At 38.8% G+C, this 57671-nt stretch carries 58 protein-coding genes and 1 pseudogene (1 of these 59 cut by a window edge); 35 read left to right on the top strand and 24 right to left on the bottom strand.

From position 1 onward, the window contains the following. Positions 1 to 237: 237 nt before the first annotated feature. The 6 genes from MMP72_RS01340 to MMP72_RS01315 all read left to right on the top strand — a co-directional run bounded on the left by MMP72_RS01340 (position 238) and on the right by MMP72_RS01315 (position 4853). Complete coding sequence (locus MMP72_RS01340) at positions 238 to 597, top strand: hypothetical protein (RefSeq protein WP_241313874.1); 360 nt, start codon at positions 238 to 240, stop codon at positions 595 to 597. Positions 598 to 738: 141 nt separating this feature from the next. After that, complete coding sequence (locus MMP72_RS01335; protein ID WP_241313873.1) at positions 739 to 1068, top strand: hypothetical protein; 330 nt, start codon at positions 739 to 741, stop codon at positions 1066 to 1068. Positions 1069 to 1455: 387 nt separating this feature from the next. Further along, positions 1456 to 2574, top strand: a complete 1119-nt coding sequence (gene ftsY, locus MMP72_RS01330; RefSeq protein WP_241313872.1) for a signal recognition particle-docking protein FtsY — start codon at positions 1456 to 1458, stop codon at positions 2572 to 2574. A 183-nt stretch (positions 2575 to 2757) separates the two neighbouring features. Next, positions 2758 to 3354, top strand: a complete 597-nt coding sequence (locus tag MMP72_RS01325; protein WP_241313871.1) for a nitroreductase family protein — start codon at positions 2758 to 2760, stop codon at positions 3352 to 3354. Between the two features lie 230 nt (positions 3355 to 3584). Then, positions 3585 to 4256 carry a DUF2057 family protein gene (locus tag MMP72_RS01320; RefSeq protein ID WP_241313870.1) on the top strand — a complete coding sequence of 224 codons (672 nt, stop codon included), beginning with the start codon at positions 3585 to 3587 and terminating at the stop codon, positions 4254 to 4256. 63 nt (positions 4257 to 4319) lie between these two features. Continuing rightward, positions 4320 to 4853: a GNAT family N-acetyltransferase gene (locus MMP72_RS01315; RefSeq protein WP_241313869.1), complete on the top strand. Its 534-nt coding sequence runs from the start codon at positions 4320 to 4322 to the stop codon at positions 4851 to 4853. 76 nt (positions 4854 to 4929) lie between these two features. On the opposite strand, the gene MMP72_RS01310 is transcribed toward MMP72_RS01315, so the two are convergent. Genes MMP72_RS01310 through MMP72_RS01300 form a run of 3 tightly spaced genes read right to left on the bottom strand, consistent with a single transcriptional unit; the run spans position 4930 to position 7110 of the window. Then, the gene (locus tag MMP72_RS01310) at positions 4930 to 6561 is read right to left on the bottom strand and encodes a PepSY-associated TM helix domain-containing protein (RefSeq protein ID WP_241313868.1); all 1632 of its coding nucleotides are present in this window, start codon (positions 6559 to 6561) and stop codon (positions 4930 to 4932) included. A gap of 1 nt (position 6562) precedes the next feature. Further along, a complete protein-coding gene (locus MMP72_RS01305) occupies positions 6563 to 6850 on the bottom strand; it encodes a hypothetical protein (protein WP_241313867.1) in 288 nt (95 codons plus the stop codon). After that, on the bottom strand, positions 6850 to 7110 hold the full coding sequence (locus tag MMP72_RS01300; protein WP_241313866.1) for a hypothetical protein: 261 nt from the start codon (positions 7108 to 7110) through the stop codon (positions 6850 to 6852). Before MMP72_RS01300 ends, MMP72_RS01305 begins: the two co-directional genes overlap by 1 nt. Before the next feature lie 172 nt (positions 7111 to 7282). On the opposite strand from MMP72_RS01300, the gene MMP72_RS01295 reads away from it, so the two are divergent. Further along, the gene (locus MMP72_RS01295) at positions 7283 to 9445 is read left to right on the top strand and encodes a TonB-dependent siderophore receptor (RefSeq protein ID WP_241313865.1); all 2163 of its coding nucleotides are present in this window, start codon (positions 7283 to 7285) and stop codon (positions 9443 to 9445) included. A 154-nt stretch (positions 9446 to 9599) separates the two neighbouring features. Here the strand turns inward: MMP72_RS01295 and MMP72_RS01290 are convergent, their stop codons facing one another. The 8 genes from MMP72_RS01290 to MMP72_RS01255 form a co-directional block, all read right to left on the bottom strand. Next, positions 9600 to 9896, bottom strand: a complete 297-nt coding sequence (locus tag MMP72_RS01290) for a cyd operon YbgE family protein (RefSeq protein ID WP_241313864.1) — start codon at positions 9894 to 9896, stop codon at positions 9600 to 9602. A 4-nt stretch (positions 9897 to 9900) separates the two neighbouring features. Continuing rightward, on the bottom strand, positions 9901 to 10002 hold the full coding sequence (gene cydX, locus MMP72_RS01285; RefSeq protein WP_000270276.1) for a cytochrome bd-I oxidase subunit CydX: 102 nt from the start codon (positions 10000 to 10002) through the stop codon (positions 9901 to 9903). A gap of 15 nt (positions 10003 to 10017) precedes the next feature. Further along, the gene (gene cydB / locus MMP72_RS01280) at positions 10018 to 11163 is read right to left on the bottom strand and encodes a cytochrome d ubiquinol oxidase subunit II (RefSeq protein ID WP_241313863.1); all 1146 of its coding nucleotides are present in this window, start codon (positions 11161 to 11163) and stop codon (positions 10018 to 10020) included. Continuing rightward, the gene (locus MMP72_RS01275) at positions 11160 to 12737 is read right to left on the bottom strand and encodes a cytochrome ubiquinol oxidase subunit I (protein WP_241313862.1); all 1578 of its coding nucleotides are present in this window, start codon (positions 12735 to 12737) and stop codon (positions 11160 to 11162) included. The genes cydB and MMP72_RS01275 overlap by 4 nt, the downstream gene beginning before the upstream one ends. Continuing rightward, the gene (gene cydP / locus MMP72_RS01270) at positions 12737 to 12928 is read right to left on the bottom strand and encodes a cytochrome oxidase putative small subunit CydP (RefSeq protein ID WP_241313861.1); all 192 of its coding nucleotides are present in this window, start codon (positions 12926 to 12928) and stop codon (positions 12737 to 12739) included. Before cydP ends, MMP72_RS01275 begins: the two co-directional genes overlap by 1 nt. Positions 12929 to 13441: 513 nt before the next feature. Further along, positions 13442 to 14053 carry an OB-fold-containig protein gene (locus MMP72_RS01265; RefSeq protein WP_241313860.1) on the bottom strand — a complete coding sequence of 204 codons (612 nt, stop codon included), beginning with the start codon at positions 14051 to 14053 and terminating at the stop codon, positions 13442 to 13444. 21 nt (positions 14054 to 14074) lie between these two features. Then, positions 14075 to 14383, bottom strand: a complete 309-nt coding sequence (locus MMP72_RS01260) for a Rieske (2Fe-2S) protein (RefSeq protein ID WP_121930323.1) — start codon at positions 14381 to 14383, stop codon at positions 14075 to 14077. 16 nt (positions 14384 to 14399) lie between these two features. Continuing rightward, a complete protein-coding gene (locus tag MMP72_RS01255; protein WP_241313859.1) occupies positions 14400 to 15413 on the bottom strand; it encodes an adenosine kinase in 1014 nt (337 codons plus the stop codon). 241 nt (positions 15414 to 15654) lie between these two features. Between MMP72_RS01255 and MMP72_RS01250 the strand changes: the two genes are divergently transcribed. The 3 genes from MMP72_RS01250 to MMP72_RS01240 are packed head-to-tail and all read left to right on the top strand — an operon-like array spanning position 15655 to position 20315. After that, entirely contained in the window at positions 15655 to 18594 is a 2940-nt protein-coding gene (locus MMP72_RS01250) for an insulinase family protein (protein WP_241313858.1), read from the top strand. A gap of 20 nt (positions 18595 to 18614) precedes the next feature. Continuing rightward, a complete protein-coding gene (locus MMP72_RS01245) occupies positions 18615 to 19787 on the top strand; it encodes a phospholipase A (protein ID WP_241313857.1) in 1173 nt (390 codons plus the stop codon). Continuing rightward, positions 19788 to 20315, top strand: a complete 528-nt coding sequence (locus MMP72_RS01240; protein ID WP_241313856.1) for a cysteine peptidase family C39 domain-containing protein — start codon at positions 19788 to 19790, stop codon at positions 20313 to 20315. On the opposite strand, the gene MMP72_RS01235 is transcribed toward MMP72_RS01240, so the two are convergent. The 3 genes from MMP72_RS01235 to ilvA form a co-directional block, all read right to left on the bottom strand. Further along, the gene (locus MMP72_RS01235) at positions 20303 to 21640 is read right to left on the bottom strand and encodes a TrkH family potassium uptake protein (RefSeq protein WP_241313855.1); all 1338 of its coding nucleotides are present in this window, start codon (positions 21638 to 21640) and stop codon (positions 20303 to 20305) included. The two genes, MMP72_RS01240 and MMP72_RS01235, sit on opposite strands and share 13 nt — an antisense overlap. Before the next feature lies 1 nt (position 21641). Further along, on the bottom strand, positions 21642 to 22292 hold the full coding sequence (locus tag MMP72_RS01230) for a TrkA family potassium uptake protein (protein ID WP_241313854.1): 651 nt from the start codon (positions 22290 to 22292) through the stop codon (positions 21642 to 21644). 158 nt (positions 22293 to 22450) lie between these two features. Beyond that, positions 22451 to 23995 (bottom strand): threonine ammonia-lyase, biosynthetic, encoded by a 1545-nt coding sequence (gene ilvA / locus MMP72_RS01225; protein WP_241313853.1) that lies wholly within the window; start codon positions 23993 to 23995, stop codon positions 22451 to 22453. Between the two features lie 98 nt (positions 23996 to 24093). Here ilvA and rpiA point away from each other — a divergent pair, with 98 nt between their 5' ends. Together rpiA and MMP72_RS01215 are read left to right on the top strand one after the other, a co-directional pair. Continuing rightward, a complete protein-coding gene (gene rpiA / locus MMP72_RS01220) occupies positions 24094 to 24765 on the top strand; it encodes a ribose-5-phosphate isomerase RpiA (protein ID WP_241313852.1) in 672 nt (223 codons plus the stop codon). Then, entirely contained in the window at positions 24765 to 25460 is a 696-nt protein-coding gene (locus tag MMP72_RS01215; protein ID WP_241313851.1) for a SprT family zinc-dependent metalloprotease, read from the top strand. The genes rpiA and MMP72_RS01215 overlap by 1 nt, the downstream gene beginning before the upstream one ends. Before the next feature lie 18 nt (positions 25461 to 25478). On the opposite strand, the gene MMP72_RS01210 is transcribed toward MMP72_RS01215, so the two are convergent. The 3 genes from MMP72_RS01210 to MMP72_RS01200 all read right to left on the bottom strand — a co-directional run bounded on the left by MMP72_RS01210 (position 25479) and on the right by MMP72_RS01200 (position 29539). Beyond that, complete coding sequence (locus tag MMP72_RS01210) at positions 25479 to 26090, bottom strand: CDP-alcohol phosphatidyltransferase family protein (RefSeq protein ID WP_241313850.1); 612 nt, start codon at positions 26088 to 26090, stop codon at positions 25479 to 25481. Positions 26091 to 26246: 156 nt separating this feature from the next. Further along, positions 26247 to 27737, bottom strand: coding sequence for an alkaline phosphatase (phoA, locus tag MMP72_RS01205; protein ID WP_241313849.1), 1491 nt, complete (start codon positions 27735 to 27737; stop codon positions 26247 to 26249). Between the two features lie 272 nt (positions 27738 to 28009). Beyond that, positions 28010 to 29539 carry a hypothetical protein gene (locus MMP72_RS01200; RefSeq protein ID WP_241313848.1) on the bottom strand — a complete coding sequence of 510 codons (1530 nt, stop codon included), beginning with the start codon at positions 29537 to 29539 and terminating at the stop codon, positions 28010 to 28012. Between the two features lie 293 nt (positions 29540 to 29832). Here MMP72_RS01200 and argC point away from each other — a divergent pair, with 293 nt between their 5' ends. The 5 genes from argC (at position 29833) to MMP72_RS01175 (ending at position 35296) form a co-directional block, all read left to right on the top strand. Continuing rightward, entirely contained in the window at positions 29833 to 30876 is a 1044-nt protein-coding gene (argC, locus tag MMP72_RS01195; RefSeq protein WP_241313847.1) for an N-acetyl-gamma-glutamyl-phosphate reductase, read from the top strand. A gap of 81 nt (positions 30877 to 30957) precedes the next feature. Beyond that, positions 30958 to 31707 (top strand): DUF6776 family protein, encoded by a 750-nt coding sequence (locus tag MMP72_RS01190; RefSeq protein WP_241314011.1) that lies wholly within the window; start codon positions 30958 to 30960, stop codon positions 31705 to 31707. A gap of 22 nt (positions 31708 to 31729) precedes the next feature. Beyond that, positions 31730 to 32143 carry an ATP-dependent Clp protease adapter ClpS gene (gene clpS / locus MMP72_RS01185; protein WP_241313846.1) on the top strand — a complete coding sequence of 138 codons (414 nt, stop codon included), beginning with the start codon at positions 31730 to 31732 and terminating at the stop codon, positions 32141 to 32143. A gap of 412 nt (positions 32144 to 32555) precedes the next feature. Beyond that, on the top strand, positions 32556 to 34841 hold the full coding sequence (gene clpA / locus MMP72_RS01180) for an ATP-dependent Clp protease ATP-binding subunit ClpA (protein ID WP_241313845.1): 2286 nt from the start codon (positions 32556 to 32558) through the stop codon (positions 34839 to 34841). Positions 34842 to 34933: 92 nt separating this feature from the next. Beyond that, positions 34934 to 35296, top strand: coding sequence for a YnfA family protein (locus MMP72_RS01175; RefSeq protein ID WP_241313844.1), 363 nt, complete (start codon positions 34934 to 34936; stop codon positions 35294 to 35296). A gap of 60 nt (positions 35297 to 35356) precedes the next feature. Here MMP72_RS01175 and MMP72_RS01170 read toward each other — a convergent pair. Next, positions 35357 to 35596, bottom strand: a pseudogene (locus MMP72_RS01170) (AAA family ATPase); the annotation flags it as partial. A 431-nt stretch (positions 35597 to 36027) separates the two neighbouring features. On the opposite strand from MMP72_RS01170, the gene MMP72_RS01165 reads away from it, so the two are divergent. After that, positions 36028 to 37071: a 3-deoxy-7-phosphoheptulonate synthase gene (locus MMP72_RS01165; protein WP_241313843.1), complete on the top strand. Its 1044-nt coding sequence runs from the start codon at positions 36028 to 36030 to the stop codon at positions 37069 to 37071. Between the two features lie 64 nt (positions 37072 to 37135). Here MMP72_RS01165 and MMP72_RS01160 read toward each other — a convergent pair whose 3' ends face one another. Then, entirely contained in the window at positions 37136 to 38047 is a 912-nt protein-coding gene (locus MMP72_RS01160) for an alpha/beta hydrolase (RefSeq protein WP_241313842.1), read from the bottom strand. After that, positions 38047 to 38604, bottom strand: a complete 558-nt coding sequence (locus MMP72_RS01155) for a PadR family transcriptional regulator (protein ID WP_241313841.1) — start codon at positions 38602 to 38604, stop codon at positions 38047 to 38049. Before MMP72_RS01155 ends, MMP72_RS01160 begins: the two co-directional genes overlap by 1 nt. Positions 38605 to 38729: 125 nt before the next feature. Here MMP72_RS01155 and MMP72_RS01150 point away from each other — a divergent pair, with 125 nt between their 5' ends. The 4 genes from MMP72_RS01150 (at position 38730) to MMP72_RS01135 (ending at position 43115) form a co-directional block, all read left to right on the top strand. Beyond that, a complete protein-coding gene (locus MMP72_RS01150; RefSeq protein ID WP_241313840.1) occupies positions 38730 to 40754 on the top strand; it encodes an NADPH-dependent 2,4-dienoyl-CoA reductase in 2025 nt (674 codons plus the stop codon). A 76-nt stretch (positions 40755 to 40830) separates the two neighbouring features. Then, positions 40831 to 41238: a nuclear transport factor 2 family protein gene (locus MMP72_RS01145; RefSeq protein ID WP_241313839.1), complete on the top strand. Its 408-nt coding sequence runs from the start codon at positions 40831 to 40833 to the stop codon at positions 41236 to 41238. A gap of 55 nt (positions 41239 to 41293) precedes the next feature. Beyond that, entirely contained in the window at positions 41294 to 42010 is a 717-nt protein-coding gene (locus MMP72_RS01140; protein WP_241313838.1) for an SGNH/GDSL hydrolase family protein, read from the top strand. Between the two features lie 19 nt (positions 42011 to 42029). Then, positions 42030 to 43115, top strand: a complete 1086-nt coding sequence (locus tag MMP72_RS01135) for an alpha/beta fold hydrolase (protein WP_241313837.1) — start codon at positions 42030 to 42032, stop codon at positions 43113 to 43115. A 72-nt stretch (positions 43116 to 43187) separates the two neighbouring features. Here the strand turns inward: MMP72_RS01135 and MMP72_RS01130 are convergent, their stop codons facing one another. Then, positions 43188 to 43634 (bottom strand): internalin, encoded by a 447-nt coding sequence (locus MMP72_RS01130; RefSeq protein ID WP_241313836.1) that lies wholly within the window; start codon positions 43632 to 43634, stop codon positions 43188 to 43190. Positions 43635 to 44004: 370 nt separating this feature from the next. Here MMP72_RS01130 and MMP72_RS01125 point away from each other — a divergent pair, with 370 nt between their 5' ends. From MMP72_RS01125 to MMP72_RS01100, 6 genes are all read left to right on the top strand, one after another. Continuing rightward, positions 44005 to 45636 (top strand): CTP synthase, encoded by a 1632-nt coding sequence (locus MMP72_RS01125; protein ID WP_241313835.1) that lies wholly within the window; start codon positions 44005 to 44007, stop codon positions 45634 to 45636. A gap of 35 nt (positions 45637 to 45671) precedes the next feature. Beyond that, positions 45672 to 46529, top strand: coding sequence for a 3-deoxy-8-phosphooctulonate synthase (gene kdsA / locus MMP72_RS01120; protein WP_241313834.1), 858 nt, complete (start codon positions 45672 to 45674; stop codon positions 46527 to 46529). Between the two features lie 91 nt (positions 46530 to 46620). After that, a complete protein-coding gene (eno, locus tag MMP72_RS01115; protein ID WP_241313833.1) occupies positions 46621 to 47910 on the top strand; it encodes a phosphopyruvate hydratase in 1290 nt (429 codons plus the stop codon). Positions 47911 to 48037: 127 nt separating this feature from the next. Next, positions 48038 to 48403 (top strand): cell division protein FtsB, encoded by a 366-nt coding sequence (gene ftsB / locus MMP72_RS01110; protein ID WP_241313832.1) that lies wholly within the window; start codon positions 48038 to 48040, stop codon positions 48401 to 48403. Beyond that, a complete protein-coding gene (ispD, locus tag MMP72_RS01105; protein WP_241313831.1) occupies positions 48393 to 49100 on the top strand; it encodes a 2-C-methyl-D-erythritol 4-phosphate cytidylyltransferase in 708 nt (235 codons plus the stop codon). Before ftsB ends, ispD begins: the two co-directional genes overlap by 11 nt. 128 nt (positions 49101 to 49228) lie before the next feature. Continuing rightward, on the top strand, positions 49229 to 49705 hold the full coding sequence (locus MMP72_RS01100) for a DUF6438 domain-containing protein (protein ID WP_241313830.1): 477 nt from the start codon (positions 49229 to 49231) through the stop codon (positions 49703 to 49705). Positions 49706 to 49766: 61 nt separating this feature from the next. Here the strand turns inward: MMP72_RS01100 and MMP72_RS01095 are convergent, their stop codons facing one another. Further along, complete coding sequence (locus tag MMP72_RS01095; RefSeq protein ID WP_241313829.1) at positions 49767 to 50531, bottom strand: RES family NAD+ phosphorylase; 765 nt, start codon at positions 50529 to 50531, stop codon at positions 49767 to 49769. Next, entirely contained in the window at positions 50528 to 50899 is a 372-nt protein-coding gene (locus MMP72_RS01090) for an XRE family transcriptional regulator (RefSeq protein ID WP_241313828.1), read from the bottom strand. The genes MMP72_RS01095 and MMP72_RS01090 overlap by 4 nt, the downstream gene beginning before the upstream one ends. Before the next feature lie 224 nt (positions 50900 to 51123). Between MMP72_RS01090 and MMP72_RS01085 the strand changes: the two genes are divergently transcribed. The 7 genes from MMP72_RS01085 (at position 51124) to MMP72_RS01055 (ending at position 56559) form a co-directional block, all read left to right on the top strand. Further along, the gene (locus MMP72_RS01085) at positions 51124 to 51543 is read left to right on the top strand and encodes a YeeE/YedE thiosulfate transporter family protein (protein ID WP_241313827.1); all 420 of its coding nucleotides are present in this window, start codon (positions 51124 to 51126) and stop codon (positions 51541 to 51543) included. Beyond that, positions 51540 to 51950, top strand: a complete 411-nt coding sequence (locus MMP72_RS01080) for a YeeE/YedE family protein (RefSeq protein ID WP_241313826.1) — start codon at positions 51540 to 51542, stop codon at positions 51948 to 51950. The genes MMP72_RS01085 and MMP72_RS01080 overlap by 4 nt, the downstream gene beginning before the upstream one ends. 10 nt (positions 51951 to 51960) lie before the next feature. Continuing rightward, on the top strand, positions 51961 to 52833 hold the full coding sequence (locus MMP72_RS01075; protein ID WP_241313825.1) for an MBL fold metallo-hydrolase: 873 nt from the start codon (positions 51961 to 51963) through the stop codon (positions 52831 to 52833). A gap of 180 nt (positions 52834 to 53013) precedes the next feature. Beyond that, the gene (locus MMP72_RS01070) at positions 53014 to 53712 is read left to right on the top strand and encodes a histidine phosphatase family protein (protein ID WP_241313824.1); all 699 of its coding nucleotides are present in this window, start codon (positions 53014 to 53016) and stop codon (positions 53710 to 53712) included. Positions 53713 to 53888: 176 nt separating this feature from the next. Then, on the top strand, positions 53889 to 54149 hold the full coding sequence (locus tag MMP72_RS01065; RefSeq protein WP_241313823.1) for a hypothetical protein: 261 nt from the start codon (positions 53889 to 53891) through the stop codon (positions 54147 to 54149). A gap of 115 nt (positions 54150 to 54264) precedes the next feature. Next, positions 54265 to 54855 carry a uracil-DNA glycosylase family protein gene (locus tag MMP72_RS01060; RefSeq protein WP_241313822.1) on the top strand — a complete coding sequence of 197 codons (591 nt, stop codon included), beginning with the start codon at positions 54265 to 54267 and terminating at the stop codon, positions 54853 to 54855. 249 nt (positions 54856 to 55104) lie between these two features. After that, positions 55105 to 56559: a SulP family inorganic anion transporter gene (locus MMP72_RS01055; RefSeq protein ID WP_241313821.1), complete on the top strand. Its 1455-nt coding sequence runs from the start codon at positions 55105 to 55107 to the stop codon at positions 56557 to 56559. Positions 56560 to 56815: 256 nt separating this feature from the next. On the opposite strand, the gene MMP72_RS01050 is transcribed toward MMP72_RS01055, so the two are convergent. Then, positions 56816 to 57671 carry the 3' portion of a phospholipase D family protein gene (locus tag MMP72_RS01050; RefSeq protein ID WP_241313820.1) on the bottom strand. The gene runs 653 nt beyond the window's last position, so the window shows 856 of its 1509 coding nt (coding positions 654-1509); its start codon lies beyond the right edge, outside the window — the gene reads right to left on this strand; the stop codon is at positions 56816 to 56818.

Below are 57671 nucleotides of genomic sequence, written 5' to 3'. Positions count from 1 at the left end.
TAACTCCTTATTTTAATTATGATTACTGCAAATTCTATTCAAAGCTACATTGCTCTGAATCTAAGCTACTTTAACATTGTATTGTGAAGTTATTATGACAAAATTAATGGAATTGTCAAATAACGATGGTGAGTTCATGTAACTTTATTTGCTTTAAATAGAGCTTACACGATTAAACACTCTCAACAAGTAATTTTAAGTAAAATCAAAGTGAAAATAAAAGAAAAGGAGAATAACATGTCAATTATCATAGATGGTTTAAGCTTTGACACCCCGCCATCTGAAAACCAAATTATTGCTCTGGCTCATTATCATCGTAAGTTGCTTGATGAAGCAGTATTTCATCAAGAAGTTCATTTAGGAGACTATTGTCTCGCTCAGCGTAAACGTGTTTATGATTTTGCAATTCGTTTAACGCCTGAGCAAAAAGATCGTTTTTATGAGATTTACAATGGAGAGTTGATGCGTATTGCTGACGACGATGAATTACATCCAGCAGATGCTGAAAATGGTGTAGGGATGTTTGCAATATTTATTAGCTTGGCCATTATTGCAATGATTCTATATTTTGCTTTTGTTAGAACACTCATGGCTTAAGGTTCTGTGATCGCTATATGAGAGTTGCGTTATTGGTCGAAAAACAGCCTATGACGCAATCATTTGTGAAAGATCACTAAACTTGATACTTGTTCTGAGCGAATCAGAGACATACACTACTTCATAACTTTGAGGTAGGTTATGTTGTCTATCATTTCTAAACATAAAGTCTTGCAATCCAAGTTTGGATTTAAATTAGACCAATTTTACAATATTTTGGTTAGCCTCATTTTATTGTCTATTTCTATACTTGCTTATATGGCGTTGCAGCGGCCAATTAATACATTTCAATATCAGCAAATCATTCAACTTTCACAACAAGCAAGCCATCCAAAGACCCAAGGTATGGCTGAGAATGTATTGCAACAACATCAAGTTCGCCGTGTAGAATATCTAAAGCTTTTAAATGCTTATCAATTTGAATCAAACCGTATTCGACAGTACCCCGCAATGGCCAAAGAAGATGAATAAGTTTTAGCTTATTGATTTTCATTTATACATGAATGCTTGGCCTTGGTCAGAAAAAAATAGGATTTTATGCTAGACTCGTAGGGTCTAGTAATATTTCACAGATGCTTGCGACAGAAGGCATTTTTTAGCTAGTACAAGGCATGACTTACGCAATTTAGCTATTCTAAATCAGTAAGGCATAACGTAGTAGTAGCAAAAAATGTCCCTGTCCCGAAGGGTTATGGCTAAAACTGCCCCAAACTTCGTTATGAAACTTGACAAGGGGATCACCATTGTCTGCATTTCATGCCTTGTTTGAGTTGTTTTAGCTGATAACGCAAGGCATGGTTGAAATATCAATAGACCCTATTACTTCTTAAAAAGCTGCTTTTTTCTCAAGGAATCGACATGCAACAGCAATCGAATATGCAAAATAAATTCTTGATAAATGCTGATATAGGCGATGATGATGTCACGTTGCCGAGTTTACCTGCTGTCGATGTTCCAATTATTGAACCGAGTGCGCCACAAACTCAAGTAGAAACACCACCAGTTGTTGAAATCTCAGCATCAGAATCTGAGAATGAAGACCAACAAAAAGTAGGTGGTTTCTTTGGTCGTATGAAAGATGGTTTGACCAAAACCCGTCGTAGTTTTACTGATGGTATGGTCAATATTCTGATTGGTGGCAAAGAAATTGATGATGAGTTATTAGAAGAAGTTGAAGAACAATTACTTGTTGCGGATATCGGTGTTGAGGCAACAAAAACCATTATTGCCAACCTAACCGAAAGAACCGCACGTGGTGATTTGATCTATTCAAATGCGTTGTATAAAGCCTTACAAGAAGAATTGGTTGCTTTACTTGCGCCACGTGTAAAACCGTTGCATATCGATCCAAATAAATCACCTTATGTGATTTTAATGGTGGGTGTAAATGGCGTGGGTAAAACCACAACCATTGGTAAACTTGCAAAACGTTTACAGGGCGAAGGCAAAAAAGTCATGCTTGCGGCAGGCGATACCTTCCGTGCAGCAGCCACTGAGCAATTACAAATTTGGGGTGAGCGTAATGATATTCCTGTAGTCGCTCAAGGGAATGGTGCAGACAGCGCATCGGTTATTTTTGATGCCTTTGAAAGTGCACGCGCCAAAGGAATAGATGTTTTAATTGCGGATACAGCAGGTCGTTTGCAAAATAAATCGCACTTAATGGAAGAGCTTAAAAAAGTGAAGCGTGTGATGCAAAAGATTGATGCAACTGCTCCACATGAAATCATGTTGATCGTGGATGCAGGCACAGGTCAAAATGCAATTAATCAAGTACAGTTGTTTGATGAAGCAGTCGGTTTGACGGGTATTACGATTACCAAGTTGGACGGTACAGCGAAAGGTGGTGTGTTATTCAATATCGCGAGTCGTACACATGTGCCAATCCGTTATATCGGTGTAGGTGAGAAGATTGATGATTTACGTCCTTTCTCAGCGAAATCATTTGTTGCAGCTTTGTTTGAAACTGAAAAATAAGTTCTGAGTGATTTCGAAAACTCCATTTCATGATGAGGTGGAGTTTTTTTTGATCTAAAAAATAGACTTGTCTCAAAAATAGAACGATATGTCATATTTTTAGGGCTATTCCTAAAAAATGTAGCGTTATACACTGACCTCAATCCAAGATAACTCTCTTCAGGTATAGGTAGGAATAACAACATGAGTAACTTTTTAAATAGCATTAAAGCACGCCGTACAATTTATGCAATTGGTAAAAATCTTTCAGTTGATCAATCAACAATTGAGGAAACAATTCGCGAAGCAGTGAAACAAAGTCCATCTTCATTTAACTCACAAACCTCACGTGTTGTGACTTTATATGGCGAGTCTCATACTAAATTTTGGGAAATTGTGCGCGAAACTTTACGTAAAATCGTACCAGCAGAAGCGTTTGATAGTACGAATGCAAAAATTGATAGTTTTGTAGCTGGTTTTGGTACTGCATTATTTTATGAAGATCAAGACGTTGTAAAAAGTTTACAAGAGCAATTTGCATTGTACGCTGATAATTTCCCAGTTTGGTCTGAACATTCAAGTGCGATTGCTCAGTTTGCAACGTGGACGGCATTGGCTGAAATCGGTGTAGGCGCTTCATTACAACACTATAATCCAATCGTTGATGCTCAAGTTGCTGAAACTTTTGAGATTCCAGCAAACTGGAAACTACGTGCACAGCTTGTATTTGGTTCGATTGAAGCTCCAGCAGGCGAAAAAACCTATATGGATGATGCTGCACGATTTAAAGCGTTTAACTAAATATTCAATCGTATTTTGATAGAAGAGCACTTTGATGTGCTCTTTTTTCATTTCTACAAAATAAAAATATTCGTCAAAAGCAGTATAGCCTTTAGTGTGAAAAATGATGTATATATCATATATAAGTTGAATCGTTGGGATAGACAGTTCGTCTTATTGTCATAAAATAGTCATAATCACATTGCATAGTGCATACGATTTCATAAATAGTTTATATCGAGAAGAGTCTAATGTCTTTAAGAGTTGGTATTGCGGCTTTCGGGTTATTATTCAGTGGTTCAGTTTTTTCAGCGGTTACCATCACTGCACCTGAAGAAATCGTGATTCTTGCTGTAAATGGCCAAGAAGTGAATTCAGGATTACTTCCTTCAAGTAAAAATAATTATCAAGTTGATGCGGGCGATTTAACCGTTAATGTCCGTTATCGTGAATATTTCGAACATCTAACTGGTGAGCATGACATCGTCAGGTCGGGTGTGGTCACTATTCAAGCCCAAAATTTAAAAGATAATCAAAGCTATCGCTTAGGTTTGGTCAATGCACCAAAAGATTTTGAAACAGCAAAAAAGTATGCTGAACAACCAACAGTTGCGTTGTATGACCAAAATAAACAACTTGTGGTACAGCAAACAGGTGCGAATAATGAAGCAAAACCTTGGTTTACAGGGAGTGGTTTATTAAGCCGCACTTTAGATCTTACTCAAAGGAATAAGAACAATACAGCAAATCAACCAGCACCAGTTACACAAACGGCAGTTGCAGCAGTACCTGTTGCTGTAACAACTACTGCTGCAATTGGCGATGTGCAAACTAAAGATCAGCAATTAGTAGAGCTGTGGCAGAAAGCTTCTAAAGCGGAGCGTCAAAAGTTTATGGCTTGGTTGGCAGGTCAAAGCAACTAAACTATTTAGCTATTCCCAAAGCCGATGTTATCATCGGCTTTTTTATTGAATATATGAATAGAAATGTCCTTAAACATTAGAAAAGCAAAAATTGATGATTTAGAACAACTGGTTAAATTGATTAATGCCGCTTATCGTACCCAGTCAGGTCGGAGTTGGACAACAGAAAGGGATTTTATCGTGGGTCATCGTATTACTAGCGATCAATTGTTGGGAGCATTACAGCAGTCGAATTTTGAATTATTTGTCGGTGAAGCAGAGCAAGACCAATTACTTGCATGTATAGGACTAACCTATCAAAAAGATTGTGTTGAAATAGGGACGTTTGCAATTGATCCCAGTGTTCAAAACTTAGGATATGGGCGTAAAGTGCTTGATTCTATTGAAGAGTACATAACTAATAATTACCCAATAGTTACGAACCTGATCATGTATGTTTTAGATATTCGCACTGAGTTAATCGCATATTATGAACGACGAGGATATCAAGTGACTGGTCACATTGAATCATACCCGATCGGCGCAGATGTGGGCCAACCACTTGTACCAACGCAATTGATTGAAATGAGAAAAACTATTCAAAATAGTCAGCATTAAAAGCCATAACTTATATTTATAAGTCATGGCAATGAGATGAACTTCAAGTTTAATTTTCTGTTGTGGGGATCAAGCTTCAAGTTTTATCAGATTTCTGTATAGACCAAATGGATCCAACAGGTGCAGATCGTGCACGATCATTGGCTTGTTGATAGAAGCGTATAAATAATACAGCGAATAACACCGCAATCACATCAATCCAAATCAACTGGCCTGTTGAATACCATAATCCTTGGATTGGGAATAGATATGCAACAATCGATGTAATCGGAATTAAGAGTAATATGATAGCAATCGCAAGGAATAAGTGCGGTAATGCTCGGGCAGCACCGATAACAAAACTGTAGATGAGGCTGGCGATAAAGACCAAATAATAGCTATACATAAACACATGGTTATGACTTTGTAATTGAGATGTAATGACATAGCCCCAACGACCTATCAACATACTGCTAAAGATCGCCAGCATACAGCCTAGGCATGCACCAATGGTTAGATTGGCAATAAACATTACATCTTTACGTTGCTGTGGTGGCGGTAGATTTGGATTTTTCTGTTTACGTAAACGGGTTTCAATCCACAAAATATTGCCTGAATAAAATAAATATGCACCACCTAAGCCAAAGATCACATAAATCCAGCGAATTGGATCGCCACCATAGTTACCAAAATGCAGGCCAAACATAGAACGAACTAATGATGCAGCAGAGCTTTCTTCTGTTGACAAGGTTTGAGTTGGATATGGTGCGGTTTGATATGGATTGAAATTCATATAGTCAAAATTGTCACCGCGTAACAGACGATCTGGATGATATAGCGCGACAAATGCAGAAGCACGTTGAGGGTTGTCTAACTGACCAAAACGAATCGCATCAATACGATATTCAGGCGCAACTTTTTGAATATTGGCAAAAATTTGTTCTACATCCAGTTTAGGTGCTGGTTCAACAATTTGTGTAGGCGCAGGCCGCTCGAATAAGGGCTTTTGGGTTAGCTGGGCTAAAGTACTGTAAAAAATATCATGGAACGCAAATACCACCACGGTCACACTAATAATAATGTGGAATGGTAAGCTAGTTATACCAATGACATTATGTGTATCTAACCAAAAACGTTTTTTATTTTTGCCTTTTCGTACAGCAAAATAATCACTGACCAAGGTCGGTAGCAGTACAATCAAACCAGACATGATGGCAAGAAAATACAATACAGCAACGACACCCATGACCATAACACCTGCGGTATGGTGTCCAATCATGCCAGGAATGCCCGCTGTTTCGTGTAATTGTTCAATTAACCAACCGAGTTTAGAGACATTTTCCTGTTGTACGACCAATTCCCCATTTGGATCTAGTGTTGCCATTATGGTGGTTTGGGCGATATCAATATGATGGTGGTCATCTTCCTCATCATGTGCCGCTTCCCATTGGATGGGTGCATTATGGGCCTCTAATGATGAAAAACTCAGTGTAAAGCCTTTCTGTGTTTCAGGGTATTGTGCCTGTACCTCATTGATCAACTGGTTATATTGATGCTTTTCAATCGGAGCGAGTCTTTGTACAGGAGGGGATGCCCATTGACTCAAATGATGCTGGAACATGGTAAGCCCACCTGCAAAAAAGCAGATAAACAATAAAATGCCTGCACTAATGCCTACCCATGTATGTAGGTTCTTCCCCAGTTTGACGATATCTGCGCGAACTTTCATTTTAACCCCTTAACCCAAATACCAATGCATAAGCAACCACATTGGCAATGCTATAGATCACCAGACTTTGCCAACCCTTTGGAATGAAATAGGCAATAAAAAAGACAAATAGCCATACCCAAGGAATCGTCCACATTGCCAGTTGTGCGGGTAGAGAACGTTCAAGATTCGGGAGTGTCAATAAGAAAACCAATGCGCCGATCGCAATAGCGAAACTTAATCCCAAAAATAAGCCAACCAAGGTTTTTGTCCACCAGTCTGGTTGGATTTTTTGTTTAGATAGATTCATTAGGTATTGGACCTTTTCAACAAATTCAGGAAAGGAATAAATGACCAAACTAGTGTGATCGCAGCAAGCCAAATAAAGACTGCAACTAATGTCGGAATGGAAAATAGTAGAATAATTAAACCTGTAACCAGTCCAATGCTGCCCATATAAAGACATGTTTTGGGAAGGCTGGATTTCAGCAAAATTTGATTGGGATGACTGAGATAAAGACTCATACAAGAGAACAGTGAAATCATGATCCCTAATAATTTTAAAGACATAGATAAAACCAGTAAATATTAATGATAATAATTATTATTTAAATTTAAGGATAATTAAAGCTAAAATTCAAAAACTTGTTCTGTCATATGCGAAATACATAAATTTAAATGCTATTGATAATTGTTATCATTTGTGTAGAATGTAAGGGAATGTTACTTTGTAGGGGTGATAATGAAACATCATCATTTATATACAGCAATTATGCTGATTTTTGTGGGGAGTCCAACGACTTTAGTTTGGGCTGAGATAGAAGATTCAGATCATTCAAATATTTTACCAACAATTTATTTAAAAGCTGGGCAGGATGCATCGGCATATACTGTTAAAAAATCAAAATCTGCGACGAAATTAGATTTATCCCTTAAAGAAACGCCACAAAGTGTGACTGTATTTACAGCACAACAAATTGAGGATCAAAATCTCACCAGTACCAATGATGTGTTGGCTCAAACGGCTGGTGTGACTATGGTGCAGTATGGGCAGGTTGGTGCAGGGTACAACACCTATTACTCTCGTGGTTTTGCAATTACGAGTGTTCAGCGTGATGGAATGCCAACGACGACAGCCTCTTTTGGCGGTTCAGATATGTTTGGTATTGAGGATTCAGCGATATATGATCGTATCGAAGTGACCAAAGGTTCAACGGGTTTAACCAGTGGTTCTGGTAATCCAAGTGCAAGTATTAATTATGTACGTAAACGTCCAACGGCTGACTTACAAGGTTCGGTCAATGTACAAGCAGGGAATTGGGGGAAATATCGCAGCCAAATTGATGTCAGTGGTGGATTAAATCAGGACAATTCAATTCGTGGACGTACAGTTGCCGTCTATGAGCAAGGTGGTAGCCAACAAGATCGTTACCATCGTCAAAATGCAGTCATATATGGGGCATTGGATTTTGATCTCACCGATAAAACGACATTAACTACAGCATTAACTGCACAGCAAGTTAAAATTGATGGTGCAACGGCGCATGGCTTTCCATTTATTACTCATGATGGAAAGGAACAAGTGACTTTTGGACGTGATGATAATCCAGCAGCAAATTTTACTTTCAGTGATACAGAGAAAGTAAGTATCTTTTTAGGTTTAGAGCATCAGTTTAATGATAACTGGCAAGCAATAGCGAATTATGTTTTTACCAAAGCCAATAATAAACGTGAATATGGTGTCGCTGGTTCAGGCGGTATTACTTATGACCAGCCTTATGTTTCAGAATGGCAGGGTCAGATAGATTTTGCTTTAGAGCCAGGTGAAATGGTGGTTACTTCTGGGAGATTTGAAAGTAGTCCAGATGTCCATTCTTTAGATATTTATGCATCTGGTAAGTTTCAAGCGTTGGGTCATGAACATAGTGCCAGTTTTGGTTTGAATGGTTACAGCATTCAATCGGATGACCCAGCTTATGGACGTTATTATGTTGCAGTGCCAATTGCAGGATGGAATGGTAATGTTGCAAGACCTGATATAAAAGTTACAGGGCGTACGATCGTAGATGAACAACAACTCGGTGCATTTGTGGCTGCTAAGTTACAGCTTTTGGATCCATTGAAATTGGTTGTGGGCGGCCGCTTAAGTAATTGGGAGCGGAAGGTGACCAAGAATGAGCAAAAGCAAAATGGTGTATTTACACCTTATGCAGGTTTAATTTTTGATATTACCGAGGATTTATCTGCTTATACGAGTTATACCACGATCTTTAATCCATCTTCACGTAAAGATGTTAATGGTGATTATCTAGATCCTGAAGATGGCAATAGTTTTGAAGTGGGTTTGAAAGCCGCTTTTTATGATGGTCGCTTAAATGCGAGTGCGGCTTATTTTTCTATGCAGCAAGATAATTATGCGGTTGCTGATGGTAAAAATCTGACACCAGAGGGTGGGCAAGCTTATATTGGTGTAGATGGTGCAGAAGTTAAAGGATATGAGTTAAGCATTGGTGGAGAAATTTTACCTAACTGGAATGTACAAGGTGGATACACGCATACCGATGCCAAAGACCAGACAGGCAATACTTTAAACAGCATCTTACCTGAAGATACATTTAAGCTTTTTACCACTTATAAATGGGAACAATTGACTGTGGGTGGTGGTATCAATTGGCAAAGTGAAATCTATGATTCAGCTTCAGCAAAAGCGGGTGGTTTGGCTGCTAAACTCAATCGTCAGGAAAGTTATTACTTAGTGAATTTGATGGGGCGTTATCAAGTAACCAATGATATGGCGTTTGGTGTTAATGTAAATAATTTATTTGATAAAGAATATAAAGCAAATGCTGTTAACACGTGGGGGACTGCACGCAGTGTGACAGCGTCTTTAAACTTTAAATTCTAGTTATAGTAGAACAGTATAGGTTCGTTTAAACATTAAGATTATACGGATACAGTTTTTATATACTGAATGAATTTAAGGTGTTAAGCGAGTTAGAAAGTAAAAAAAGCTGTCAGACATGACAGCTTTTTTTAAGAAGATCGATATCAATAATAGATTACTGACCTATCCAAATAAAGTAACCCAAAATCATTAAAGGCCATGCAATATAAGGACTAAATAATCCTTTCCATAACCAAAACCTAGGTATAAACCCAACTCCATGGATGAAACCTCCAGAGATACCAATCATCACCAGCATAAGCAAGCTATGATTGTAGTGTCCGTTAGAATCTAACATCAGTGCAGGATGTACCAATAAAATAGCAGCAAGCGGCAATGCCAACAAAAACGAAACGGTCATTGCAAGCACTTGAGCTTTACTATTTTTCGGTGTCGCCATTGCTTTAGCCATTTTATTATTCCTCATCTAAATTTTGATGATGTTCGATATACAGTGCACTGAGTACACCAGCGAAACATGCCATCAAAATGCCTAGAATCCACGCAAAATACCACATTTCATCTTTCCTCGATCAGTACAAACTATGTGAGTTTTCTTCAATATGTTTGTTGGTGATGACACCCCACATTTTGTAATAAGACCAAGAGGTATAGATCAAAATGAGAGGAACGAAAATACATGCAGCAACAGTCATCACACCCAGTGTTTTGTGACTAGAAACAGCATCCCACATGGTTAGGCTGGAAGCCGCATCGAGGCTTGATGGTAATAAGAATGGGAATAATGCAAAGCCAGCAGTTAAGATTGCACCGACAATCATTAAGCTTGTACCCGTGAAACTTGCAGTAGCTTTATGTTTAGTGGCACTGAGAATCACCAATAACGCACCTAGGATTGCAGCAATGGGTGCAGCCATGGTGATTGGATAAGTCGTATAGTTATTCAGCCAACCATGGTTTGCATTGGTTACAACTTCTTTAGCAAGCGGGTTTAATGCTGCATTTGGGTCAATTGCAGTTGCATAGCTATAGCCAGCAATATTGCCAAACAATAACCAAGCACCGGCCGCTAAGAAGCATACAAGGAAGATGATAGCCATCATTTGCGTTGCTTTCGCAGAACGATGATGCAAAGAACCATCAGTACGTAACATTAACCATGCACCGCCATGCGCACATAACATTGACAAACTGACAACACCGCAGATGAGTGCAAATGGATTCAATAAGGCAAAGAAGCTACCTGTGTATTGTGAGCGTAATGTGTTGTCTAAACCAAATGGTAAGCCTAAGAATAAGTTACCGAATGCCACACCAAAGACCAATGCAGGAACAGCACCGCCAATACACAAGCCCCAATCCCATGAATTACGCCATTGGGTGTTTTCTAATTTGGAACGATAGTCGAATCCAACGGGCCGTAGGAACAGGGCAAACAGTACTAGCAATAACGCCCAATACATTCCAGAGAAGGCAACTGCGTAAACCATTGGCCATGCAGCAAACAGTGCACCACCAGCAGTAATAAACCAAACTTGGTTACCATCCCAGTGAGGGGCAATCGTATTGATTGCAGCACGCCGTTCAGAATCAGTTTTACCTACAAATGGCATTAGTGCCATTGAGCCCATGTCAAAACCATCAGTGAGGGCAAAACCAATCAATAAAACACCAACCAATACCCACCAAATAATTTTTAGCAGTTCATATTCGATCATGATTGCGCCTCCACTGTTTTTGCTTCGAGTTTTTCGAAGTGATATTTACCAGTATGTAAAGAACTTGGACCTAGGCGTGCAAATTTGATCATTAAGTACATTTCAATAATGAGCAGTACAGTATAGAACGCTGCAAGCGCAATGATTGAACCCCACACATCACCAGCACTGACACTTGAAGCTGATAAATGGGTTGGTAAGATTTCACCAATAGACCAAGGTTGACGGCCACCTTCAGCGACATACCAACCTGTTTGAGCTGCAATCCATGGGAGAGGGAGAGCAAACAAAGCAAATTTGAGTAACCACGGCTTATCTTCAGCATTGCGTTTGGCAACAGCCCAAGTCGCTAAAAGAAACAGCAATAACATCAGGAAGCCAGAAGCCACCATCGCACGGAAAGAGAAGAACAGTGCCGCTACGTTTGGAATGGTATCCTTTGTCGCAGCTTGGATATGCTGTTCAGTGGCATCAACCACATTTGGAGAATATTTTTTCAATAACAGACCATAACCTAAGTCTTTTTGATTTTTCTCAAATGAAGCAAGTAATTCAGGAGAGCGGTCGCCAGCACGAAGTTTTTCTAATTCACTATAAGCCACCATACCATTACGAATACGGACTTCGTGCTCTTTCATCAAGTCATGTATACCTGTGACTTGTTTGTCTGTAGAGCGGGTTGCGATCAGCCCCATTGCATAAGGAATTTTAATTGCATAGTCGGTACGCATCTCTTGTTGGTTGGGGATACCAAATAGGGTAAATGCGGCTGGAGCAGGTTCCGTATGCCATTCAGCTTCAATTGCAGCAAGCTTGGTTTTTTGAACATCACCCAGTTCATAACCAGACTCATCACCCAGTAAAATGACGCATAAAGTCGAAGCTAAGCCAAAGATTGCAGCGATCGCAAAAGAACGACGTGCAAAGGGTAGGTCACGTTTCTTTAATAGGTAATAACTTGAGATTGCAAGGACAAAGATTGCACCAGTGACGTAACCAGCGGAAACGGTATGCACAAATTTAACTTGTGCAACAGGGTTGAAAATCAACGCCCCGAAATCAACCAATTCCATTCGCATGGTTTCGTAGTTAAATGCTGCACCGACTGGGTTTTGCATCCAACCATTGGCAATCAGAATCCACAAGGCAGACATGTTTGAACCAATGGCCACTAGCCAAGTCACACCTAAATGCTGAAATTTAGAGAGTCGATCCCAGCCGAAGAAGAACAAACCAATAAAGGTTGATTCAAGGAAGAATGCCATGAGGCCTTCAATGGCAAGTGGTGCACCAAAGATATCACCGACATAATGTGAATAATAAGCCCAGTTCGTACCAAACTGGAATTCCATGGTTAAACCAGTGGTGACACCCAAAGCGAAGTTAATCCCAAAGAGTTTTCCCCAAAACTTGGTCATGTCTTTATAAATTTCTTTGCCTGAAATCACATAGGTGGTTTCCATGATGGCTAGAATAAATGCAAGACCTAAAGTCAGCGGAACGAAAAGAAAGTGATACATCGCAGTCATTGCAAACTGGAACCGCGAAAGATCGACCACGCTTTCAGAAATCATCAACGTGTCTCCTGAGTGTTAGATAGGTTGCCAGCAATACGCTCGGCAACTTGATTGTTAAAATCTTTTGGAATCGTTGGTGCATCAAACCAAATGTGTTTAATGACCAAGAGAAGAACTACTTTAATAATAAGAATAATCGTGATTTCTCGAATTAATCGCCGATTTTGATCTTTAGAAATTAGCTTCATAGAACTACATTTCATATTAAATAGGAGATTGTTTTATTATGAAATAAAATGAATTTAAAATAAAATTTATAGGGTTTTTATGTATTTTTTAAATTAATTGTATTTAATATCAATTGTTTGTTTTTATTTTTCCTGTTGGGTTGTATTAACCAACTAGAATGCTTTGTTTTCTGTGTTTTAAATCCGAATAAATTGCTTATATTTAAATAGCAAAATCCAATTAAAATGGTGGGTTTTATTTTTAAATTGTTATTTTAAAACCCTATTAAAATGGTATGGATTTAAAATACATAATATTTACATATGGTTGTAGCTTTATTGGTTTAAATAAAAAAGATTCAGATTAAATTCTCATTAGAACCAAGTGTTTTAGTATGATTTTTTAAATGTAAATGGGATGCATTTTGGTTTTGGTGTTGCTATCAAATTTGAAGATTAAACGAGAAGGTGGGTGTACTATTTTTAGGTGATTTTATTGTAATTTTTTGTAAAAACCCAATATAAACTAAAAAATTAATCAGGAGTAAAGAGTTTGTTTGAGATTGAGATTTTTTTTGCTAGATAATATGCATTTGATTTTTGGCTAATGAGAAGCACTTGGGATTGTAGTTCTAATTCACCATACTCAGGTTCAACTTGAACATAATACAATTGCCCAAACTCATCACGTACACGTGCCTGTGCCGAGAAACCAGGACGTGCATTGCCCGTCGAAATCGTGGCTAAACGACCAACGAGATTGGCATGCGTGTGATTGACTTTTGGCTTAATCACTTGATCTAAGCAATGGATCATAAATACCGTAAAAAATATATCAATGATTAATGCTGGAATAAAAAGATAGTAAGGGGAGATGAAATAATGTTGGATAGCAAAGAAAGAAAGTTCGAGAAAATAACCCGCAAAACTAAAATTAATCAGTAAAAATACCACGATTAAGTATTTAGAAAACTTAACATCTAATAAAGGCGAGTTTAAAATCCATTCAGGTGTAAATTTTTTAACTAAAGAACTTGGTCGTAAACCAATAAAAATTCCGATCGTTTCTGCAATGCTGAGCAAAACTAAAGCAACCACACTCATGTGAAATGGCATTAGGTAGTAATTAAAAAAAAACTCAGTCATCGCAGAATTCTAACTTAGGTATCAATCAATAATATAAATACCACCATCGGAGTGGACTTCCAAATTTACTTTTTCAAGGAAGTCGCCCAGACATGGCCCAGAAATACATTCGCCCGTTTCTACCGAAAACAAAGCGCCGTGAGTAGAACATTGAATATATTCACGATCTTGATCTAAAAACTGATTTTCTAAATACTCAAGCTCTGTTTGCAAATGTGGACAAACATTTTGATAGGCATAAAAGTTGCCATCTTTTTGAGTCACGAAAATGGTCGTTCCTTTTAAAGTATCGTATGCACGAGACTCACGTTCAGGGACTTCCTCAGTCATGCAAATCTTTTCCATGTTAAGCACATTCCTGTTGCGATGTTTTAAATTGCTCAAATAGTTTAGCGTAATTTTCGACGGCTAAACGAGGTCCAAATTGGGCAACAACCTCACTTGAAATTAAGATAGCGAGTTGAGCGGCAGCTTCTAAGCTTAAACCAGCATTAATCGCATATAAAAATGCACCTGAAAAGGCATCACCAGCACCATTTGTATCCACAGCTTCGACACGACGACCAGCGACATGGAACTGTTGTGCCGGATCAATAATCATTGCACCGTTTGCACCTTGAGTGATGACGATATGTTGATTGTTTAATTTTAAAACTTCAATTGCAGCGTCAAGATTTTCTGTATTAGTAAACATCAATGCTTCTTGTTCATTACAGAACAATAAGTCAACACCATCATCCAATAATTCTTCTAGACCTTGACGAGCATATTGCACCATTGCTGGATCAGAAAGTGAAAGTGCAATTTTTACCCCATGTGCTCTAGCAAGTTGGCGTGCTTGTTTTACTGCTTGACGAGCAGTGTCACTTGTCGATAAATAACCCTCAATGTAGAGCCATTTTGCTGTTTTTAAGGGTTCAAAGTCGATTTGTTCAGCCGTTAATTCAGCGGTAATTCCGAGATAGGTGTGCATGGTGCGTTCTGAATCAGGGCTGATCAGTACCATACATGTGCCTGTTACGCCTTCACTAATGGATTGCGTGGTTGTTTTGATGCCAGCATCATTTAAACCATTGAGGTAAATTGAACCAAGTTCATCGTTCCCAACGCGACACCCATAAAAAGCAGTCGCGCCTAATGCACTGAATGCAACGGTTGTATTGGCGGCTGAACCACCACTGGCTTGACCTTTATAGGTCTGTGTATCTTGTAATTTTTGATATAAAGCCGCTTGGGCGTTACCATCAGCCAACTGCATCGTACCTTTTTGCAATGCTTGTTGAGTTAAAAACTCATTTGAAACTTTAAATTCTTGGTCAATGAGTGCATTTCCAATTGCAAAAAGATCAACAGTCGCCATGTTTGTCATCACAGTAAAAATCAAAAACTAAAGTTTACACGAATGCTCAGGATTACAGTAGTTTGTTGAAAAAAATTCAGGTATTGAATTGGCTGTCATAAACAGAAGATTGAATCACAAGCTAGCCACCCGCTGCATTTTTCTACAAAAACAGAGTAATTTACATGGATATCCATAGGTATTCTTAGGTAGACTCTCTACTATCAATCGTCGTTATTTAAATAGATAAATTGGAGATCACATGACTGTAGATGTTTCTGAAAGCATTACTCAAACTATTCATCCTGCGTTTCAGCTATTACGTCAACACCATGTAGAAGCACTTGATATTCAAGTTTCAGAATATAAGCATAAAGTGACAGGTGCCGTTCATTACCATTTGGCGACGGACCATGATGAAAATGTATTCTTGGTTGCTTTTAGAACACAGCCTATGGATTCAAAAGGTGCAGCGCATATTTTAGAACACACTGCTTTATGTGGCTCTGAAAAGTTTCCTGTACGTGATCCATTCTTTTTAATGATTCGCCGTTCATTGAATACCTTTATGAATGCGTTTACCGCAGCAGATTGGACAGCGTACCCATTTGCGACCCAGAACAAAAAAGATTTTCAAAACTTATTGTCGGTGTATTTAGATGCTGCCTTTGCCGCGAATTTGAATCCTTTAGATTTTGCTCAAGAAGGCATTCGTATAGAGCTTGAAAATGATCAAGCCGTTTATAAAGGTGTGGTGTTTAATGAAATGAAAGGGGCAATGAGTTCTCCTACAGATCAGCTCTATCATCAACTGGCACATCATTTATTCCCAAAAACGACTTATCACTACAACTCTGGTGGTGATCCGAAAGATATTCCTGATCTAAGCTATGAACAGTTGGTCGATTTCTATAAAACCCATTATCACCCAAGTAATGCGGTCTTTATGACTTTTGGTAATCAAAGTGCCTATGATTTACAAGAGCAGTTTGAAAAATTAGCATTGCATAAGTTTTCTCAGGGAACGACCTTATATTCAACGCCTGAGCAACGCTTAGCTGCGCCAGTTGAAGTGACTGAAAGCTATGCGGTGGATAGTGAAGATCTCAAAGATAAAACCTATCATGTCATGTCATGGTTACTGCCTGAAACCAGTGATATCAAACTTCGTTTAGGCATGCGTTTGGTTGAAGGGATTTTATTAGAAAACTCAGCTTCACCTTTACGTCACTATTTAGAAACCTGTGGTTATGCACAATCAACAGGTCCAATTATGGGCGTGGATGATAGCAACTTTGAAATGACCTTCTATTGTGGCGTTCAAGGTTCAAATGCTGAACATACTGAAACATTTAAGAATGGTGTATTAAACATTCTCAAAGATGTTGCGTCTAAACCGATTGATACAGATTTGGTTGATGCCATTCTTCATCAAATTGAATTGCATCAACGTGAAATCAACGGTGATGGTACGCCTTATGGTCTAAGTCTGATTTTGAATGGTTTGGGTAGTGCGATTCATCACACTGATCCGATTCATGTCTGGGATGTGGATGCTGCGATAGAACAAGTGAAGGAAGAGTTGAAAGACCCAATGTGGTTATCCAACTTGATTCAAACACATTTGTTAGATAATCCACATCGCGTACAAATGACACTTGTGCCTGATGCAACCAAATCAGTAAAAGAGCAACAAGCTGAACAAGCACGTTTAGCTGAGATCACTGCGAACTTAACTGCTGCTGAAAAAATTGAGATTCAAGAAAAAACCGAAGCACTGAAAGAGCGTCAAGATACACCCGATAATTTGGATTTATTGCCAAAAGTTGGTTTGGAAGATATCCCAGCTGATTTACAGATTGTACAAGGTCAATTACGTGAGATTATCTGTAATCGTTTAGATACGCCGTTAAATCTATACCATGCAGGAACCAACGGAATTTATTATCAACAGGTCTTGATTCAAATTCCTGATGAAATCGTGCAATCACCTTATTTCAACCTGCTCTCTATTTTGATGGGTGAAGTGGGTGCTGGTGAATACGATTATCTTGAATTCCAACAAATCCAAACTGCGGTTAGCGGTGGTTTAGGTATGGGCGCGTCTTTGCGCAGCAAAGTCGATGATAAAGATCGTATCAGTGCTTGGTTGACTTTAACTACTAAATCGCTCACTCAAAAATTAGATACGATTCAGTTATTAAAGCTGGCATTTGAAAAACTACGTTTCGATGAGAAAGATCGGATTATTGAGCTATTACAACAACGTAAAACCCGTTGGCAGTCACGTTTGTCGGGTTCTGGTCACAGTTATGCAATGCAAATTGCATCGCGTCAAATGAGTGCTTTGGCTCGCCGTGACTATCACAATACAGGTCTGGGCGCGTTAAATTGGCTGAGTGATCTAGTGAGTAAGATTGATCAGGATGATGACGCTTATAATGCGTTGATTGAAGAATTAAAAGCCATTCACCGTAATTTATTACAAGCACCTAAACAATTCTTGTTGGTTTGTGAAGAACATCAGTCTGATCGTTTGGTTGAAGAAATTCAAAATGTTTGGGATAAGTTAGAGGTTGATCAGACACCAGTCACGCTTACTCAGATTGAACAGGTCAATACCAATACTGATGAAGCTTGGTTGATTCAAGCCAATGTACAGTTCTGTGCCTCAGCTTATCAAGCAGTGGATGTGGCACATGCTGATGCGGCACCATTGATGGTCTTGGCAGCGTATTTGCGTAATGGTTTCTTGCACAGTGCCATTCGTGAAAAAGGTGGCGCATATGGCGGTGGCTCGAGTTATGATGGCAATGCATGTTCATTCCGTTTCTATAGCTATCGTGACCCACGTTTAGCTGAAACATTTAATGATTTTGAAGCAAGCGTTCAATGGTTATTCAATACTGAACAGCAGCCACATCAGCTTGAAGAAGCCATTCTTGGATTGGTTGCAGGCATGGATAAACCAGGCTCACCAGCAGGGGAAGCCATTACTGCATGTTATTCATGGTTACATGCGAGAACTCCAAAATTCCGTAAAATGCTACGCGAACGTTTACTCAATGTGAGCTTAGATGATTTACAACGTGTCGCAAAACAATATTTATTGGAGCAAAAACCTGTGAAAGCAGTTGTTGCACCGTTTGCGAAACGTGAAGAATTGCAGAAACTTGGATTTAATATTCAACAAGTTAATTAAAAGAAAAATCGGAGAAATCTATGGCGTTCAGATCTTTTGAACGTACGCACTTGGAACTCAGTATGCTGAGCATACTGGGTGTTTTAAGTACGTCGCTAGCCCATGCTCAAACGGCTGCACCTGCAAGTCCTGCAACGGCTGAAGCCTGTGTTGCTTTAGCTTCTAATGCCGATCGTTTGGCGTGTTACGATAGTCTTTTTAAAGCACCTGTCGTTATCCAATCACAAGCAGAGGTGGTTGAACCTGTGCCTGTGGTTGCGGCGACTATGCCTGTGGTCGAGTCGAGTGAACAGGCCAAACCTGAATCTTTGAAAGATAAGGTGGTGCAAAAGGTGAGCGACTTGCATATCTTAGGTGCTGCGCCAAAGTTTGATCCAAATGTTTCTTTATTAGATCGTCGTTGGGAACTTTCTGAAGAAAGTAAACTGGGCGTTTGGAATATCCGTGCCTATCAACCTGTCTATTTACTGCCAGTTTTTTGGACCAGTAATAAAAACGAATTTCCAAGTAGCCCAAATCCAGTCAATACTGTGAAAGATAAACAGGATTTGACTTCGGCAGAGGCTAAGTTTCAAATTTCATTGAAGACCAAGGCTTGGGAAAATATTTTTGGTAATAATGGTGATCTTTGGGTGGGTTATACTCAGTCTTCACGTTGGCAGGTTTATAACTCTGAGGAGTCTAGACCGTTCCGTGAGACCAATTACGAGCCTGAAGCAAGTCTAATGTTTAGAACCAATTATGAAATTTTAGGTTTAAATGCGCGTTTACTTGGTGTGACTTTAAATCACCAATCAAATGGCCGTTCTGATCCGTTATCGCGTAGTTGGAATCGTGTGATTTTTAATCTAGGATTTGAGAAAGATAACTTTGCATTGATGCTCCGTCCTTGGTACCGCGTTGAGGAGGATGCCAAAGATGATAATAATCCAGATATTAAGGATTATATTGGGCGTGGTGATTTAACCGCTTTTTATCGACATAAGCAAAATGATTTTTCTTTGATGTTACGTCATTCACTCAAAGGTGGTGATCGTTCCAATGGTGCGGTGCAGTTTGACTGGGCATTTCCAATCAAAGATAAGCTGCGTGGGCATTTTCAAATCTTTGATGGTTATGGCGAGAGCTTGATTGATTATAATCATCGCGCGACTTATGTGGGTGTGGGCGTGTCCTTGATGAATTTATATTAAATGAGTTTGAATATTCCAGAATCATTATTACAGCTTGAAGCAAACTGTGGTGTGTTCGCGATCTGGGTCATCTTAAAGCAATATCATACCCATATTGATATTGCTGACCTTATTCAATTATGTGACCATGATCAAAAAGATGGAACTTTTACCATTGCTTTGGCTGTGGCGCTGAAAAAATTAGGTTTTGAAGTATCGTTTTATACTGCTCCTGACCTCAATATTGATGAAAAAGAACAGCAAAGTTATCTCGATGCACAACGTCTCCAGATTCCAATTCAGGCTGCTTTAACTTATTCAGAGATTCAACGAGCTTTTGAAGCGGGTAAATTTGTTATTGTGTTTTATGACACATTACAAGGTATGGGAAACCAATCCCTGATTTATTCAATAGATGAACAAGAAATTAGTTTCTGTGATCATTTTGAAGTGATGTCCCAAGCTGTATTTGAGCAACAGCGTCAAGCTGATGGGATCTGTAGACAAGTGATTGTGATTGAACAGCCGCTAGACCATTATCCAATCTGAATATTGGCATTGGCATGTTTTAAGCGACTCTTCTTCGGGGTCGCAATTAAGTAGGCAAGGGTCAATGGTCCTAGACGGCCTGTATACATGAGTAGACTTAATACAAATAAACTTCCATCATGAAGTTCACTGGTTACACCACGCGACAAACCCACCGTACATGCTGCCGAAACGACTTCAAACATCAAATCGAGTGCGTCTAGTTTTGGTTCCAAAAGAAAGATGACAAAGCAACCTGTGAAGATCAGCATTCCAGTAATCGCTGTTACTGCAAGTGCTTTATAGGTTGTTTCATGTGAGACAGAATGATTAAAAATACGGATTTCTTCATTGCGTCTTAAAAAAGAAATCACGCATAAAACCAAGATCACAAAAGTACCGACTTTAATACCACCTGCGGTACTGAGAGAACCTCCACCAATGAACATCAGTAACATTGTAAGGAGTGCTGTACTATGTTCCATCGAACCAGTATCAATGGTATTAAATCCAGAAGAACGCGGAACAGTTGCTTGAAACCAAGCATTCATGGCTTGTTCACCCAGATTCATTGCACCTAATGTCAGTGGATTATTTGATTCTAATAACCAGATCAGGACGAAAGCGACTAAATTTAAAATCGCAATGGTACTGAGTATCAGTTTACTGTTGGGTGTCAGCTTGCTCCAGCGTTTATTTTGTTTCACATCAATGAGAACCAAAAAGCCAATACCTCCAATAATGTATAACATGCTAATGGTTAAACAAATTAAATAATGGCTTTGAAAATTGATGAGACTGCTGCCAAATAGCGAAAATCCTGCATTATTAAAAGCAGAAACACTATAGAACACAGCATAATAAAGCCCACGTGCAAAACCGTACATTGGGGCAAATGATGCGGTTAATATAATCACACCAATGAGTTCAAAGAACAGCGTATACAATACAACGCCTTTTGCCACAAAGGTGACTTTGGATAGGCTAGTTTGGCCTAAGCTGTCTTGAGCCATCATTTGTTGTTTTAAACCCAGTTTTGGGGCAAGACTTAATGCCGCCAAAATGGCAAAGGTCATAAAACCTAAACCGCCAGACTGAATCAATAATAAAATAATAAACTGTCCCAGATGATTGAATGATTCACTCAGATTCACCACCGATAAACCTGTGATTGTCACTGCAGATGTTGCAGTAAATAATGCATCCATCCAACTGACATTACCGTTATTGCTAAAAGGAAGCTTAAGTAATATTGTTCCAATCACAATAAAACTGAGAAAACCGATTGCCAGTAATGAGGGCGGACTCAGGTTAAAAATTTTCTGGGAGTTTATTTTTATTGGCATTTTATAGGAAACATCCTGAAAGTTTTTTGAGATGGCTGAGTGAACCTTCTAAAATCAGGACATCATCCGTCTGTAAGGTAAAGTTTGCATCGGTTTCGTAGAGGATTTGTTGATCTCGTTTGAGTAATAAAAGTTTGATATTGGGTTCTTGTTTCAGTATTCCTGACAAGTTTACATTGTTCAGTTTGTCATGTACTGGCACTTTGACGATGTAATGGTCATCATCCAAAGCCATATATCGACTGACCATTGGATAATTCAGGGCTTGAGCAACACGAACTCCCATATCTTCTTCAGGATGAATAATCTTTGTGATGTCTAAATGAGAGAGAATGGTATGGTGTGCTTTGGTCTTGGCTTTGACCAAGATTTTTTCTACGCCTAAATTCTTTAAATTTAAGACACATAAAATGCTTGCTTCAATATCTTCGCCAATTGCAACAACGACAGCATCACAATTTTGGATATTCAGTTCATCTAAAACATGCTCATCGGTTGCATCCGCGATAACGGCATGTGTGATCAGATCCGATATATTTTCAACATTGCGTTTAATGGTATCAATGCCAATGACATCATGATTGAGTTTGGTGAGTTCTAAGGCAACAGTTGCTCCAAAACTACCTAAACCAATGACTGCAAACTGTGCCATAACTGTCCTTAACTAAATGATAAAAATATCTTTTTATCCATTTTAAGATGGAATAATTTTTCTGTTTGTAATGATTTTGTGTTGTCGTATCCAGATAACTAGAGATCATTGTACAAAAATAAAGCCGACATTGAGTCGGCTTTATACGATTTAGAATTTTATTTGAGGAAGCGTTTATATCCAATATTGTCACTGATCTCTGCATATGGATAAGTAATTTGCTCCAATGTTTCAATCAAACCATCAGGATTTTGCTTGGCATCGGTTGCTTGTAAGCCAACAAGAACTCGACCTTCAGCAGCGCCATGATTACGATAGTGGAACAGTGTAATGTTATGTGTTGGGCCTAAACGTTCAAGGAACATCAGTAGAGCACCTGGACGCTCTGGGAATTCCACACGGAATAAACGTTCATTTTCAAGATTTGCATGTCCACCGATTAGATAACGAATATGTAGTTTCGCGACTTCATCGTCAGATAAATCATCTACTTCATATTGTTGTTTGAGTAACTCATGAATCTCATGGCGTTCAGTTTCGCCACCTTTTAAGCTAATCCCAACAAATACCTGCGCTTGACCACTCTCGCTGGCACGATAGTTAAACTCGGTAATATTACGGCCTTGTAAAGCGCGGCAGAATTGTAAAAATGCGCCTTTTTGTTCAGGGATGGTGACTGCATAAATGGCTTCTTTACGCTCACCCAACTCAGTACGTTCGGCAATATAGCGTAGGCGATCAAAATTCATGTTGGCACCACAAACAATCGACACCATATTTTTATCAGTCAATTGATGTTGAGCGACATATTTCTTAATGCCTGCCAATGCCATTGCGCCAGAAGGCTCCACGATACTACGGTTTTCGTCATAAGTATCTTTGATCGCTGCACAGATTTCGTCTGTATCGACGGTCACAACATCGGGTTCAACAATAGGACCTGAGTTGTCAGATTTACGCAGTTTGACCATTTCAAAAGGGAGCTCACCAATCTGAGCAACGGCTGTACCATCGGCAAATAAACCGACATGTGGTAAAATCACACGTTCATTTGATTCAAGCGCGGCTTTTAAACAAGCCGATTCTTCGTATTCAACACCAATAACTTTGACGTGTGGTGCAACTTCTCCGAGATAGGCTGCAACACCAGCGATTAAACCACCACCACCAACGGCAACAAAGACATACTCAACATCACGCCATTGACGAAGTAATTCATTGGCAATGGTACCTTGCCCCGCAATAACGAGTTCATCGTCATAAGGCGGAACAAAAACCAGACCTTCAGTTTCAGCACGTTGTTTTGCATATTTGTTGGCAACGTCAAAACTATCGCCGTGTAACACAACCTGACCGCCTAAGTTTCTAACCGCTTGGACTTTAATATCAGGTGTAGTACTCGGCATCACAATAATGGCAGGAATACCCAGTTTTTTCCCAGACAATGCTACGCCTTGAGCATGGTTACCCGCAGAGGCACAGATGACACCACGGTCCAATTGATCTTTTGGAAGTTGGCTGATGCGGTTATAAGCACCACGTAATTTAAAAGAGAAAACAGGTTGTAAATCTTCACGTTTAAAGCGAATGTGATTATTAATTTTTTGACTAATTCGGGGAGCTGCTTCAAGCGGTGTTTCAATCGCAACATCATAAACCGTTGCTTGTAAAATTTGTCGTACCACACGAGACAGCATGTTCATCTTCCCTATAACAGTTTAAAATAGGGGAACATTGTAGCAAACCCCTGTACATTTGCGCTGTTTTCTTGCGGCAAATGTCAAAATAGTTGAGTGAAGTCATGAGTCTATATGCAACCCAAGATGAAAAAAAACAAGCTGCAGCAAAAGCAGCTTTAAAACATTTACCTAAAGGCGGCATTTTAGGCGTAGGAACTGGAAGTACGGTTAATTTTTTAATTGATTTATTGCCTGAACTGCAACTCGAAGCCGCTGTTGCGAGTTCGAATGCCACGGCAGAACGATTGAAAAAATTAGGTATTGAAGTGGTTGATATGAACTCAGTCGGGGGATTAGATGCTTATGTTGATGGGGCAGATGAGATTGACCGTCACATGCATATGATTAAAGGCGGTGGTGCTGCATTGACACGTGAAAAAATTGTTGCCTCTATTGCAAAGAAATTTGTATGTATTGTTGATGATTCAAAATGGGTTGATCAGTTAGGACGTGATTTTCCATTGCCAATCGAGGTCATTCCAATGGCACGTTCAGCAGTCGCGCGTAAGATTGTTGCTTTAGGAGGCGATCCCGCTTACCGTGAAGGTGTGGTGACTGATAATGGTAATGTGATTTTGGATGTATTCAATTTAAATATCTTAAATGCCATTGATGTAGAAAAAACCATTAATAACATTCCTGGCGTAGTAACAAACGGTATTTTTGCTTTAAATGCAGCAAGCATTGCGATTGTCGCAACTGATCATGGTATCGAAGAACGTACAGCGCAGTAATGGCAACAGTTTCATTGGAAACACTATTACCTGAAATTAAAATGGTTCGACATGCAAGGGCGAGAAATTTACGTTTGCGTGTTGAGCCTACAGGTATCCGTTTAACTGTTCCAGCATTTTGTAGTAAAAGGCAAATTCAACAATTTTTAAATCAATCCGAACAATGGCTGATTGATACGTGGTCAAAACAGCAACAACAGTTAAATCAAACAACAACGTTTCCTGATGAACTCAGGTTATTTCGCCATTCGCAACCGTTTAAAATTATTCAACAGCAACAGCGTCATATTTTTAAGTTTGATTGGGAACAACAGCTTTTACTGATACGAAATGAACAGCCTGAGGGTGCTTTGCAAGCAGCGGTATTGGCATATGCAAAACAGTTTTTACCAGAATATTTAGCTCAGGTGAGTCAAGACGTTGGTTTGCCATTCCAACAATGCAGTATACGAAAACCGAAAACGCGATGGGGAAGTTGTAGTTCAAAACATGACATCATGTTAAATGCCGCGCTGGTGTTGATGCCTGAACATAATGTGCGTGCTGTTTGCGTACATGAATTGGCGCATACCAAACATTTTGATCATAGTGCCGCTTTTTGGAATGAAGTGGCTAAACATGATGAAAATTATCTCGAACATCGCAGGCAATTAAAACAGATGCAATTGCCAAGTTGGTACTATAAAAAGATCTAAGCTATGGATTGCAATGATTCAGCCATTAAAGAAACGATTGTGTTGTACTGTTAATCCTTTGCGAATACGCCAAGCTTGTTTCAGATTGGGTACATCGTTTTGCCAGTGTTTTAAAACCAAGATAATTGCGATAATTTCCGCGCGAGTTATGACTCCCAACCAAAAAACGATACTCAATAATAGCTGAGCGTGACCAGTGAGCGTCACCTGTACCAATAAGGCAAATAGAAATAAAGTCCATATCTTGGCACCGATGCTATGGGTTGCGATTTCTTTCTTGAATTTGATGTAACTTACGACATACGTCATTGTTTCAAAAATAATTAGAATAATAATAGGGGTTAACTGCTGTTTAAAGAATTCTGGTTGTTGCAAGTAGACCGCAGTGATCACACAAATAAAAAAGATCTGATCAATATTTGAATCCAATCGACGCAATCTTTGATTGGATATACCTAAACGTCTTGCAATCATGCCATCAAAAATATCGCTCAATAGCCCAAGTGTTAATAGAATCACGGTATAAAGTGGATAAAACGTTGGTTGTAATAAGGTGATGGCAAGAATTAGAAAGCCGAAAATTAATCTAGTGTATATAAGAAATTCTGGGATTTTATGTGTTATAGGCATGCTGTATTAAGATTAATCAGAATAATTTTGAAAGTATAGCATCTGAATAAATGAGGTGTGCATGCTCCGTAGAGCGTACAGAAAAAGTGACCGCAATACACTTAAATTTAAATATATTGCGGTAATTTTCAATTAATATGTATGTGAGGATTATGCTTATCTAGAGGCGTTTTGTGCAATGCCTAAAGCATCACGAATGATAAAGAACAAATCTGTTTGATCAAGTAAGCCTGATACATTGGCCGCCCGCGGTCCATACGCTGCGATACGTACCTGAGCGCCTGTATGATGTTGACTTGACCCTTCTGGAGCAGTGCCGTAGTTAATTGCCATTGCAACTCCGTCTTTGGTTTTGAGTGCTGCTGTTTGACCAGGACTATCTCCATTGATTGGAATGATTTGGCTGGTATGCGCATGATCACCTGTAACTACGATCAAGGTATCGCCGTTTTCTTTTGCAAATTTGAGCGCGACTTGAATAGCTTCATCAAGTTGTACGGTTTCGCCAATTTGACCACATGGGTCGGCTGCATGATTCCGTTTGTCAATTGAGCCACTTTCAACTTGTAAGAAGAAGCCTTTTGTATTCGGACTGAGTAATTGGATTGCTTTTTCCGTCATTTGGGCCAAACGCGGAGTAGATGCGCTAAAGGCTGTATTTTCTATACAACTTTCAGCCGCTTTTTTATGACCATTGAGTTGCGTTCTAGGACCACTCCAGATTACAGGGAGATTACCTTCAGCAAATAAACCTAATAAGGGCTGGTTCTGATTCGCAATTTGAATGTTCTGCAAGGAATTTAGGTCTTCAACGATTTGATAGCCTTTTTGTTCCGCTTGTTGAAGTAAAGTTTTTCCTTGATAAGGACCTGCTTTGGCTGTTTGATAGAATGTTTTTTTACCTCCACCTAGGCTCACATCAGCGCGAGTAGCTAAAAGTTGTTCAGTAATTGAACCTTGTCCACCATTTTCAAGCGCACTTTCTGGGCATTTTGCTGAGGTTTCATTCGGACCATAGCAACTACGAGCGCTAATGTGTGAAATCTGTGCCGCTGGGGTCGCATCTTGTAGTTCAGTCGTTGTGACATTTCCTGTTGCATAACCCGCTTTTTTAGCCAGTTCTAATAAAGTTGCGTGATGTTTGCCATAAATATCTAAACCGAGGGCATTATTATAAGTTTTAATGCCAGAAGCCCACGCTGTCGCAGATGCAGCTGAGTCAGTAACATAATCAATAGCTCCCATTTTATCTAAGGCATACGTCGTATAACTCCCAGTAAAAGGGAGTACATCAATTCCTTTAAAATAACCTGCGGCACCCTCTGCATAATTACGCGCTGCTGTGATCTCAGAATCACTGGTACCATCACCGATAAAGAGAATGACATGTTTAACTGTTTTATCACTTAATGATTCTTTTACTGCTTGGGTACGTTCTTTTTTTAAGCGAGTTGCGCCACCAAACTGACGAATGTCTCCGTTCGCGCCAGCTTCCAAGAGTTCTCCCATTGGATGAGGTGTTGTAACAGGCGGTTCAGGTTTTTCAGGAGGCTGAGTGATTGATGAATGATCATTATTGTCACTATCTCCACCGCAGGCAGTTAATAAAGAGATAAGAATAGGGAGTAGTAAAGGCTTAGCGTTCAAAATTCCGACTCAACAAATTAGTTGATAATTACACTAATTGTGAAATGTGAATGTTGAGTTAAACTTTGATGACAGTTTTCTTTCAATAGTATGTTCTTTATACAAATTATGTCTGAAATGTAATTTTTTCAACGATAAAATGTCAATAGACCTTAATCTTTTTATGTTATTGCAATATTAATCTCAATTTCTCTTTTTTATTTTTCAATTAAACAAATGACCATATGAACAGACAACAACACCGATTACATGCTGTTGTCTGTCAACTGACCCTAATTAAATTGACATTGAAGTTGAGTGTTCTGTAATTGATCAGGTGCTTGACGAGAATCAAAACCAGCACTGGCACTCAATACTTGATTGGCTTTGATGTTTACTTGCACAAATCGATATTGTAAATCGCTATGACTTGGTTCTAGTGAACTACTATTTAATAGGTATTCATGATTTTCTTTATCAACTTGTAATAGAGTGTCTGTACTTTTACCATCTAATTTTGATCGAAAGTTCTGATTACTCTTGGTTAATTCAACCCATCCATCGGCACGTATATTAAGTTGGCAATCTTGATCAATATCTTGATAGTGACCAATTAAATATTCAATAGAAGGTACGCTATGGTCGTTGTTATTTATCCCTTTAATCCCTTGTTTACAAGGATAGATTGAACCATTACAGCTTGCGCTTGTATCGGAAAAACCTACAGCGCGACGGTAATCGCCTGCACCATTGATGCGGACATTGTGCGATGTCGGTGGATTGACTGTTGGTACAACACCTGCATAGCTTCGTTGTTGCAATTGGGCATAATGGATAGGGTTAGAGTTTTTTTGGTCATAAGTGTCTGCGAGTTGCAACGCTGCTTGTTTTAATGAAGCAGCATATTGTTCTCTGGTATTTTTTTGGTTGGTCGCAATACTGATGATGTTGTTTTTAGCGGGGTCAATATTATCTGGAGTTGTAAGTACCAGAGAGGTCAAGGCTTCTTGATCACCACGAATTTTTTTTGCATCGAGATAGCCATCTCTTAAATCAATGGCTAAATTTTTAGAGAATTCAGCGAAAGAGGTATCAGGATATATATTTGCCCATTGTTGTAGATAACCAAAACTCAGGTAGGTATTTAAATATAATCCAGAATTTACATTGGTGCTTTGTGGCGAAAATATATGTAGTACATTGGAAGGGTACACATTGGTAATGTTGAGATATTTAAAGGCACTTAACAGCGCTATTTCAATATCTGATGTCGCCCGATCTAGCTGTTCTGCCGTAATTTTCATTGCATAGTTGTTTTTATCACTTGGCAACTGGCCTGAACGAACTAATGCACGCTGATAAATCGCCTCAGTGCTGGGATTGATCAGTATCGTTTGTGTTAAATCGCTGACATCAACTTTGACTAAACTTCGCAATGTCAGATCAATGTTTTTATATTGATGACTAAGGAAGTCGTATACCAAAGAATCAGGAGTGGTGGTTAATTCAACTCGATATAAACGGTTTTTATTTAGGATCTCAGGTAATGTAATAGCTAGATCAGTTGTTGTACTAAAATTTTGTTCTAAAACTAATCGGTCATCAGTGTTATCAAAGACCTTAACCACAACATTACGTATTTCTACAGGCACTTTAATATTGAAGTTTTTCGGTTTTGGAACAGCAACTTCTTCTGTTGGCGTATCCTTACGTGCTTCACTCTCACCACTACCACAACCAATCAAAGCTGAACTAAGTAAAAGTGTACTCAACCCTAAGCAAATATGATGATGTAATCTTTGTTCTGACATCAAAGAAGGCATTCCAGCTCTCCAAAAATTTTGCATCCATGAAATTTTTATTACCGCAGCATTTTATTCTATGCGAATCTTATACTGATTCAATAGTCTTTCTTGACCAATGGTAAAATCAGCCCAGAATAAAAGAATGCCTTTTCTATCTATATATCCGATTTTTACAATATAAGCCAATTTATTCATGTTAATTTGACGATTCATGTCAGTTTTATTTTCTTATAAGTTAGAGACTTGAAGATTGTGTAAAACAAGCCAAACTGCCATACTATTTGCCTAAATGAAAGCTAGAGGTGTGACACGTGATTTCTGTTGGTATTGTTGGTGGAACTGGATACACAGGGGTTGAACTACTACGTCTATTGTTAAGACATTCGCAAGTTCAGGTCAGTATTCTCACTTCGCGTACTGAAGCTGGAAAGCGTGTTGCAGATATGTTCCCAAGTTTACGAGGACATACTGAATTAAAGTTTTCTGATCTCGATTTGGATCAGCTTAAACAATGTGATGTTGTTTTTTTTGCTACACCACATGGCGTGGCAATGCAGCATGCAGAGGCCTTGGTTGCTGCGGGTACTAAAGTGATTGACCTTGCTGCTGATTTTCGTTTACAGAATTTAGCTCAATTTGAGAAATGGTATGGCATGCAACATCATTGCCCAACTGTACTCAAAGAATCAGTATACGGTTTGACCGAATTGAATCGTGAAAAAATTAAACAAGCGAATGTGATCGGTAATCCCGGCTGTTATCCAACCACAGTTCAGCTTGGTCTAGCGCCATTATTAAAAAACCATTTGATTAATACGCAAAGTATTATTGTTGATGCGAAATCAGGCGTGTCAGGTGCAGGGCGTAAAGCCAGTCTCGGTATGATTTACAGTGAAAATGCGGATAATTTTAAAGCTTATGGCGTAGCGGGACATCGTCATCATCCAGAAATCGTTGAAGCTCTAGAGAATATTTCAGGACAAAAAGGTCAATTTGATCAACTCATTTTTGTACCGCATTTGGTTCCAATGATCCGTGGTATGTTAAGTACGATTTATGTTGATTTAACAGCGCAAGGCCAACAAACAGATATACAAGCATTGTATGAAAGCTTCTATCAAAATGAACGCTTTGTTGATGTAATGCCAGCCAATAGTTCGCCTGAGACACGTAGTGTTCGCGGTGCAAATGAACTACGTATTGCGATACATCAGCCTCAACCAAATAAATTAATTGTACTCGTTGCACAAGATAACCTCGTTAAAGGTGCAGCAGGTCAAGCGGTTCAAAATATGAACTTAATGTTTGATTTTGATGAGGCCGCAGGTTTAGAAGGTATTGGTTTATTACCATAAAAAACGCTTTTTTACTTCACACACATTTAAAATTGGATTTAAATGTGTGCTTTGATGTAGATCGTAACGATAGAGATAATGATGGATAACGTTGAACCAACGACTTCACCAGAAAGTTCGGTTGAGAAAAACAAATTCTTAAAAACGAATTTACCTTTACTTATTGCTGCAACTATTCTGATTGGTAGTAGTTTTATGATTGGTTACACAGTTGGACACCGTCAAGGATTAACCGTTGTGGGTTATGATGCCGATGCTGAACAACTGGTCGATGTTGTGCAAAAGCAAAAGGCTGCATTAGATTCTATTAACAAAAGCTTGAATGCCGCTGTTCAAGAGCGTGATATGGCAGTAGGTAATGCTGATGATCTATTCAAAGCGATTAATCAAGCCAATGCTGATAAAATCCAGTTTGAGGGTATGAACGCCATTTATCGAGATATCTTAAAACAACGCGGTGGCGTGAGTTTGACGATTCAGAATTTGGCGATCAAGGCTTTACCTGAAAATGCTTTTGAATATCAAATTGATCTTGTTCAAGTTAGCCCGAATAAACGTCGTGCAGCGGGATCGGTTGAATTGCGTTTAATTCGAAATACTGAAATTTTAGATGTACCATTAGAAGATAAAAGCTTTAATTTTGATGATTTTGAGCGTTTAACTGGGCGTTGGACAATGCCAAAAGGATTCACGCCACAATTTATCGAAGTCCGTTTATCTGGTGCTGGTACACCAGTGATTAAGCGTTTTAGCTGGCAACGTGGTCAACCCGTTGATTTAAATTCTGCCTTTGTGTCAGAAATTCCTCAAGCTGAAGCAAATGCTCAGTAAATTTATAGATTAAGAACCCAATATGCGAAGATACCAACGTCAAATGAATTTAAGTGAAGTGAAAAACTCTTTTCATCAATCAGGTTATGTTGACTGGCACTTAAATCCTCGTTTAAGTGATTCGCAAGAGGATCATGATGGTGAGCTGGTTGTGCAAACCGCTCCACCAGCAGTGCAGCGACCGCCATTGTATGCCGTTGTTTTATTAAACGACGATTATACGCCAATGGATTTTGTGATAGATGTACTACAAAGTTATTTCTCAATGGACTTGGATCAAGCGAGTCAAGTGATGCTCACAGTCCATTATGAAGGGAAAGGTACCGCGGGTATTTATCCTAGAGATATTGCTGAGACCAAGGCAAATCAAGTTAATAATTATGCTCGTGCACAAGGACATCCATTACTCTGCCAGATCGAACCTGAGCGAGGATAAAACAAAGCAACGCTTTGTCCGAGCGCAAGAAGAGAGCTATGCCCGAGTAGCAAGTTAAGAAAAGAGAATCACTTACGAAATATATTCCTTGTGTTTAAGACGAGCAACGCTGTTGTATGTTTATCTGAATTTAACATTACCCTGTTATTATTTAAATAAATAACAGGTTTGTCTGATTTTTGAACAATTGGATAACCCATATTCTCTTTGTAATTAAATTTTTACAACAATACTTTGTTTTGAATCTTGACCAATACACTCAACTAATGCTAACAGTAGACTATGAAGCAAAGAGACTTGTAAACGTACGTTAGATAGCGATTGCAGATACTCACGCGGATTAGTCCATAATTGGCTTTTTCAGTTAAAGATACGTCTTTTTTTGATAGAGCCCAAAATATAAGGGGGTTACATGCTCAGTCGTCAATTAGAAGTATCGTTACGTTTGGCTGTAAGCATGGCTCGTCAAAAGAGGCATGAGTTTCTGACAGTTGAACATCTATTGCTCGCTTTGCTTGATAATGATTCAGCTGTGAACGCACTAAAAGCGTGTGGTGCTGATATCGTTACTTTACGTAAAGAGTTAGAGGAATATGTAGAGCAACACACCCCAAAGCTTGGTGATAATAGCGAACAAGCACCACATCCAACGGAAAGTTTTGACCGAATTTTGCAGCGTGCAATTTTTCATGTTCAATCAAGCGGTGGCGATCGTACCGTTGAAGGCGCAGACGTTTTAGTTGCGATGTATTCAGAACGAGATTCTTTCGCTGTTTATTTATTGAAACGCCATCAAATTAATCGTTTAACTTTGACTCAGTATTTATCTCACGGAACACGTAAAGAAGAGATTCAGGTTGAAGAGGAAGTTGAAGATATTGATGGAGAAAGTGCGGCTTCTGCAAATGCAGGACCTTTAGAGCAATACACGCTAAATCTCAACACTGAAGCGCAAAAGGGTAAAACTGATCCTTTAATTGGTCGTGAGAAAGAAATTGAACGTGCGGCACAAATTTTATGTCGCCGTCGCAAAAACAATCCGCTTTTAGTGGGAGATCCAGGCGTCGGAAAAACTTCGATTGCTGAAGGCTTGGCATGGTTAATTGTGAATGGCAAAGCACCGAAACCATTGGCGAATGCTGAGGTGTATAGTTTAGATATTGGTGCATTAGTTGCAGGAACGAAATATCGCGGTGACTTTGAAAAGCGTTTAAAACAATTGTTAAATGCTTTAAAAAAGAATCCAAATGCAATCCTATTTATTGATGAGATTCATATGATTATTGGTGCTGGCTCAAGTATGGGTAGCACAATGGATGCATCAAATTTAATTAAACCCGCTTTAGCCAATGGTAGTCTCCGCTGTATCGGTTCAACCACTTTCCAAGAATATCGTCAAGTGTTTGAAAAGGATCATGCATTATCTCGCCGTTTCCAAAAGGTTGATGTAAGTGAACCAAGTATTGGGGAAACGATCGAGATCTTACGTGGGCTGAAAAGCAAATTCGAAGATTTCCATCATGTTGAATACGATGACAAAGCACTTGTGGCTGCCGTAGAGCTTTCTGCAAAATTCATCAATGACCGCTTCTTACCAGATAAGGCGATTGATGTGATTGATGAAGCTGGTGCTGGACGTCGCTTAAAAGCGGAAGTAGATGGTTCAACGATTTCTGTCGAAAATATTGAAGACATCGTGTCTAAAATTGCGCGTATTCCACCAAAAACAGTTTCTAAAGATGACAAGACTGTGTTGGAAAATCTAGAGCGCGATTTAAAACGTGTGGTATTTGGTCAAGATGAGGCGATTACTGCATTATCTTCAGCAATTAAGCTCTCTCGTGCAGGGTTGAAAGCACCAGACAAACCTGTTGGAAGTTTTGTATTTGCTGGGCCTACAGGTGTGGGTAAAACAGAAGTCACTAAACAACTGGCAAAATTGTTGGGTGTAGAGTTTGTTCGTTTCGATATGTCTGAATATATGGAGCGTCACGCGGTTTCACGTTTGATTGGTGCACCTCCAGGTTATGTTGGTTATGATCAAGGCGGTTTGTTGACCGATGCGATTCACAAGAACCCACACTGTGTCTTATTACTTGATGAAATTGAAAAGGCCCATCCAGATGTATTCAATTTATTATTACAAGTCATGGATCATGGGGCTTTAACAGATAACAATGGTCGCAAGTCTGATTTCAGAAATGTGATTATTGTATTAACAACCAATGTGGGTGCGGAAAGTATTTCTCGTGCAAGTATTGGTTTTACAGAGCAAGACCATAGCGCTGATAACCAAGATGCGATGAAACGTGCATTCTCACCTGAGTTCCGTAACCGTTTAGATGGTGTGATTCAATTTAAATCGTTACCAACAACAGTCATTGAATCTGTGGTTGATAAGTTCTTAACTGAATTACAGGCTCAGTTGGATGAAAAACAAGTTGTGCTTGATGTTGATCAAAGCGCACGTGACTGGTTATCTACCAATGGGTATGACCGCCTTATGGGGGCTCGTCCAATGCAACGTCTGATTCAAGAGCATTTGAAAAAACCACTTGCTGAGATGATTTTATTTGGTGAGTTGGCTGAGCATGGCGGTAACGTTGCTGTTTCTGTTAAGCATGAAGATGGCAAAGAGGTGGGGTTGAAATTGGAAGTATTTGAAGACCATATCAATCCGAGCGCTGAACCTGCCTAATCTCTGAATGGTTTTGATCAATAACCCAAATGCTTAAAGTATTTGGGTTATTTTTATTTATAATGCTGATTGAAGTTTTAGGTTGCTTACTTATGTTTGAACTGTCTTTTTCAATTGGGCAAGTATTTAAAGTATTTGGATTGTTTTTACTCACAGCCATTGCTGAGATTTTGGGTTGCTATTTTCCATATCTGATTTTGAATCAAGGCAGGTCTCATTGGTTATGGATACCTACAGCATTGAGTTTAGCTGTGTTTGTGTGGTTACTTACATTACATCCCGCAGCATCAGGTCGTATTTATGCAGCGTATGGCGGGATTTATATTTTCACTGCGTTGATGTGGTTGCGTTATGTCGATCAAGTCATGCTTACTCGGTGGGATGTCTTGGGTGGGCTCATTGTTCTATGTGGTGCAAGCCTGATTATTTTACAGCCTCAAGGGCTGGTGCGTTAAATTTTAAGCATGACAACAATTAATGTCGTCATGCTTATTTCGAAAGATAAGAAAAAAATACTACTTCAATACATAAACTTCTGAGATTCCACATTCTTCGACAAAATCGTCATCATGTGACACCAGTATCACAGCACCATTAAAAGAACGAATCGCTTGGGCTAATAGTTCACGAGATTCGATATCGAGATGGTTTTCAGGTTCATCCAACAGTAATAGCTCTACAGTTTGTTGTTTCAATGCAAGCAATGCCACTTTTAAGCGTTCGACACCACTCAAAGTTGCTAAGGGGGTGAGTGCACTTCTCCCGCAAGTGGGAGTGCTAAACCTTCTTTTAGAGCCGTGTTTAAAAAAAGACAAAAAAAACTTGTCAAATGCCCTAATAGTGCGTAGTTTAATAAGGAAGAACAGTTTTTTAGATATTTGAAATAATGATGTTAAAGCATACTGTAAACACAAACGCTTACTTTTATTTTTGGCAATATATTTAGTTGCCTGAAGCGTTTCGGGCAACAAAAGGTTGCCCAACCAGTTAATACCTGATCGGCAACCCCGATCAGGTTTTTTTATGCTTTAATATTCATCACTTTAGGAGAAATACCATGTACACATTGAACGTTTCATATTTTAGCAAGACTTCTTGGTTTTACTTTGCAAAGAAATCAACATCGCTTAGATCACACTTGCTCAAATAAATATTCGGACTGTACGATAGTCCAAAGGAAATGCCAATGAACGCTTTAAATACTGCTTTGACACAATCACAAACTCATACAAAAGAAACAATGCTCAGCTTGCCATCACAACTTAAAGCGCAGTATCCCTTGTCTGCTACTTTAGCGCAGCAAATTTCAAAACATCGTCAAACGATTCAGAATATATTATCAGGACAAGATCATCGTTTAATGGTGATTACAGGACCTTGTTCGATTCATGATCCTATCGCTGTCCTAGAATACGCTGATCGTCTACAACAACTACAAGAACAAGTCAAAGATCAGATATTCCTTGTAATGCGTGCATATATCGAAAAACCACGGACAACAGTGGGTTGGAAAGGTTTTTTATATGATCCAAATTTAGATGGATCATCGGATTTACAATTGGGTTTAGAAAAATCTCGTGCGCTTTATTTACAGCTGATTGAAAAGGGCCTGCCAATAGCGAGTGAAATTCTAAGTCCAATGGCAACAGGTTATTTTGATGATTTACTTGCTTGGGGGGCAATCGGTGCACGTACCAGTGAGTCTCAAATTCACCGTGAGATTGCCAGTCATATGCCATACAGCATTGGCTTCAAGAATGGTACGGATGGTTCGATTCAAATTGCTTTAGATGCAATCCAATCCGCGCTGCATGGCCATCAATTTTTAGGAATGACGCAACAAGGTTTGCCTGCAATTCTGCATAGTGAAGGTAATCCATTACCACATTTAATTTTACGTGGTTCGAATCATGGCACAAACTACGATTTAGCATCAATTCAAGCTTTGCATTTTAAACATAAGCATTTACCTGCATTGGTGATTGATTGTAGTCATGGTAATAGTGGCAAAGATCCTTTGCTACAGCCACAGGTTTTGCAGCAAATTATTGATGAACGTGCTGAATCGAAAGTGCGTGGTGTTATGCTTGAAAGCCATTTGCTTGATGGGAATCAAAAGATTTCTTGCGATATGACTTATGGTCAATCAGTAACAGATGGCTGTTTAGGTTGGGATAAAACTGAACAAGTCTTGTTAGATGTTGCTGAGCAAATGAGACATAAAAAATAATCTTTCTTAAAAAGCCAATCTTAATCAGATTGGCTTTTTATATTTTAGAATACCCTCAAACAGCTTATATAGACTGTGCGGCAAGGAAATGACCAATCTCTTGGCTAAACTTTCTAGGTTCTGTAATCAGGGGGGTATGTCCTGAACGCTCAAAATAAACTGTTTTAGCATTTGTCAGGCTTTTGGCAACAAGCGTCTGTCCAGTTTCAGGATAAAGACTAGACTCACGTCCAATGAAGAATGTTGTTGGGCAACTCACTTGGCGAATCGCTTCTCGATAATCTTCATTGTGATTCAAATAATTTTCAACATACCAAAGTAAGTAATCTAAGCGTTGAATCGGCAGTAAGTATTTTTGTAGGAAAGGACGGTTCAGTGCGAGTTTAACGATTTTGGGGCTATAAGTGTTGCTGCTTTGTAGTTCGATGAAAGCGGCCCATAAGCTTACCAGTTTATAACGGACATCACTTGGTAGGTCTTCAAGTTTCTGGGCATGTTTATAATCTAATAAAAGGGTTTGAATATCGAGCAGTAAACTTTTAAATTGAGAATGCTTTTGCCCAAATAAGCCATAGTGCCAAGAGTCATCTACTGCAATCTTAGGGGTTTGGTCTATATGGAGATAAGCTTTGAGTTTTTCTGCTAAACCACCATGTTTCATGCCATGCATCGCTGTCGTTGCGCCCATAGAGTAGCCCATCAAGATAAACTGATCTAATTTTAATTGTTTAATCAGATGATCAATATCATTCCAATGACTAGAAATCGCATCAGTCTCAGGAATTGCACAATGCTTAGAGCCACCAAAACCACGCCAATCGGGAATAATAAATTCATATTGCTTGCGATTCGCAAATAAGAACGGGAGCCATTGCCAGCTTTGCATACCAAGCCCAGATAGAACGAGCACAGGTTCTCCTTCACCAACGCGTCGTACAAATAATTTTTCTTGATCAGGCATGGTATAAAACGGCATTATTTTTCTCCTTGGTTTAGTTCATCAAACTTCCTCAGTTGAGGAATCATTCGTTCTAACCATTTTATCCATTCATTTTCTTTAATGATACCAAGTTCCAGAATCATTTTATGGATAAACAAAACGCGATTGGTCGGTTCACTATTTTTAAAATCTTTATCATGGATTGCCTGATAAAGATTTAATTTTTCTTTGTGTAGTTCTAGATGCCGCTCCAGTTCAGGTAGGATGTTATTTCCGCCCAATTGTGCTTCGGCTCTTAATCTGACCATGAGGTCATCACGTAGTTGCGCTGGTTCGCTTTGTTGTTCAATCCATGCAGCGAGTTGTATTCTTCCGAGTTGTTCGATTTGATAGGTTTTTTTTCGACTATTGGCTGCTTGCTCTTCTAAGGTGGAGATCCAGCCTTTTTTTAGCATGCCATTGAGTTCGCGATAAATTTGCTGATGCGTCGCATTCCAAAAAAAGCCCATTGAGCGATCAAAACGACGAGCTAATTCAAAACCTGTGCTTGGTTTTTCTAATAAGCTGGTCAATAAAACATGGGCAAGTGACATAACCATCCAAGAAATAAAAAGTGACTCTTTAGATTATGCAAAATGTTGCATAAAAATCAAATCTTGTTTATAAGTTTATGCAACAAGTTGCATCAGCAAGCAGATTGCTAGCCAAAGGAGAACACATGTCAGCTTATCCGCATTTATTAGAACCACTTGACCTAGGTTTCACTACATTGAAAAACCGTGTATTGATGGGATCTATGCATATTGGTTTGGAAGAAGCACCGCAAGGTTATGAACGTATGGCAGCATTTTATGCTGAACGTGCCAAAGGTGATGTTGGATTAATTGTGACTGGTGGTGTCTCTCCAAATGATGATGGTGTGGTATTTGCACATGGAACTAAATTAGATACACGAGAAGAAGCCGAAAAGCATAAAGTCATTACTCAGGCTGTACATGATGCTGGTGGTAAAATTGCGATGCAAATTTTGCACACAGGTCGTTATTCCTATCAAGCGGATAATGTTGCGCCATCTGCAATTCAAGCACCCATCAATCCAATTAAACCGAAAGCCTTATCTTCTGCTGAAGTTCAGCAAACCATTGATGACTTTGCAAACTGTGCCAAGCTGGCTCAATATGCAGGATATGATGGTGTTGAGATCATGGGTTCTGAAGGTTATCTCATTAATGAGTTTATTGCTGCTCGCACCAACCACCGTGATGATGAATGGGGCGGGAGTTATGAAAATCGTATTCGTTTCCCAATCGAAATCGTAAAACGTACCAGAGCATCTGTGGGTGAAAATTTCATTATTATCTACCGTTTGTCCATGCTTGATTTGGTTGAGGGTGGTTCAACGCTAGAAGAAGTGGTTCAACTCGCCAAAGAAATCGAAAAAGCTGGTGCAACTATTATTAATACAGGTATTGGTTGGCATGAAGCACGTATTCCAACGATTGCAACCAAAGTGCCTAGAGCTGCATTTACTTGGGTAACTGAAAAGCTCAAAGGTACAGTCTCTGTGCCACTGATTACATCTAACCGTATCAATACGCCAGAAATGGCAGAGCATGTACTCGCTTCTGGCCACGCTGATATGATCTCTATGGCACGTCCAATGCTGGCGGATGCTGAGTTTGTATTAAAGGCAAGTGAAGGTCGTAGTGATGAAATTAATACCTGCATTGGTTGTAACCAAGCCTGTTTAGATCATATTTTCTCAATGAGTATTGCAACGTGTTTAGTGAATCCACGTGCATGTTATGAAACTGAGTTAATTTTCAAAGAAACCAGTGCGACCAAAAATATTGCAGTGATTGGCGCAGGGCCAGCAGGTTTGAGTTTTGCGGTATATGCTGCAAGTCGTGGCCATAACGTAAAAGTCTTTGATGCAAGTAATCAAATTGGTGGTCAGTTCAATATTGCCAAAACTATTCCAGGCAAAGAAGAATTCTATGAAACTTTGCGTTACTTCAAACGTCAAATTGAATTACAACCGAATATTGAGCTAGCCCTGAATCATACCGTGACCTATGAAGAGCTTAGCCAAGCAGATTATGATGATATTGTGATTGCAACTGGGGTTACACCACGCCAATTACAGATTGAAGGGATTGATCATCCAAAAGTATTAAGTTACATCCAAGTTTTAAAAGAGCGTATGCCTGTTGGTAAACGTGTCGCGATTATTGGTGCTGGTGGTATTGGCTTTGATACAGCAGAGTATTTAACCCATGAAGGTGAGAGTGGTAGCTTAAATCCTGAAAAATTCTATGCAGAATGGGGTATTGATACCACTTATGCGCATGTTGGTGGCTTAAAACAACCTGAACTAGAAAAGTCTGAGCGTGAAATTTACTTATTACAACGTAAGAGTGCGGCTGTTGGCTCTAGTTTAGGTAAAACCACAGGTTGGATTCACCGTACAGGCTTAAAACATCGTGATGTCAAAATGATTGCAGGCGCAAGCTATGACAAAGTTGATGATCAAGGTTTACATATTACGGTAAATGGTCAAACCACGGTTCTTGAAGTAGACAATGTGGTGATCTGTGCTGGTCAAGAGTCTTATACGGCAATGTTCGATCAACTTAAAGCGGATGGTAAGAATGTCCATCTAATTGGTGGGGCGAAAGAAGCGGGTGAATTGGATGCGAAACGTGCGATTCGCCAAGGTGCTGAATTGGCTGCGGTTCTATAAATGAATATTTTGGACATTTTCTCGTAGGAGGAAATGTCCAAAGTTTGATAGGTATCAATCAAAAGGAAATATAACAATGACGATTGAAACAACAAGACAAGCTGTGCAACTTTGGCATCAGATGATTAAAACAGGCGATTTATCTATTTTAAGTGATTTGCTTTCTGATGAGGTGGTATTTCGTTCACCAGTCGCATATAAGCCTTATGAAGGAAAGCAGGTTGTTTTCTTTATCTTGAGTAATGTTATCCAAGTTTTCCAAGACTTTACTTATCATCGTGAGTTTTATACTGAGGATGGCGAAAGCGTCGTACTCGAATTTAGTGCCAATGTAAGCGGTAAATCATTGAAAGGCATTGATATGATTCGTTTCAATGAGCAAGGCAAAATTACTGATTTTGAGGTCATGATTCGCCCGATGAGTGGTTTAGCAGCATTGGCTGAGCAAATGGGTGCAAGATTGGCTCAATATCAACCGAATTAATTCTTGTTCATTTTTATAAATAGCCTAAGTAACTCAATAAGCTGGGATCATTAAAATGTGGCTAAAACTTTCAACCCTTGTTTTATTGCCTGTGCTGATTGTACAAGGAACACGAGTTCGCAAGAATACGCCACGTTTGTCTGAGCCTAGTGGTGATCGAGAAGGGAGAATTGGTCAAGGTCAACCTCTTTCAGTTCTGATTCTAGGTGATTCTGCTGCGGCAGGTGTTGGTGTTGAAACACAACAAGATGCTTTATCAGGAGTGATTATTTCAGAATTAAAAACTCAGTATGCTTTGCAATGGAAACTGCACGCGAAAACAGGTGATACAACCAAGCAAGTCTTGCAAGCGGTACAGGGCTTAGATCAACAACAATATGATGTTGTGGTGACGTCGATCGGTGTTAATGATGTCACGAAACTTATTTCAGCGAAATCTTGGATAAAACAACAAAAACAATTATTTACCCAAATACAGCACCACTTTCAGCCAAAATTGGTTATTGTATCAGGAGTACCACCGATGCAGCATTTTCCAGCATTGCCCCAACCATTGGCTTGGTTGTTTGGAAAGTATGCAGAACAAATGAATAAAACATTACAACAATGGCTCGCTTCACAAGACCAATTTAGATTTATTGCATACGATATCGAAGCTTTTCAGGCGTTAAATTTGCCGATGGCAAGGGATGGTTTTCATCCAAGTAAAGAAGTTTATGCAGTTTGGGGGAAACAAGTCGCGGATTTAGTGCGACAGTCGTTTAAACCCTAGGTAGAGGGAGGAATGAAGTATGGGTATATTCACTCTAAATAAACTTAAAGTTTTAGGTTTAAATCTATTTGATTTGGCGCTCGGTGCCGAACCACCAAAAATGTATTATCACCCAAAAGGTAAAATTAAAGATGTTCTGGAGAAGTTACCGCAATTAAAGCAAAAGTATCGCCCAACACCGTGGTTGAGTAATACGCATATCCATCTTTTATATTTTGATATCATTAGAAAGAAAACAATCAAGCTAGAATATGATCGTATTGATCAGCTTACCATGCAAGATGGTGGCGTTACTGCAATTGCTTGGTATGGTTATCATCTTCCAATCAATACACCGACAGTGGTGATCATGCATACCATTACAGGTACGCCTGAAAGTATGCGAGAGTTGGTCAAAGATTTACATCAGTATACAGGTTGGAGAATCGCACTTTGTTTGCGCCGTGGCCATGCAGGTTTACCGATGCCTGTACCACAAATTTCATTATTTGGTTTTACTCGTGATCTAAAAGAACAACTGAATCATATCCAACAATTATTTCCAAACTCTGATTTATATGCAGTGGGATCTTCTGCGGGAACAGGGTTATTGGTACGTTATTTGGGAGAACAAGGTGAAGATACGCCATTTAAAGCAGCTTTCGCGATGTGTCCCGGTTATGACACAGAAATTGGCTTCAAAAATGTTCATCCTTTCTATAGTAAATTGATGACCAAAAAGTTATTCAAACATTTTATTTATCCTTATCAAAATATATGGAGTCGAGTTGCTTCTCTTGAAAAGGTTTTGGCGACAACAAGCTTAGAAGAATTTGAAAAAGCATATTTTGAAATGGCTGGCTATCAGGATTATCAAAGTTATTGCAAAGCCATAAATCCCATTTATGTGTTTGAAAATATCAAAATACCGTTGATGATTTTGAATGCAGAGGATGATCCCGTTTGTTCAATCAAGAATTTAGAGCCTTATAAAGACAAAATACAACAGATGGATAATATTGTGGTTATTACAACGAAAAAGGGCAGCCATTGTGGCTTCTATGAAAGTCTAACTGTGAAATCTTGGGCATCTCGTTTGATGGCAGATTTCTTTAAGAGTTATTAGACCTTGTTAATATTCCATACACAAAAAAGCCAGTTGAATTTAACTGGCTTTTTTAATACTGATTTTAATGTATTAATTGCTTAATGCTGGTGTTGCGGCAGCGATTGCAGCAGCGACAGCATCTTCTTCACTTTGACCAGAAACATTTGATTTAGGTGGTTTAGGCTGTTCAGTTTGAGTTGCTCTTGGTTGTTCAGTACGAGAAGACTCGGTTTGAGCAGCAGTATTGGTTGTGCTTTGGGGCTGAGCAGGTCGAGTTTCACGACGAATTTCGGTTGTTGTATTTTCAGTTTCTTCATGAATCGTTTCAATTTCAGGAGCGGGAGCTTCTTCTGTATTGACGCTTTCTAAAGACTCAAACACTTGAGTTTGCACTGGTTCAGGCTGTTGTTCAGGCACTTGTGTTTCAGTTGCCTGTTCTGGCTGCTCTTCGTTTTTCGGTTCTTCTTTTTTCACACAAGCTGTAAGTAAAAGACCCGCCGCAAGTGCTGCACAAATTAAAAGTTTATTATTCGCCATCGCTAAAACAACATATCAAATAAGGACGATGAGGATTATAACAGCAAACTTAACTGAAAAAAGCACTAGGATTTATCGAGTTTGTTGATGTTTTATAAATGCTTGCATGCAGGTCGTTGTTTTAAAGTGAGTAAGCAGTGATGCTGAAAGGGGATTTTCCCTATCGAAGTGGTGTTTTTGATTTGTTAAAAACAATTTATGTATGAAATCTCCATAAATCCCATAAAATTTTATCGAAAATGCTGATAGAATAGCCAGTTGTTTATAGTTCTTTGAATTGAAGCGGTTTGACTTTGCTTTATAGGGGCAGAGTACAGTAAAATTGCCCAACATTGTAGGCCGATTTCGGCTTGATTGTACGAGAAACTTAATGACCCATTTTATTTTTGTCACTGGTGGTGTGGTTTCATCACTAGGTAAAGGTATTTCTGCTGCTTCTGTTGCCGCACTTTTGGAAGCTCGTGGCTTAAAAGTCACGATGGTAAAAATGGATCCATATATCAATGTCGATCCAGGTACCATGAGCCCATTTCAGCACGGTGAAGTTTTTGTCACAGAGGATGGTGCTGAAACTGACTTAGATTTGGGATATTACGAACGTTTCCTACGTCGTGCAAAAATGACGAAGTTGAATAACTTTACCAGTGGACGTGTCTATCAAGACGTTCTAAACAAAGAGCGCCGTGGTGACTACCTTGGTGGTACAGTCCAAGTTATTCCACATATTACCGATAATATTAAAGAACGTGTATTACGTGCTGGTGAAGGTTACGATGTCGCGATCGTAGAGATCGGCGGTACAGTGGGTGATATCGAATCACTTCCATTTATGGAGTCAGTGCGTCAGCTTATGGTTGAGCTGGGTCATAAACGTACCATGTTGATGCATTTAACTTTATTGCCATACATCAAGTCGGCTGCTGAACTTAAAACCAAGCCAACTCAGCACTCTGTGAAAGAGCTTCTTTCGATTGGTATTCAACCAGATATTCTTATCTGCCGTACCGAATACGATGTTGATGCGGATACTAAGCGTAAAATTGCATTGTTTACCAATGTAGAAGCACGTGCAGTTGTTGTCTGTAAAGATGCAAAAACAATTTATCAAATTCCACGTAATTTCTCTGAACAAAACGTGGATGACTTAATCTGTGAACGTTTTGGTTATAACGATCTTCCAGAAGCAAATCTTGAAGACTGGGACAATGTGGTTGATGCCTTACTCAACCCAGAATACATCGTACGTGTTGCAATGGTCGGTAAATATGTAGAATTGCCAGATGCTTATAAATCTGTAAATGAAGCACTTTTACATGCAGGTATTCAAAACCGCGTTAAAGTACAAATTGATTATGTTGATGCTGAATCTTTAGAAGGTCAGGATATTTCTGTTCTTGAGACTGCGGATGCGATCTTGGTACCCGGTGGATTCGGTGAGCGCGGTACTGAAGGTAAAATGCGTGCAATTCAATATGCACGTGAAAATGGCGTGCCATTTTTAGGTATCTGTTTGGGTATGCAGTTGGCAGTGATTGAGTATGCACGCAATGTAGCTGGAGTGCCTGAGGCAACCTCAACTGAATTTAATCGTTCAACCAAATATCCATTGATTGGCTTAATTACAGAATGGCTAGATGAACGTGGCGAATTACAACATCGTAGTCTTGAGTCAGACTTAGGCGGTACGATGCGTTTAGGTGCACAAAAATCAGAATTGGTTGAAGGTGCAAAAATTCGTAGCATCTATGGTCAAGCTGAAATTATTGAGCGTCATCGCCATCGTTATGAAATGAATGACCGTTTTATTCCAACACTAGAACAAGCTGGCATGAAGGTTTCTGGTTATTCATCAGTACAACATTTAGTTGAAACTGTAGAAATTCCTGAACATCCTTGGTTTATTGCTGTACAATTCCACCCGGAATTTACAAGTTCACCACGTGATGGACATCCGTTATTTGCTAGTTTTATTGATGCTGCAAAAAAACAGCACCAAAAGTAAATAATGTAGGCTTTAAATAAACTGGGAAAGTTTAGATGTCACAATTAAAACCACAAGAAGTTGTACGTTTAGGCGATATACAAATGGCAAATCATTTGCCATTTGTATTGTTTGGCGGAATGAACGTACTCGAATCAAAAGATTTAGCCTTTGAAATTGCTGAAACTTATGTTGATATTTGCAAGCGCTTAGATATTCCTTATGTGTTCAAAGCAAGCTTTGATAAAGCGAATCGCTCAAGCTTAAATTCATTCCGTGGTCCAGGTTTGGAAAAAGGACTGGAATGGCTTGCAGACATTAAAAAACAGTTCAATGTGCCTATTATTACTGATGTGCATGAACCTTATCAGGCTGCACCAGTTGCGGAAGTTGCAGACATTATCCAACTGCCAGCATTTTTAAGTCGTCAGACTGATCTTGTTGAAGCAATGGCAAAGACACAAGCTATTATCAATATCAAGAAAGCACAATTTTTAGCACCACATGAAATGCGTCATATTCTGCATAAATGTTTAGAAGCTGGAAATGACAAACTGATTCTTTGCGAACGTGGTTCAGCATTTGGTTATAACAACTTGGTTGTTGATATGCTGGGTTTTGACACGATGAAAGAAATGAATGTCCCTGTTTTCTTTGATGTGACTCATGCATTGCAAACACCGGGTGGTCGTTCAGATTCTGCTGGTGGTCGCCGTGCGCAAATCACGACTTTAGCACGTGCTGGTATGGCAACAGGTTTAGCTGGTCTGTTCTTGGAAGCACATCCAGACCCTGAAAATGCAAAATGTGATGGACCTTGTGCATTGCGTTTATCTCAGCTTGAGCCATTTTTGGCGCAATTAAAAGAATTGGATACTTTGATTAAAGGATTCAAAAAGTTAGATACACATTAAACTTACCTTACCCCTTTGAGTTCCTCTATAAAAGGGGGACGTTAAGGGGGCAAAAGTTTAATTTACTATTCATTCAACAGAGGAATTGTTCATGAGCCAAATCGTTGATATTCGTGCGCGCGAAATTTTGGACTCTCGTGGTAACCCAACCATCGAAGCAGACGTAATTTTAGAATCTGGGGTTGTTGGTCGTGCATGTGCACCATCTGGTGCTTCAACTGGTTCTCGTGAAGCTTTAGAACTTCGTGACGGTGATAAAGCGCGTTACTTAGGTAAAGGTGTTCGTACAGCAGTTAATAACGTTAACACACTGATTCGTGATGCTTTGTTGGGTAAATCAGTTTTTGAGCAAAAAGACATTGATAATACAATGATCGCGCTTGATGGTACTGAAAACAAAGAAAAATTAGGTGCTAACGCAACGCTAGCTGTATCTTTAGCTGTTGCACGCGCTGCTGCTGATGAAAAGAAAACACCGCTTTTCCAATACATCGCAGATCTTCGTGGTCAAACGATTTTGACGATGCCTGTTCCAATGATGAACATCATCAATGGTGGTTCACATGCGGATAATAATGTAGATATTCAAGAGTTCATGATTGAACCCGTTGGTTTCACTTCATTCTCTGAAGCGCTACGTGCGGGTGCTGAAATTTTCCATTCTTTAAAATCAGTTTTAAAGAAACAAGGCCTAAACACAGCCGTTGGTGATGAAGGTGGTTTTGCGCCAAACCTTCGTTCTAATGAAGAAGCAATCACTGTTATTCTTGAGTCAATTGAAAAAACTGGCTATAAAGCAGGTTCTGACATTATGCTTGCGCTTGATTGTGCATCATCAGAATTCTACAAAAATGGTCAATATATTCTTGCAGGCGAAGGCAATAAAGCATTTACCAGCAATCAATTTGCTGATTATTTGGCAGGTCTTGTAAACCAGTATCCAATTATCTCAATCGAAGATGGTTTAGATGAGTCTGATTGGGAAGGTTGGAGCTACTTAACCTCAATCCTTGGCGATAAGATTCAATTGGTTGGTGACGATTTATTCGTAACAAATCCTAAGATTTTACAACGTGGTATTGATGAGAAAGTAGGTAACTCTATTCTGATCAAATATAACCAAATTGGTACTTTGACTGAAACTCTAGATGCAATTTACCTTGCAAAAGCAAATGGTTATAGTACTGTTATTTCACATCGCTCAGGTGAAACAGAAGATTCGACCATTGCTGACTTAGCCGTTGGTACAGCAGCAGGCCAAATCAAGACGGGTTCACTTTGCCGTTCTGACCGTGTTGCAAAATATAACCAATTGCTTCGTATTGAAGAATTAACTCAAGCAGCTTACCGCGGTAAAGCTGAGTTTAAAGGTCTAAATTAAGGTCAATCTCAGCTATGTTGAATTCTCCTGGCCCTCTTTCTTTACAAAAGAGAGAAACTTCACGAATTCAGAATCCTATAGAATTCGTGACTGATCTTCCTTTAAAGAGGGATATAGGGAGTTTTTTATGTTAGAGATTTTTAGATCTACGTCGAGTAAGTTGATTCTGTTACTTGCAGTCGTTTTGATTGCAAGTTTGCAGTATCGGTTTTGGCTTGGTGAGGGAGGATACGTTCCTCATCAGGCTTTAACCCATCAAATTCAGCAACAAGCTGAAATTAATACCGAATTAAAAGAGCGTAATCGTATTCTAGCAGCCGAAGTTTTTGATTTAAAAAATGGCAGTGAAGCGATAGAAGAACACGCACGCCTAGATTTGGGTTTAGTTAAACCGCATGAAACCTTTGTGCAAATGAGTACGATTAGTACCCATTACAAACCCATTTATATTGATCCAAATGCTGACGTAGATACCGCAACCAATGAAAACTAAGTTGTGGGCAGTTGTTCCAGCAGCAGGTTCGGGCAGTCGCTTTTCCAAAACAGAACTGAAACAATATCAATATATCCAAAATCAAACTGTGCTTGAACATACGGTCAATCGTTTAAATACATTGGATTTGGCTGGATGTGTGCTTGCGATCGGTGAGCAAGATAACTTTGCTCAAACACTTCCGTTTCAATATCCAGATAAATTGCACTTCTGTGCTGGCGGTACAGAGCGCGTCCATTCGGTTCTTAATGCTTTAATTTATCTATCTGATATTGCAGATGAAAATGATTGGGTTCTGGTGCATGATGCTGCACGTCCATGTGTGACAGCGAACTGTTTAGAGAAATTGGTACGGTCATCAGTACAAGCGAATCAAAGTTCTATTTTAGCGATTCCAGTTCGGGATACCTTAAAACATGTGCAATCCAACCATCAAATCGAAAAGACAGTCAGCCGTGAACACTTATGGCAAGCGCAAACACCACAAATGGCAAGATTAAAAACCTTAAAACATGCGATTGAAACTGCATTAGCTGCCCAAATAAATATTACAGATGAAGCAAGTGCATTGGAATATATCAATGAACCTGTGCAAGTTGTACAGGGACGTTCAGATAATATTAAAATTACTTATATGGATGATTTAGAACTTGCACGTTTAGTTTTTCTGTCTCAAGTAAATTCGGCTGAAATTTAGGCATATCTTTTTTAATGTGAAATAGCCTAAGTAAATTAGATGAAATTTATCATTTCCTTGTTAACATAAATGACAAGTATTTCACAATTTGTTAAATTTAAACAACAATCTTGATAATGGATCAATAAATGAAAAAATTATTACTTGCAGGCCTTTTTAGTTTTTCTCTAGTTGGTTGTGCTACAACAACACAACAGCCTCAAGATACCGTACAGGAAACGATTCGCTACTCAACGAGTCCTTGTTTTGGTACATGTCCGATTTATTCTGTTGAGATTTCTCCTTCTGGGAATGTTCATTTTGATGGTAAGCAATATACTAAAGTGACAGGAACTCAAAATCTAACAGTTGACCCTTCTATTTATAAGAAGCTCCAACAAGAACTGAAAATTTATCGCCCAGAAACAGCTACAAGTGTAAAAACCACAGGGTGTGAGCAGACCGCAACAGATCAACAGAGTGCATATTTCTCATGGTCACGTCCAGATGGTACTGTGACTAATTTAAGTCATTATATGGGCTGTATTTCTCCAGCAAATGCGGAGTTAAACAAACTGATTGAAAAATTACCTAAGCTCATTGGGGTTGAAGATTTAGTGAGTTAAATAGAATTATTTAATTGCCCCGAGAAATATCGGGGCATTTTTATATATGGGAGAAGGTGCTTTATGCAGGCATTGGAAATACACCTTGTTGTAAAAATTGTGATAATTCAAAACGAACAATGCTTGAATCTTCCACAGCTTTAAATATCACTTCATCTGCACCAATATCACAAAACCATTGCTCTCTATCTATGGGGCTATTTTGGCTAAAGTGTTCGGCCGTGAATAGTCCAACACAAGCCGCATGCTCATTTTCACGGGCAGATGGATATTCAAATATCTCTATGTCTGCATTTCTCATAGATGTGCCCAATTGTTGTGCGTAGCTATAATTTGTTGGGTGCGCGATGAGAGCAAGATACTGGTCAAAGGGTGGAGATTGTAAGCGGATTCCTTTATTACAATGGTAGCCTACTGAAAATAGTGTATGCTCGGTACGGATGGTCTTTTTCTTAGGTTGTCCATTCATTGAATGCCAAAATATAAAGCGATAATAAGCTGATTCAGCCAGCGTAACAGCGATACTACATCCGCCATAAAAAATACTCGGTTCAAATGTTCGACCAAAACGTGAACCCCATTTTAGTGGTGGGTAGCGAAAAGGCGTTTTAAGTAGATAATGTAAGTGGTCTGAGTTTTGAGGATAGGGCGGTTTAACTAATTCCAGCATATCCTCCAATAATGCTTGTTCTTCTAATGTATCAACTAATTGTCGTGTTGCAATTTGTTCTTGGCTCTCTACTAGGCGATATAACGTACCCGATAAAGGCACGATATGTTTTTTTCCCTCACAACTTTGCCATAGATCTTGTTCAATGGCGGTCATACTTTACCTCGAATTGCATCGACAAATTGCAGAACAGAAACCAATCCACTCACACTCTCAAGCTGTTTAACGGGGATACCACCTGTAACGCGATTCGGTGTATTCAGAAAATGACGCATCCAGTCGGTATCTCCACCAGTCAATGCGTATAATGCCCGTGATAGACGAATAAGTAATAGCGCCAGTTCACCTTGTTTAGAAGCAGGATCTAATTCAGGATTGCTTTTCAATCGGCTAATCGCTGTACGATGTACGCCAAGAATAGCTGCAAGTTGTACCTGTTTTAAATCAAGCTGTTCGGCCGCATTCAGTACTGCTTTAGCGAGTACAACTTTTTTGTCTGCGGGTTGTTTTAATAATGCACTCATGATGAAACCCTCATGTTGTATATGCACTTATTATAGTTTAATTGTGCAAAATGCACAATATAGTGCTAGAGTAATGATTTTGTATCAATATGATAGGGATAGAACCTAATCGCTGGATGTAAATTTGAGGAATAAACTCAGATAAAATAAATCATTACATTGAATCTAGATAATCAATATTTATTTTAATATATTATAAAAATACATAATATTTGAGGTGGAATATGAATAGTATGTTGATGGCGCTGCTAGGCGGTGTTCTTATTGGGTTAGCAGTGATTGGTTATTTATATATCAATGGTCGTATCGCAGGAATTAGTGGTTTGATCGCCCAGCTACTCCAACCAAGATCATTGTTTAAAAGTTCAGCATTATGGTTTTTATTAGGTTTGCTTATCACACCATTTATTTATCAATTTTTTATTCAACCTGAAATTCTATTGCAGTCATCTCCGATAGCCCTAATTATTGCTGGGGTGTTGGTCGGTTTTGGTACACGTCTAGGCTCAGGATGTACCAGTGGACATGGTATTTGTGGAATAAGTCGCTTATCGATACGTTCAATCGTTGCAACGATGATATTCATGTTTGCTGGGATTGTAACGGTATATATTGCACGCCATTTATTCGGAGCGATGTTATGAAAAATATTTTCGCTTTTTTATTTGGTAGCTTATTTGCGCTGGGTCTGATGATTTCGGGGATGTCGAATCCAGAAAAAGTCTTAGGTTTCCTCGATATTTTTGGCCAATGGGATATCAGCTTAATGTTTGTGATGATCGGAGCAATTGCTGTTGCAATTATTCCTTTCCAAAAAGCAATTCGTCATCCAAAAACATTATTTGGAGAAGAAATTACGTTACCCACAAATACTCAGATTGATAAAAAGCTGGTGATCGGAGCCATATTATTTGGTATTGGTTGGGGAATTGCTGGTGTTTGTCCTGCACCTGCAATTACATTGATTGGATTGGGGTATTCTCAAATTTGGTATTTTATTACGGCAATGCTATTTGGTATGTTTATTCATTATTTATGGGCTGAGCGGTAGGAGAACTAAAATGCTACATCCTCAAGTTAAAGCTTTTTTTGATCAAGATACCAATACATTTAGCTATGTCTTAAAAGATCCTCAGACAAATTGTTGTGCTGTAATTGATAGTGTATTGAATTATGACCCTGCATCAGCTTCAACCTCGACTGAAAGTGCAGATCAAATCGTTCAATACATTGAAGATCATCAATTAAAAGTTGAATGGATATTGGAAACGCATGTACATGCAGATCATCTAACCGCTTCTCAATACTTAAAATCAAAATTGGGTGGCAAAGTTGCCATGAGTCAGAAGATTAGCATTGTTCAAGAAACTTTCAGTACGATATACGGCATTGATATCAAGTATTTTAATACATATCAAAGCTTTGATTATTTATTTAAAGACAATGAGCATTTTAGTATTGGTAAATTAGATGCCTATAACATTCCAACACCAGGGCATACGCCTGCATGTTTGAGCTATGTGATTGGCGATGCTGTATTTATAGGAGATACGCTATTTATGCCTGACTACGGTACGGCACGTTGTGACTTTCCGAAAGGAAGTGCGGACCAATTATTTGATTCAGTACAAAAACTATATCAGCTTCCTGAGCAAACAAGAGTTTTCCTTTGTCATGACTACAAGCCAGAGGGACGAGATGAATATGTTTATGAAACAAGTATCAGTACACAAAAGCAAACGAATATTCATATAGATGCTAAAGCTCGCAAACAAGATTTTGTTCGAATGAGGCAGGCACGTGATGCGACTTTATCTATGCCGAAACTCATTCTGCCATCTATCCAAATTAATATGGATGCTGGGCGTTTTCCTGAACCTGAGTCCAACGGCATACGTTATTTAAAGCTACCTTTAAATTACTTTAATCAGTAAACAACCTGAGTTAGGCTTCGCTAAATGCCAATACTGTTATATACACTTAGAATAGCCTAAGTGAATTTAATAATTTGATTCACTACCGTTGATATATCAAAATAAATATTTTGTACATTCGGTCAACGCTATGATAAAACTACAATTCATTTTAAAACTTGCTGAAATTAAGGTGTTTAAATGACCACCATTTATTTAGTCAGACATGGTCAGGCTTCATTTGGTAAAAGTAATTACGATGAGCTATCTGAAAATGGTGAAGCGCAGGCAAAGCTCTTAGGGCAATATTTTAAACATCTTTTTACTGAACCGCCTTATATCATTTCGGGCAGCATGAAACGTCATCAGCAAACCACGCAAATTTCATTGAATGAATGTTTTCCTCAAGCGGACTATAAAATTGATGGGTTATGGAATGAGTTTAATCATCATCAAGTATTTTCGTTGTATGAACCTAGATTTGCTCAACCAGAAGCATTGAAACAAGATATTTTTCAAGAAGTCGATCCAAGGGCTTATTTATTTCAGATTTTCGATCAGGCGATTGCCCGTTGGACAAATGAGGAATTTCATCATGAATATGATGAATCTTGGATCACTTTTAAAATGCGTGTAGAAAGCGCATTACAAAATTTATGTACTGAATTGGCGGATAAACAACCACAAGAAGCTGTGGTTTTTACTTCTGGTGGAGTGATCTCTGTTGTCGTAGGTAAATTACTTGAATTGAGTGTACAACGGACTTTCGCTCTGAGCTGGTCTATTGCGAACACCAGTGTGACCACATTGAAGTTAGTCAATGGTGAGCCGCAGTTATTGAGTGTCAATGAACATCAATTTATCAAATCTAAAAATCCAGATTTGTTAACTTGGTTGTAATTTAGAGAACTCATCTACTAAATCCTGTGAAAAGGCAATGCTTGCTTATGAATGCTTAAACTCTTGTGAATCTATCAACAATATGACAAAAAATAGACAGCTACACCAGTTTAGCGTGGGCTTCTTGGATTTCTGTGGTATAAAAATATCTCAACAATTCAACTTGAGAATAAGAAATGTCTGAAAAAAAATATCATTGGTATTTAATTGGTTATACTTTTAATGATAAGAATGATAGCGGTAATACTCGAAATTTTAGTATCCAACTGCCTTTGGAAACCTTTTTACCACCCGTTTCTCAATCAAAATTAAATGAGCTTGGTGTCATTGGTCTAGAGTGGATCAAAAAGAATGATCCTTCAGCCATTCCTGAGAACTTATTTGCGCTATCTATTTGTTATTTAGGTGAGATGAGCACACCAGAATTTCACGCTTAAAAGTAGATTGGAAAGCCCTTGGTAGGGCTTTCTGTCTGTAGGTTGTTTTGAATGGTCTTTGTTGAAGTGTAGTCTTTATGAAAAAAGGTGCTTTTAATGTCTTGGTTTTTCCTAAATGATTGATATCGAAATTGAAACTCATCCTTTAACGCCATTTTTACCTGCTCAAGCAAAGTTGCTCATGCTAGGAAGTTTTCCTCCACCTCAAACTCGATGGAAGATGGATTTCTATTATCCAAATTATCAGAATGACATGTGGCGGATATTTGGTCTGATTTTTTTTCAAGACAAGGATTATTTTTTAGACTTGCCGAATAAAAATTTTAAAGAACAACTGATACGTGATTTTTTAACAGAAATTGGTGTTGGAATATTTGATACGGCATATCAAGTTAAAAGATTGCAAGGCAATGCTTCGGATAAGTTTTTAGAGATCGTCACGCCAACTGATTTATCCAAATTACTTGAGCAAATTCCAATGTGTCATACCATCATGACGACAGGGGATAAAGCAACCGATACTTTGATGCAGCATTTTCCTGAACAGATAATTAAGCCAATAATTGGGCAATCTGTCCAAGTCAGCTATGAAAATCGTGAGCTGAACTTATATCGCCTACCATCATCTTCAAGAGCATATCCTTTAGCACTGGAAAAGAAGGCAGATGCTTACCGATATTTTTTTAAGGAAATTGGTTTGGTTTAATAAAGCAAAACTTCAATCATTTGAGTGGCGATTGGTAAATCAAGTGAATTTTTAATTAAACTGATCTACAATACACACTCAAATTTTATATTCATTCTATTTTCGCACTTATGATTCTGACTCCACCTTAATTTATTTACCTTTCTAATCGTAAATAACTCATCACTGTCTAGTGATGTGGTGTAGTCGCTTGTGTGTTTATATATCACATCACTAGCCTATCTAAAAATTCCAAATTAGGCTATTTCAATGTTATCTCATATCAGAGCACAATGGTTCTCTAACATTCGTGGCGATGTTCTAGCAGGACTTGTTGTCGGGCTTGCATTAATTCCTGAAGCAATTGCATTTTCAATTATTGCTGGTGTAGATCCTAAAGTTGGGCTATATGCTTCGTTTTGTATTGCTGTGGTCATTTCGTTTGTAGGAGGGCGTCCTGCAATGATTTCAGCAGCCACCGGTGCGATGGCTTTACTTATGGTTACGTTGGTCAAGGAACATGGCCTCGAATATTTACTTGCTGCAACGATTTTGACTGGTGTTATTCAAATATTTGCAGGCTATGTAAAATTGGCCAAGCTTATGCGTTTTGTATCCAAATCTGTTGTGATTGGTTTTGTGAATGCCTTAGCCATACTGATTTTTATGGCACAATTGCCCGAACTGATCAATGTTACTTGGTCTGTGTATGCTTTTGTTGCTTTGGGTTTGGCAATTATTTACCTGTTCCCACTTATTCCTAGATTAGGTCAATTCATTCCATCACCTCTGGTATGTATTGTTGTGATTACATTACTTGCCGTTTCTTTCGGGGTAGATGTACGAACAGTTGGTGATATGGGAGCATTACCGAATACATTGCCAGTGTTTTTAATCCCAGATATTCCTTTAAACCTCGAAACCTTAATAATTATTTTGCCTTATTCAGTTGCACTAGCTGCTGTTGGTTTACTTGAATCAATGATGACGGCAACGATTGTTGATGAAATGACGGATACTCCAAGTGATAAGTTTCAGGAATGTAAAGGTCAGGGGATAGCAAATATTGCATCAGGATTTATGGGGGGAATGGCAGGCTGTGCCATGATTGGCCAATCTATGATTAATGTAAAATCTGGTGGTTTGACACGATTATCAACATTTTCTGCGGGTATTTTCCTGCTTATTTTGGTCGTATTTATCAGTGATTGGCTTAAAGTCATTCCAATGGCGGCTTTGGTTGCTGTCATGCTTATGGTATCAATTAGTACCTTTGAGTGGCATTCGCTAAAAACATTCAAAAGTAATCCTAAGAGTAGCAATGTGGTCATGGTTGCCACGGTGATTGTAGTGGTCGCTACACATAATTTAGCTTTGGGTGTGCTGACAGGTGTATTGCTTTCTGCACTGTTCCTTGCCAATAAACTGGAAAATGATATTCAGGTCAAAGCCTCCTTTGAGGGAACAGCCCGTTTATATGATTTACGAGGTCAAATTTTCTTTAGTTCTTCAGAGAAATTTATACAAGGTTTTGACTTTAAAGAAGATGTGAAAGAGGTCATTATTGATTTAACTCACGCTCATATTTGGGATGTCACCTCAGTTGCGATGCTTGATTCTGTTATCAATAAATTCCAAAAGAATGGTACAAATGTGATAGTACGTGGTTTAAATGAAGCCAGTTCTATTATGATTGATAAATATGGGGCTCATGCAAAGATTTAAACTGAATATGCTGTGATGATGGTATTTTACGACCATCATCTTTTTATATCTTCTAAAAATAGATTTATAGAAAAGCAGATGCTTAAAGAAAAGTGAGCTTATTTATAAAAATAAGGGGATTCAATGAAGGATATACCCAGTCCAATTGACTTAAGAAATTATGATGATGCTTTAGAACAGGCATCTATTGAAAGTATTAAGATGCCTTTAAAAATTGAGGGATTATGTTTATTTGAGATGATAATGGAATAAGTCTTTACATCATCCATTCAACTGGAAAATAAGAGACAATATTCATGCTCAATCTTTGAAATTTTGTGCTCTCAGGGTCATGGTGATGCTCAATCACCTGACCATTCTCCTTATGCTCATACCAAATAATATTTCCATCTGAATCAAGTTTGAGCTGATAAGCGACTTGAAGTAAATGTTGGTCAAGCATCGCTGTAATCTGATCTTGCAAATGATCTGATTCAACCACCAAACCAACTTCAGTATTTAAATGAGCTGAACGAGGGTCGAAGTTAAACGAGCCAATGAAGACTTTTCCATCTACATCAAAAAATTTCGCATGCAAACTAGAGCGATTCTTACCTTTCACAGGAATCACGCTACCCGTAGCAATCTCATACCACGTCCGTTTTTTACGTTCAATATTCGGTTTGAACTCATAAAGTTGTACGCCATTTTGTAGAAGCGGTTTACGATATTGGCTATAAAATGAATGAACCACGGCGACATCATTGGCGACTAGACTATTGGTAAGTACGCGAACTTTGATGCCATTATTGGATAATTGGCTTAAATATTCTGCTCCACGTTGAGTTGGTACAAAATAGGCTGAAACCAATTCCATGTGCTGCTCAGGCTTCCCCATAATTTTTAAGACTTGCGAATAAAGCAGTTCTTGTTCTTTGGCTTGTCCCAAAGCTTTATTTGGACGATCCGCAACAAAGTGCGCTTTTGCCCATTGAACAGGGTAGTTTTGCAAACGTATTTTTAAGTAGTCTTGTGCCGCTTCGAGTTTCTTTTCAGTGAGCGTGTTTTCTTCATCAAAAGCCTTATAGCTTTGCCTGATACTTTCAAGTTTTTGCTGTGTGCCTTGACCGAGC

The sequence above is a fragment of the Acinetobacter sp. NIPH 2699 genome (genome assembly GCF_022549355.1).
Lineage (GTDB): Bacteria > Pseudomonadota > Gammaproteobacteria > Pseudomonadales > Moraxellaceae > Acinetobacter.
Note: the sequence above shows the minus strand (reverse complement) of the source record. Positions and strands in the feature narration are given on the sequence as shown.

Bases quoted from the DNA above. Each gene is read 5' to 3' on its own strand.
- MMP72_RS01160 (WP_241313842.1), bottom strand. From the start codon at position 38,047: ATGCCGTTTTATACCATGCCTGATCAAGAAAAATTATTTGTACGACGC.
- MMP72_RS01060 (WP_241313822.1), top strand. From the start codon at position 54,265: ATGATTGATATCGAAATTGAAACTCATCCTTTAACGCCATTTTTACCT.
- MMP72_RS01230 (WP_241313854.1), bottom strand. From the start codon at position 22,292: ATGGCACAGTTTGCAGTCATTGGTTTAGGTAGTTTTGGAGCAACTGTT.
- MMP72_RS01095 (WP_241313829.1), bottom strand. From the start codon at position 50,531: ATGACCGCCATTGAACAAGATCTATGGCAAAGTTGTGAGGGAAAAAAA.
- MMP72_RS01140 (WP_241313838.1), top strand. From the start codon at position 41,294: ATGTGGCTAAAACTTTCAACCCTTGTTTTATTGCCTGTGCTGATTGTA.
- MMP72_RS01190 (WP_241314011.1), top strand. From the start codon at position 30,958: ATGGATAACGTTGAACCAACGACTTCACCAGAAAGTTCGGTTGAGAAA.
- MMP72_RS01080 (WP_241313826.1), top strand. From the start codon at position 51,540: ATGAAAAATATTTTCGCTTTTTTATTTGGTAGCTTATTTGCGCTGGGT.
- MMP72_RS01200 (WP_241313848.1), bottom strand. From the start codon at position 29,539: ATGCCTTCTTTGATGTCAGAACAAAGATTACATCATCATATTTGCTTA.
- ftsY (WP_241313872.1), top strand. From the start codon at position 1,456: ATGCAACAGCAATCGAATATGCAAAATAAATTCTTGATAAATGCTGAT.
- MMP72_RS01085 (WP_241313827.1), top strand. From the start codon at position 51,124: ATGAATAGTATGTTGATGGCGCTGCTAGGCGGTGTTCTTATTGGGTTA.
- cydX (WP_000270276.1), bottom strand. From the start codon at position 10,002: ATGTGGTATTTTGCGTGGATTCTAGGCATTTTGATGGCATGTTTCGCT.
- MMP72_RS01305 (WP_241313867.1), bottom strand. From the start codon at position 6,850: ATGAATCTATCTAAACAAAAAATCCAACCAGACTGGTGGACAAAAACC.
- MMP72_RS01335 (WP_241313873.1), top strand. From the start codon at position 739: ATGTTGTCTATCATTTCTAAACATAAAGTCTTGCAATCCAAGTTTGGA.
- cydP (WP_241313861.1), bottom strand. From the start codon at position 12,928: ATGAAGCTAATTTCTAAAGATCAAAATCGGCGATTAATTCGAGAAATC.
- ispD (WP_241313831.1), top strand. From the start codon at position 48,393: ATGAAAACTAAGTTGTGGGCAGTTGTTCCAGCAGCAGGTTCGGGCAGT.
- MMP72_RS01215 (WP_241313851.1), top strand. From the start codon at position 24,765: ATGGCAACAGTTTCATTGGAAACACTATTACCTGAAATTAAAATGGTT.
- MMP72_RS01250 (WP_241313858.1), top strand. From the start codon at position 15,655: ATGACTGTAGATGTTTCTGAAAGCATTACTCAAACTATTCATCCTGCG.
- ftsB (WP_241313832.1), top strand. From the start codon at position 48,038: ATGTTAGAGATTTTTAGATCTACGTCGAGTAAGTTGATTCTGTTACTT.
- rpiA (WP_241313852.1), top strand. From the start codon at position 24,094: ATGAGTCTATATGCAACCCAAGATGAAAAAAAACAAGCTGCAGCAAAA.
- MMP72_RS01145 (WP_241313839.1), top strand. From the start codon at position 40,831: ATGACGATTGAAACAACAAGACAAGCTGTGCAACTTTGGCATCAGATG.
- MMP72_RS01255 (WP_241313859.1), bottom strand. From the start codon at position 15,413: ATGGCGACTGTTGATCTTTTTGCAATTGGAAATGCACTCATTGACCAA.
- MMP72_RS01325 (WP_241313871.1), top strand. From the start codon at position 2,758: ATGAGTAACTTTTTAAATAGCATTAAAGCACGCCGTACAATTTATGCA.
- kdsA (WP_241313834.1), top strand. From the start codon at position 45,672: ATGTCACAATTAAAACCACAAGAAGTTGTACGTTTAGGCGATATACAA.
- MMP72_RS01235 (WP_241313855.1), bottom strand. From the start codon at position 21,640: ATGCCAATAAAAATAAACTCCCAGAAAATTTTTAACCTGAGTCCGCCC.
- MMP72_RS01155 (WP_241313841.1), bottom strand. From the start codon at position 38,604: ATGTCACTTGCCCATGTTTTATTGACCAGCTTATTAGAAAAACCAAGC.
- cydB (WP_241313863.1), bottom strand. From the start codon at position 11,163: ATGATCGAATATGAACTGCTAAAAATTATTTGGTGGGTATTGGTTGGT.
- MMP72_RS01075 (WP_241313825.1), top strand. From the start codon at position 51,961: ATGCTACATCCTCAAGTTAAAGCTTTTTTTGATCAAGATACCAATACA.
- MMP72_RS01070 (WP_241313824.1), top strand. From the start codon at position 53,014: ATGACCACCATTTATTTAGTCAGACATGGTCAGGCTTCATTTGGTAAA.
- MMP72_RS01175 (WP_241313844.1), top strand. From the start codon at position 34,934: ATGTTTGAACTGTCTTTTTCAATTGGGCAAGTATTTAAAGTATTTGGA.
- MMP72_RS01135 (WP_241313837.1), top strand. From the start codon at position 42,030: ATGGGTATATTCACTCTAAATAAACTTAAAGTTTTAGGTTTAAATCTA.
- MMP72_RS01055 (WP_241313821.1), top strand. From the start codon at position 55,105: ATGTTATCTCATATCAGAGCACAATGGTTCTCTAACATTCGTGGCGAT.
- clpA (WP_241313845.1), top strand. From the start codon at position 32,556: ATGCTCAGTCGTCAATTAGAAGTATCGTTACGTTTGGCTGTAAGCATG.
- MMP72_RS01245 (WP_241313857.1), top strand. From the start codon at position 18,615: ATGGCGTTCAGATCTTTTGAACGTACGCACTTGGAACTCAGTATGCTG.
- MMP72_RS01150 (WP_241313840.1), top strand. From the start codon at position 38,730: ATGTCAGCTTATCCGCATTTATTAGAACCACTTGACCTAGGTTTCACT.
- MMP72_RS01260 (WP_121930323.1), bottom strand. From the start codon at position 14,383: ATGACTGAGGAAGTCCCTGAACGTGAGTCTCGTGCATACGATACTTTA.
- MMP72_RS01090 (WP_241313828.1), bottom strand. From the start codon at position 50,899: ATGAGTGCATTATTAAAACAACCCGCAGACAAAAAAGTTGTACTCGCT.
- MMP72_RS01340 (WP_241313874.1), top strand. From the start codon at position 238: ATGTCAATTATCATAGATGGTTTAAGCTTTGACACCCCGCCATCTGAA.
- MMP72_RS01315 (WP_241313869.1), top strand. From the start codon at position 4,320: ATGTCCTTAAACATTAGAAAAGCAAAAATTGATGATTTAGAACAACTG.
- MMP72_RS01125 (WP_241313835.1), top strand. From the start codon at position 44,005: ATGACCCATTTTATTTTTGTCACTGGTGGTGTGGTTTCATCACTAGGT.
- MMP72_RS01210 (WP_241313850.1), bottom strand. From the start codon at position 26,090: ATGCCTATAACACATAAAATCCCAGAATTTCTTATATACACTAGATTA.
- eno (WP_241313833.1), top strand. From the start codon at position 46,621: ATGAGCCAAATCGTTGATATTCGTGCGCGCGAAATTTTGGACTCTCGT.
- MMP72_RS01240 (WP_241313856.1), top strand. From the start codon at position 19,788: ATGAGTTTGAATATTCCAGAATCATTATTACAGCTTGAAGCAAACTGT.
- MMP72_RS01310 (WP_241313868.1), bottom strand. From the start codon at position 6,561: ATGAAAGTTCGCGCAGATATCGTCAAACTGGGGAAGAACCTACATACA.
- MMP72_RS01100 (WP_241313830.1), top strand. From the start codon at position 49,229: ATGAAAAAATTATTACTTGCAGGCCTTTTTAGTTTTTCTCTAGTTGGT.
- MMP72_RS01130 (WP_241313836.1), bottom strand. From the start codon at position 43,634: ATGGCGAATAATAAACTTTTAATTTGTGCAGCACTTGCGGCGGGTCTT.
- MMP72_RS01065 (WP_241313823.1), top strand. From the start codon at position 53,889: ATGTCTGAAAAAAAATATCATTGGTATTTAATTGGTTATACTTTTAAT.
- MMP72_RS01300 (WP_241313866.1), bottom strand. From the start codon at position 7,110: ATGTCTTTAAAATTATTAGGGATCATGATTTCACTGTTCTCTTGTATG.
- MMP72_RS01275 (WP_241313862.1), bottom strand. From the start codon at position 12,737: ATGATTTCTGAAAGCGTGGTCGATCTTTCGCGGTTCCAGTTTGCAATG.
- MMP72_RS01320 (WP_241313870.1), top strand. From the start codon at position 3,585: ATGTCTTTAAGAGTTGGTATTGCGGCTTTCGGGTTATTATTCAGTGGT.
- ilvA (WP_241313853.1), bottom strand. From the start codon at position 23,995: ATGAACATGCTGTCTCGTGTGGTACGACAAATTTTACAAGCAACGGTT.
- MMP72_RS01265 (WP_241313860.1), bottom strand. From the start codon at position 14,053: ATGACTGAGTTTTTTTTTAATTACTACCTAATGCCATTTCACATGAGT.
- MMP72_RS01165 (WP_241313843.1), top strand. From the start codon at position 36,028: ATGAACGCTTTAAATACTGCTTTGACACAATCACAAACTCATACAAAA.
- MMP72_RS01290 (WP_241313864.1), bottom strand. From the start codon at position 9,896: ATGGCTAAAGCAATGGCGACACCGAAAAATAGTAAAGCTCAAGTGCTT.
- MMP72_RS01295 (WP_241313865.1), top strand. From the start codon at position 7,283: ATGAAACATCATCATTTATATACAGCAATTATGCTGATTTTTGTGGGG.
- clpS (WP_241313846.1), top strand. From the start codon at position 31,730: ATGCGAAGATACCAACGTCAAATGAATTTAAGTGAAGTGAAAAACTCT.